50 protein-coding genes and 4 pseudogenes (2 of these 54 running past the window's edge) are annotated in these 57,377 nt (G+C 61.3%); 24 read left to right on the top strand and 30 right to left on the bottom strand.

Going from position 1 to position 57,377, the window contains the following annotated elements; all coding sequences use genetic code 11:
* Together NE852_RS28940 and NE852_RS28935 are read left to right on the top strand one after the other, a co-directional pair.
* On the top strand, positions 1–810 hold the 3' portion of the coding sequence (locus NE852_RS28940) for a galactarate dehydratase (RefSeq protein ID WP_258157195.1). The gene continues 378 nt to the left of window position 1, outside the view; only the last 810 of its 1,188 coding nucleotides appear in the window; the start codon falls outside the window, past its left edge; the stop codon is at positions 808–810.
* Positions 811–1,268: 458 nt separating this feature from the next.
* Positions 1,269–2,177, top strand: a complete 909-nt coding sequence (locus tag NE852_RS28935; RefSeq protein ID WP_258157136.1) for a pirin family protein — start codon at positions 1,269–1,271, stop codon at positions 2,175–2,177.
* Between the two features lie 177 nt (positions 2,178–2,354).
* Here the strand turns inward: NE852_RS28935 and NE852_RS28930 are convergent, their stop codons facing one another.
* Positions 2,355–3,227: a DMT family transporter gene (locus NE852_RS28930; RefSeq protein ID WP_008532502.1), complete on the bottom strand. Its 873-nt coding sequence runs from the start codon at positions 3,225–3,227 to the stop codon at positions 2,355–2,357.
* A gap of 179 nt (positions 3,228–3,406) precedes the next feature.
* Between NE852_RS28930 and gcvA the strand changes: the two genes are divergently transcribed.
* Positions 3,407–4,300, top strand: coding sequence for a transcriptional regulator GcvA (gcvA, locus tag NE852_RS28925; protein WP_008532503.1), 894 nt, complete (start codon positions 3,407–3,409; stop codon positions 4,298–4,300).
* Between the two features lie 104 nt (positions 4,301–4,404).
* Here the strand turns inward: gcvA and NE852_RS28920 are convergent, their stop codons facing one another.
* The 7 genes and pseudogenes from NE852_RS28920 to NE852_RS28890 form a co-directional block, all read right to left on the bottom strand.
* Complete coding sequence (locus NE852_RS28920) at positions 4,405–4,977, bottom strand: NADPH-dependent FMN reductase (RefSeq protein ID WP_008532504.1); 573 nt, start codon at positions 4,975–4,977, stop codon at positions 4,405–4,407.
* A 62-nt stretch (positions 4,978–5,039) separates the two neighbouring features.
* Complete coding sequence (locus tag NE852_RS28915) at positions 5,040–5,705, bottom strand: nitroreductase (RefSeq protein WP_008532505.1); 666 nt, start codon at positions 5,703–5,705, stop codon at positions 5,040–5,042.
* A gap of 255 nt (positions 5,706–5,960) precedes the next feature.
* On the bottom strand, positions 5,961–6,308 hold the full coding sequence (locus NE852_RS28910) for a helix-turn-helix transcriptional regulator (RefSeq protein ID WP_008532507.1): 348 nt from the start codon (positions 6,306–6,308) through the stop codon (positions 5,961–5,963).
* A 266-nt stretch (positions 6,309–6,574) separates the two neighbouring features.
* On the bottom strand, positions 6,575–7,270 hold the full coding sequence (locus NE852_RS28905) for a response regulator transcription factor (protein ID WP_008532508.1): 696 nt from the start codon (positions 7,268–7,270) through the stop codon (positions 6,575–6,577).
* Positions 7,271–7,284: 14 nt separating this feature from the next.
* Positions 7,285–7,647: a response regulator gene (locus NE852_RS28900; RefSeq protein ID WP_008532509.1), complete on the bottom strand. Its 363-nt coding sequence runs from the start codon at positions 7,645–7,647 to the stop codon at positions 7,285–7,287.
* A pseudogene (locus NE852_RS28895) lies at positions 7,644–8,290 on the bottom strand (response regulator transcription factor). The gene NE852_RS28900 and the pseudogene NE852_RS28895 overlap by 4 nt, the downstream one beginning before the upstream one ends.
* Positions 8,287–11,922: a PAS domain-containing protein gene (locus tag NE852_RS28890; protein ID WP_258157135.1), complete on the bottom strand. Its 3,636-nt coding sequence runs from the start codon at positions 11,920–11,922 to the stop codon at positions 8,287–8,289. Before NE852_RS28890 ends, NE852_RS28895 begins: the two are co-directional and overlap by 4 nt.
* 348 nt (positions 11,923–12,270) lie before the next feature.
* On the opposite strand from NE852_RS28890, the gene NE852_RS28885 reads away from it, so the two are divergent.
* The 7 genes from NE852_RS28885 (at position 12,271) to repC (ending at position 19,014) form a co-directional block, all read left to right on the top strand.
* Positions 12,271–13,023: an SDR family oxidoreductase gene (locus tag NE852_RS28885; protein WP_258157134.1), complete on the top strand. Its 753-nt coding sequence runs from the start codon at positions 12,271–12,273 to the stop codon at positions 13,021–13,023.
* Positions 13,024–13,091: 68 nt separating this feature from the next.
* Positions 13,092–13,325, top strand: a complete 234-nt coding sequence (locus NE852_RS28880; protein ID WP_258157133.1) for an AbrB/MazE/SpoVT family DNA-binding domain-containing protein — start codon at positions 13,092–13,094, stop codon at positions 13,323–13,325.
* On the top strand, positions 13,322–13,726 hold the full coding sequence (locus tag NE852_RS28875) for a type II toxin-antitoxin system VapC family toxin (protein WP_258157132.1): 405 nt from the start codon (positions 13,322–13,324) through the stop codon (positions 13,724–13,726). The genes NE852_RS28880 and NE852_RS28875 overlap by 4 nt, the downstream gene beginning before the upstream one ends.
* Positions 13,727–13,829: 103 nt before the next feature.
* On the top strand, positions 13,830–15,116 hold the full coding sequence (locus NE852_RS28870) for a hypothetical protein (protein ID WP_008532523.1): 1,287 nt from the start codon (positions 13,830–13,832) through the stop codon (positions 15,114–15,116).
* Positions 15,117–15,369: 253 nt separating this feature from the next.
* On the top strand, positions 15,370–16,563 hold the full coding sequence (gene repA / locus NE852_RS28865) for a plasmid partitioning protein RepA (protein WP_008532524.1): 1,194 nt from the start codon (positions 15,370–15,372) through the stop codon (positions 16,561–16,563).
* Between the two features lie 2 nt (positions 16,564–16,565).
* Positions 16,566–17,567, top strand: coding sequence for a plasmid partitioning protein RepB (gene repB / locus NE852_RS28860; protein ID WP_008532525.1), 1,002 nt, complete (start codon positions 16,566–16,568; stop codon positions 17,565–17,567).
* Positions 17,568–17,721: 154 nt separating this feature from the next.
* Complete coding sequence (repC, locus tag NE852_RS28855) at positions 17,722–19,014, top strand: plasmid replication protein RepC (RefSeq protein ID WP_258157131.1); 1,293 nt, start codon at positions 17,722–17,724, stop codon at positions 19,012–19,014.
* A 21-nt stretch (positions 19,015–19,035) separates the two neighbouring features.
* On the opposite strand, the gene NE852_RS28850 is transcribed toward repC, so the two are convergent.
* Entirely contained in the window at positions 19,036–20,049 is a 1,014-nt protein-coding gene (locus NE852_RS28850) for a substrate-binding domain-containing protein (protein WP_258157194.1), read from the bottom strand.
* A gap of 268 nt (positions 20,050–20,317) precedes the next feature.
* Here NE852_RS28850 and NE852_RS28845 point away from each other — a divergent pair, with 268 nt between their 5' ends.
* The 8 genes and pseudogenes from NE852_RS28845 (at position 20,318) to NE852_RS28810 (ending at position 27,898) form a co-directional block, all read left to right on the top strand.
* Positions 20,318–21,580: an ABC transporter substrate-binding protein gene (locus NE852_RS28845; protein WP_008532531.1), complete on the top strand. Its 1,263-nt coding sequence runs from the start codon at positions 20,318–20,320 to the stop codon at positions 21,578–21,580.
* Positions 21,581–21,644: 64 nt separating this feature from the next.
* Positions 21,645–22,631: a carbohydrate ABC transporter permease gene (locus NE852_RS28840; RefSeq protein ID WP_008532532.1), complete on the top strand. Its 987-nt coding sequence runs from the start codon at positions 21,645–21,647 to the stop codon at positions 22,629–22,631.
* Positions 22,631–23,461: a carbohydrate ABC transporter permease gene (locus NE852_RS28835; protein ID WP_008532533.1), complete on the top strand. Its 831-nt coding sequence runs from the start codon at positions 22,631–22,633 to the stop codon at positions 23,459–23,461. The genes NE852_RS28840 and NE852_RS28835 overlap by 1 nt, the downstream gene beginning before the upstream one ends.
* A gap of 11 nt (positions 23,462–23,472) precedes the next feature.
* Positions 23,473–23,894 (top strand): annotated as a pseudogene (locus NE852_RS28830) (ABC transporter ATP-binding protein); the annotation flags it as partial.
* A 123-nt stretch (positions 23,895–24,017) separates the two neighbouring features.
* Positions 24,018–24,497 (top strand): TOBE domain-containing protein, encoded by a 480-nt coding sequence (locus NE852_RS32635; protein ID WP_308821827.1) that lies wholly within the window; start codon positions 24,018–24,020, stop codon positions 24,495–24,497.
* Between the two features lie 62 nt (positions 24,498–24,559).
* On the top strand, positions 24,560–25,345 hold the full coding sequence (locus NE852_RS28820; protein ID WP_008532536.1) for a ThuA domain-containing protein: 786 nt from the start codon (positions 24,560–24,562) through the stop codon (positions 25,343–25,345).
* A gap of 148 nt (positions 25,346–25,493) precedes the next feature.
* Positions 25,494–26,531: a Gfo/Idh/MocA family protein gene (locus NE852_RS28815; RefSeq protein ID WP_008532539.1), complete on the top strand. Its 1,038-nt coding sequence runs from the start codon at positions 25,494–25,496 to the stop codon at positions 26,529–26,531.
* 311 nt (positions 26,532–26,842) lie between these two features.
* The gene (locus NE852_RS28810) at positions 26,843–27,898 is read left to right on the top strand and encodes a DUF1176 domain-containing protein (RefSeq protein WP_008532541.1); all 1,056 of its coding nucleotides are present in this window, start codon (positions 26,843–26,845) and stop codon (positions 27,896–27,898) included.
* An 18-nt stretch (positions 27,899–27,916) separates the two neighbouring features.
* On the opposite strand, the gene NE852_RS28805 is transcribed toward NE852_RS28810, so the two are convergent.
* From NE852_RS28805 to NE852_RS28795, 3 genes and pseudogenes are all read right to left on the bottom strand, one after another.
* On the bottom strand, positions 27,917–28,309 hold the full coding sequence (locus NE852_RS28805) for a DUF4112 domain-containing protein (RefSeq protein ID WP_008532542.1): 393 nt from the start codon (positions 28,307–28,309) through the stop codon (positions 27,917–27,919).
* Between the two features lie 144 nt (positions 28,310–28,453).
* A pseudogene (locus NE852_RS28800) lies at positions 28,454–30,270 on the bottom strand (methyl-accepting chemotaxis protein).
* 383 nt (positions 30,271–30,653) lie between these two features.
* Positions 30,654–30,887 (bottom strand): annotated as a pseudogene (locus NE852_RS28795) (EF-hand domain-containing protein); the annotation flags it as partial.
* Positions 30,888–31,050: 163 nt separating this feature from the next.
* Between NE852_RS28795 and NE852_RS28790 the strand changes: the two are divergent.
* Positions 31,051–31,698, top strand: a complete 648-nt coding sequence (locus NE852_RS28790) for a TetR/AcrR family transcriptional regulator (RefSeq protein WP_008532547.1) — start codon at positions 31,051–31,053, stop codon at positions 31,696–31,698.
* A 42-nt stretch (positions 31,699–31,740) separates the two neighbouring features.
* Here NE852_RS28790 and NE852_RS28785 read toward each other — a convergent pair whose 3' ends face one another.
* From NE852_RS28785 to NE852_RS28725, 13 genes are all read right to left on the bottom strand, one after another.
* Positions 31,741–32,928: a hypothetical protein gene (locus NE852_RS28785; protein ID WP_258157130.1), complete on the bottom strand. Its 1,188-nt coding sequence runs from the start codon at positions 32,926–32,928 to the stop codon at positions 31,741–31,743.
* Positions 32,929–33,406: 478 nt separating this feature from the next.
* Positions 33,407–33,709: a zinc ribbon domain-containing protein YjdM gene (locus tag NE852_RS28780; protein WP_008532553.1), complete on the bottom strand. Its 303-nt coding sequence runs from the start codon at positions 33,707–33,709 to the stop codon at positions 33,407–33,409.
* Between the two features lie 249 nt (positions 33,710–33,958).
* Entirely contained in the window at positions 33,959–34,873 is a 915-nt protein-coding gene (locus tag NE852_RS28775) for an ABC transporter permease (RefSeq protein WP_008532554.1), read from the bottom strand.
* Positions 34,870–35,970, bottom strand: coding sequence for an ABC transporter permease (locus tag NE852_RS28770; RefSeq protein WP_008532555.1), 1,101 nt, complete (start codon positions 35,968–35,970; stop codon positions 34,870–34,872). The genes NE852_RS28775 and NE852_RS28770 overlap by 4 nt, the downstream gene beginning before the upstream one ends.
* Positions 35,967–37,487: an ABC transporter ATP-binding protein gene (locus NE852_RS28765; protein WP_008532556.1), complete on the bottom strand. Its 1,521-nt coding sequence runs from the start codon at positions 37,485–37,487 to the stop codon at positions 35,967–35,969. Before NE852_RS28765 ends, NE852_RS28770 begins: the two co-directional genes overlap by 4 nt.
* Before the next feature lie 3 nt (positions 37,488–37,490).
* Positions 37,491–38,591 carry a BMP family ABC transporter substrate-binding protein gene (locus NE852_RS28760; protein WP_037174007.1) on the bottom strand — a complete coding sequence of 367 codons (1,101 nt, stop codon included), beginning with the start codon at positions 38,589–38,591 and terminating at the stop codon, positions 37,491–37,493.
* Between the two features lie 22 nt (positions 38,592–38,613).
* On the bottom strand, positions 38,614–39,993 hold the full coding sequence (locus NE852_RS28755) for an amidohydrolase (protein WP_008532560.1): 1,380 nt from the start codon (positions 39,991–39,993) through the stop codon (positions 38,614–38,616).
* A gap of 1 nt (position 39,994) precedes the next feature.
* Entirely contained in the window at positions 39,995–40,654 is a 660-nt protein-coding gene (locus NE852_RS28750; protein WP_008532561.1) for a glutathione S-transferase family protein, read from the bottom strand.
* Complete coding sequence (locus NE852_RS28745) at positions 40,651–41,499, bottom strand: aromatic ring-hydroxylating dioxygenase subunit alpha (RefSeq protein WP_037174009.1); 849 nt, start codon at positions 41,497–41,499, stop codon at positions 40,651–40,653. The genes NE852_RS28750 and NE852_RS28745 overlap by 4 nt, the downstream gene beginning before the upstream one ends.
* Positions 41,496–42,137 carry a Rieske (2Fe-2S) protein gene (locus tag NE852_RS28740; protein WP_258157129.1) on the bottom strand — a complete coding sequence of 214 codons (642 nt, stop codon included), beginning with the start codon at positions 42,135–42,137 and terminating at the stop codon, positions 41,496–41,498. Before NE852_RS28740 ends, NE852_RS28745 begins: the two co-directional genes overlap by 4 nt.
* 119 nt (positions 42,138–42,256) lie before the next feature.
* Positions 42,257–42,562 (bottom strand): hypothetical protein, encoded by a 306-nt coding sequence (locus NE852_RS28735; protein ID WP_008536748.1) that lies wholly within the window; start codon positions 42,560–42,562, stop codon positions 42,257–42,259.
* 354 nt (positions 42,563–42,916) lie between these two features.
* On the bottom strand, positions 42,917–43,927 hold the full coding sequence (locus tag NE852_RS28730; RefSeq protein ID WP_008536882.1) for an IS30 family transposase: 1,011 nt from the start codon (positions 43,925–43,927) through the stop codon (positions 42,917–42,919).
* 118 nt (positions 43,928–44,045) lie between these two features.
* Positions 44,046–45,047 (bottom strand): IS30 family transposase, encoded by a 1,002-nt coding sequence (locus tag NE852_RS28725; protein ID WP_008536871.1) that lies wholly within the window; start codon positions 45,045–45,047, stop codon positions 44,046–44,048.
* Between the two features lie 253 nt (positions 45,048–45,300).
* On the opposite strand from NE852_RS28725, the gene NE852_RS28720 reads away from it, so the two are divergent.
* On the top strand, positions 45,301–47,910 hold the full coding sequence (locus NE852_RS28720) for an AMP-binding protein (RefSeq protein ID WP_258157128.1): 2,610 nt from the start codon (positions 45,301–45,303) through the stop codon (positions 47,908–47,910).
* A 122-nt stretch (positions 47,911–48,032) separates the two neighbouring features.
* Here the strand turns inward: NE852_RS28720 and fabI are convergent, their stop codons facing one another.
* The 5 genes from fabI to NE852_RS28695 all read right to left on the bottom strand — a co-directional run bounded on the left by fabI (position 48,033) and on the right by NE852_RS28695 (position 54,407).
* Positions 48,033–48,818, bottom strand: a complete 786-nt coding sequence (fabI, locus tag NE852_RS28715; RefSeq protein ID WP_008532564.1) for an enoyl-ACP reductase FabI — start codon at positions 48,816–48,818, stop codon at positions 48,033–48,035.
* 31 nt (positions 48,819–48,849) lie between these two features.
* Positions 48,850–50,022 carry an acetate/propionate family kinase gene (locus tag NE852_RS28710; RefSeq protein WP_008532566.1) on the bottom strand — a complete coding sequence of 391 codons (1,173 nt, stop codon included), beginning with the start codon at positions 50,020–50,022 and terminating at the stop codon, positions 48,850–48,852.
* A 4-nt stretch (positions 50,023–50,026) separates the two neighbouring features.
* Positions 50,027–50,992, bottom strand: a complete 966-nt coding sequence (locus NE852_RS28705) for a phosphate acetyltransferase (RefSeq protein WP_258157127.1) — start codon at positions 50,990–50,992, stop codon at positions 50,027–50,029.
* A gap of 48 nt (positions 50,993–51,040) precedes the next feature.
* Positions 51,041–53,287, bottom strand: a complete 2,247-nt coding sequence (locus NE852_RS28700; protein WP_008532573.1) for a DUF3141 domain-containing protein — start codon at positions 53,285–53,287, stop codon at positions 51,041–51,043.
* A 262-nt stretch (positions 53,288–53,549) separates the two neighbouring features.
* Entirely contained in the window at positions 53,550–54,407 is an 858-nt protein-coding gene (locus NE852_RS28695; RefSeq protein WP_128623611.1) for a GNAT family N-acetyltransferase, read from the bottom strand.
* Positions 54,408–54,666: 259 nt separating this feature from the next.
* On the opposite strand from NE852_RS28695, the gene argE reads away from it, so the two are divergent.
* The 4 genes from argE to NE852_RS28675 form a co-directional block, all read left to right on the top strand.
* Positions 54,667–55,839 carry an acetylornithine deacetylase gene (gene argE, locus NE852_RS28690; RefSeq protein WP_008532576.1) on the top strand — a complete coding sequence of 391 codons (1,173 nt, stop codon included), beginning with the start codon at positions 54,667–54,669 and terminating at the stop codon, positions 55,837–55,839.
* 25 nt (positions 55,840–55,864) lie between these two features.
* The gene (locus tag NE852_RS28685; protein ID WP_258157126.1) at positions 55,865–56,788 is read left to right on the top strand and encodes a glyoxylate/hydroxypyruvate reductase A; all 924 of its coding nucleotides are present in this window, start codon (positions 55,865–55,867) and stop codon (positions 56,786–56,788) included.
* A gap of 25 nt (positions 56,789–56,813) precedes the next feature.
* Positions 56,814–57,170 carry a cupin domain-containing protein gene (locus NE852_RS28680; RefSeq protein WP_008532579.1) on the top strand — a complete coding sequence of 119 codons (357 nt, stop codon included), beginning with the start codon at positions 56,814–56,816 and terminating at the stop codon, positions 57,168–57,170.
* 125 nt (positions 57,171–57,295) lie between these two features.
* Positions 57,296–57,377: the start of an aldehyde dehydrogenase gene (locus NE852_RS28675; protein WP_258157125.1), read on the top strand. It continues 1,382 nt past the right edge of the window; the window shows 82 of its 1,464 coding nt (coding positions 1–82); the start codon lies at positions 57,296–57,298; the stop codon falls past the right edge of the window.

The raw sequence follows: 57,377 nt of genomic DNA, 5'->3' as shown, positions 1-57,377 counted from the left end.
CCCGATGCGCCGGCCGCCCGCGAGGAATTCGACCGCCTGAAGGAAGAATGGGGATTCACTGCCTTCAAGCTCAGCCCTTGGCGGATCGACATGCATGCCCATCGCTGGGGCAATGTCGTGAAGGCGTCAGCGGATTATTTCCGTTCGCTTCGCGAAACCGTTAATGACGAATACGAGATCGCTTTCGACGCCCACGCGAAGATTTTCGAGCCGGTCGCCGCGCGCCAGCTCGGCAATGCGCTGGCGCCCTACGACCCGCTGTTTTACGAAGAGCCGCTGCGCCCCGAGAATATCGAGGCCTGGGGCGACCTGAAGCAGGGCCTGAACTGCGTCCTGGCAACGGGAGAGTCACTTTACAACAGAAACGAGTTCCTGCGGCTGCTGCAGGTCAAGGGCGCCGATCTGATCCAGCCCGACATCTGCGTCGTCGGCGGCATCAGCGAAATGCGCCGCATCGCTACGCTTGCCGAAGCCTATTTCGTCGGCGTCGCACCGCACAACCCGATGGGGCCGCTTGCAACGGCCGTCAACGTTCACTTCTCGGCCGCTGCGCAGAATTTCCGCATCCTAGAATACCGGCTGCCGAAAGGTCAGGCCTATGTCTATGGCGGTCTCGACATCGAGAAACGCCAAGGGGAAACCCGATACGTCGTCGATCCCTATCTGCCGAAGGACGGTTATCTCGAACTGCGTCCCGACCGGCCCGGTTGGGGTGTCGAAATGGACGAAAAGGCCATGGAGGAGGAAGGCTACATCCACTGGCAGCGGCGCGTGCCGAAGCGGCCGGACGGCTCCTACGCCTTCGCCTGAGGTAAAGAGACAGGAACAGGCCGCGCCCCCATGGACGCGGCCCGTTCCTGCCGGAGATAGCGGAGCCGGACAGGTGGGACGCTCGCCTGCCAATTCGTCGGCCACAGGGTGAAACCGAAAAAACCCCTGTGTTCATCATCCCTGTCGCGTTCGGTTAACACGGCTCACGGACGGAAACTCCCAGAATACGCGGCCTTCGGCCATTGAGCCGCGTGGTAGTGTTCAGCAAACAAAAGCCTATCTTACCGGGAGGGTTTTCTCGGGAAACGGAGAGGGCCTTATTCACGCAGTCGATGCGCACCAGCATTTCGCCGATGGCGTGCCGACTGTACGGCTATCGACCCGATACCAAAGCTTAGCCGTTTCGATACTTCCCGATAATATCCACCGAGATTACCGCTCGCTAACCTTGCCTGAATGCGGCCGCCAAGCGCCGGTGCATAAGGAGACCCGAGCCCATGTCACTCTTCCAAAGCGACTTTTCCGGCGCAAACGCCATCCGGCTTCCGACAGTGCGCCACGCCGAACATGGAGTAGATTCCATGCGGATCCTGCCCGCCGCCCACCAGCGCATGATCGGCCCCTTCGTCTTCCTGGAACAGCTCGGCCCACAGGCCTTCGCGGCAGGCGCGGACTTCGACATGCCGGCGCATCCCCATCTCGGCCTCGCGGCCGTCACCTATCTGACGGATGGCGAAATCATTCATCGCGACAGCCTTGGCGGCGTGCAGACAATCCGTCCCGGCGACGTGAACTGGATGACGTCAGGTTCCGGCATCGTGCATTCGGAGCGCACCTCGCCGGAGAGCAGGCTATCAGGAGGCGACTTTTTCGGTATTCAGGCCTGGGTCGCCCTTCCTACCCGCTTCGAAGAGATCGACGCCAGCTTTGCCCATCACGCGGCATCCGATGTGCCGAGACTCTACGCCGACGGCGTCGAATTCACCCTGATCGCCGGAGCATCCGACGGCCTCGCCGCGCCGGTCAAGACCCTGTCCGATCTGGTTTATGCCGAGATCGTACTCACCAGCGGCGCTCGATATCAGGTCAGGTCGGAGCACGTCGAACGCGCCGTCTACGTCGTTACGGGAGAGGTGGAGATCGTCGGCCAGGCCGGTATATTCGGCGAGGGCGAGTTGATCGTGCTGAAGCCCGGCGCCGAAATCATTCTCCGGGCGCCGGCCTACCATGCCGCGCGGATGATGCTTCTCGGCGGCGAACCGTTTCCCGAGCCGCGATACATGGATTGGAACTTCGTTTCCTCTTCGCCGGAACGGATCGAGCAGGCGAAGCAGGATTGGAGCCAGCAGCGCTTTCCAGCCATTCCGGGCGAAGACGATTTCATGCCTCGCTCCGTCCTGCCATGACGAGGGTGCGCGCGATGAGACCGTGTGTTTTGATGCGCTTTGCCAGCACCGGGCCGTCGTTCATTCGCATGGTGCCGGATGGAGACCGCAGGCGCAAAGCGGACGCCGCTTGAAAAAGGCCCGCCCCGAGGGGCAGGCCATACCGCTCCTGGAATAACAGAGCGGGGGGAACCTGGGTTACTCCGTGACCAGGTCTTCCGGAACCGGCCGCTTGTTCGAGACGGCGAGAGCCAAGCCAACCAGAATCACGGTCACGCCTGCAATGAACAAGCCACCAAGCCGATCACCAAATATAAGCGAGGCAGCGGTTATCCCGAACACCGGCTGAAGATATTGCACGCTTGCAGCCACACGGGCCGGGACGGCGCGAAGAATGAACAGCCAGAGCAAGAGGCCGGCGACCGTCACCATCACGCCAAGATAGACCGTTGTCCAAAGCGCCTGAACCGTGACCTCGTGTGGCGTGTTTGCCATCTCGATAGCCGCCAGAGGCAGGATCGCGACGAGACCTGCCAGCGCGTTCCACGCGGCAACTGGTAACGTGCCGTATTTGTTCGTCAGTTCGGCGCTCCAAATGTAGTAGAAAGCGATTGCGACCGCCGAAACCAGCATCCAGGCGACCCCTGTCACCGTTGTCTTCGACAGATCTTCAACCCCCGAGCCACTCCCGACCGCCACCATGGCGATCCCTGCGAAAGCGGCGAGAAGGCCGACCCAGTGCCTGCCTGCCACAGGCTGACCAAGGCGCACTGCGGCAAAAATCACGATGAAGATGGGGATCGTCGCCGACACGATGGTGCCGACGGATGCCGATGTTCCCTGCACCCCGAATGACTGGGCGACATTGCCCAGCGTGATGCCCATCACCCCGAGTGCAATAATGCTCGGTACAGCCCGGAGCGGCACCCGAAGGCGACCGGCTGCCAGCATGAGCAGCAACGGAACCGCGACGAGAAAGCGCATCGCGGTGAACATCAGCGGCGGGACTGTTTCCAGGCCGAGCTTCGTTATGGGGATCGAGAGCCCCCATATGACGGCAAGCAGGAACATAGCTGCAATGCTTCTCGTGGAAGCGGACGCATTGAAGGCAGTGGCGACGATTTGGGTCATACAGGCGATTCAATCATTGGAAGAAGCGTGCAAAACTGTCATTCATATGCTTTGCTCCTGATCCGCTGACAAACGATTGTTCCTCACAGGATGCGTGATCCCTGTTCACGCGTAGTGCCATGCTCAATCAACTTCCGCCGTTGCAAACCCTTCGCGCCTTCGAGGCGACTGCGCGACGTCTCTCCATGACGGGAGCGGCGGAAGAACTGCATCTGACGCACGGGGCCATCAGCCGACAGATCAAGGCGCTGGAGGCGCAGCTGGGGGTGGCACTCTTCCGTCGTCTAACCCGCAAGATCGAGTTGACCGAAGCCGGCGCATCTTTCTTCAGCACCGTCACGAGGCTTTTGTCCGAGCTTGCCCGCGAGGCGGAGTTCATCCGCAGCCGCAGCGATACAAAACGCCTCGTCATCAGCTCCGGCGTCTCCTTCGCCAGCAAGTGGCTGACACCACGTCTTCATAGGCTGATGGCGCAGCACCCGGATTTGGATGTGCACCTCGAAGTCACCGACACGTTGGTGGACTTCACAAAGAGCCAGGTCGACGTTGCTCTTCGTTATGGAGCGGGCGATTATCCTGCTGCGACAGCCGAGCGCATCATGAACGAGACGGTGTCACCGGTATGCGCCCCGTCCCTTCTGGAGCGTGTTGGTGGGCTTTCCAACCCTGCTGATCTGAACAAATGCCAGCTCATCCACGAGATCGGCATGACGACGACCTGGGAGCGATGGTTCGCATCGATGGGGCTGCCCTATTCGAAAACACGCGGTCCAGGCTACAGCCATGGCAGCATGTCGATCGAAGCTGCCATTCGAGGCGAAGGTGTCGCGCTGGGACGAAGTGTGCTGGTCGCCGAGGATCTTGCTCAAGGTCGACTCGTTGCCCTGTTCCCGGAAGCGAAACTGGACGTCGAGTGGGGCTATGATCTCGTCTACCGAACCGGAAACGGGGACCATCCGAAAGTCAGAGCACTCCGCAACTGGATCGTCGACGAGATAAAGGCAACGACCTAGAAGAAGCTTTTGATGGCGTGTAGCCCAGAAATTCTTGGTCAACGCGCCAGTGGGACACCGCAAGTGGAAGGCAAAGGATATCGCGATCCTTGGTTCCCAGCCCTCTAGACATCTTTCGGCAGCACTGAGCGAACCCTTGTGATGAAGACATGGAAGTCCCGCATGAAAGTGCGAAGGAAATCAGCGGTGGCGTCGTTGGTGACCTCGCCGTCGTCGGTGATGAGGCCGGGCGTGAACTGGATATAGGCTTCCGGAGCATTCATCTGGGGAGAGTTGCAGAAACTGAGCACGCTGCGCAAATTCTGCTGGGCGACTGCCGTGCCTATCGCGCCCGGCGACGTGCCGATCACCGCTGACGGCTTGCGTGTGAACGAGTTGGTGCCGTAGGGGCGGCTCGCCCAGTCGATTGCGTTTTTCAGGCCGCCGGGTATGGATCTGTTATATTCGGGCGTGACGAACAGCACGGCGTCGACGGCCGCGATATCAGCCTTGAACGCCTTGCCGGCCGGAGGGTAGTCGGCGTCATAGTCGTAGCTGTAGAGCGGCAGGTCCTTGAAGGATATCTCCGACATTTCAAGTTCCGGCGGGGCGAACAGCACCAACGCCTTGGCCAGCTTGCGGTTGATCGAGCCCTCGGCGAGGCTGCCGATGAGATAGCCTACTTTATGCGTGGTCACGGCGTTCTCCGATATCTCGCTTGAATCATGGAAGGGGTTGCTTGTCCTTTGATCGCCAGCAATTAATCGCCGACGAACGTCACCGTCTCGTCGAGGGGCGCGCGGCCCGTACGGGCGTAACTGACCGTGGGGTCCTCGTATCCGATCGACATGCCGCAGAAGAGGATGAGCCCCTCCGGAGGGGAGAGAGCCTCCGCGACCGTCTCGCGAACCTGAGACCAGGCCATCTGCGGGCAGCTGTGCAGACCTTCGGCGCGGAGCAGCAGCATGACGGTTTGCAGATACATGCCGACGTCGGCCCATTGGGGTGGGCCGAGATCACGGTCGATGTAGCAGAAGAGGGCGGCGGGCGCGCCGAAACAGTTCCAGTTGGCGATGGCTGCCCGCTGGCGCGCCTCCCAGTCCTCGCGTGCAATGCCAAGCGCGCTGTAGCGTTCCTTACCGAAGGCGGACCGGCGCTCGCCGTAAGGGGACTTCAGCACGGACGGGTACATCTCGTACTGGCGCTTGTCCCAGGGGTCGCCATGGGCGACGCGCTCGACGGCAGATGTCTTGAGTTCCGCCAGAGATGCGCCGGTCATCACGTAGGTGTTCCACGGCTGGATGTTCGATCCCGACGGCGACCAGGCCGCGGCCGACAGCACACGCTCGAGCAATTCCCTCGCAACAGGCTGGTCTTTGAATCCGCGCACCGACCGCCGGCTTTTGACTGCATCATATACGTCCATCATCACCTCCATGCCGCCAGCCGTTCGTTACGTTCGAACGCCATGCGGTCGTCGATGTGATCCATTATCGCCATCCGCAATGGAGGCGGAATCACACCGTGGTCTAGGAGGCGTACGTCAAACGTACATCAGGGACCGACGCGATACGGGGCCAGGTAGGCGAAGCAACGCAGAGTCCCGTGCCATGGCATCCCGGCTGGATCACCAGCCCCCGGCCTGGGTCACCAGCCGGAAGAGCAACGCTTCGCCGTTTCGTCAGGTGCCCACGGCTCGGATATATTCCGCGTTGGCGTGACGGTGCGTTCCGAAGATGTCGGCGAGCGTATCGAGCATCGTTCTGACCGCGCCGGAATGAAGGGAATAGTAGATCGTCTGGGCAGCCCTTCGCGTCCGCACGAGTTCCTGTTCCCGGAGAATGGACAGATGCTGGGAGGTCGAAGATTGGCTCAATCCCACCTCGTCGGCCAGAACCGTCACGGAGAGCTCTCCTTGGGCCAGCAGACGCAGGATGTGAAGTCGTTTGGCATTTCCCATTGCCGACAAGAAGTTTGCTTCGTTATCGAAGGCGTTGGTTTCAGACGCGGCTGACGAGCGATTGTTCATGGCGAGATCTCCTTCAAGGAACCAAAGCCGGGCATCAAGTCATATCCCCGCGCTTTAATTTAGGGATACCGCATGCGAGCGAGATCGGAAGCCACTGTCGCGGCCGCGCGGTCGTTTTTGGCGCGAATTGGATACATGGCGCACCATTTGGACATCAAAGGCAGGCCACATCGGGCGTCTACCGGGAAAACCCCAAGGGAAACCGGCCGTCCGCGGCTGGGCAGGGATCTAAGGCGCGGCAAGCGAATCTCAAGGGCGCGGCATGCTCAGCGCACGCCGGCGGCCTGGCGCATCTGCGCGGGTAGCGTTTCCCACGCCCGGATCAGCTCGCCAATGGAGGCGGCTTCCATCTTGTGCATGACGTTGCTGCGATGCAGCTTGACCGTCACTTCGCTGATGCCGAGGTCGAAGGCGATCTGCTTGTTCAATCGTCCGCGCGCCACTTCATGCAGCACCTCCCGCTCGCGCTGCGTCAGCGTCTCCAGGCGTTCGATATTGCGGTTGGCGATGGCCGCTTCCGCCCGCCGTTCGCCGTCCATGGCGATCGCCGCGGTCACGGCGTCGAGCAGCGTCTGGTCCCGCACCGGCTTGGTGAGAAAATCAACGGCGCCGGCCTTCATTGCCTGGACGGTCATCGGGATGTCGCCGTGCCCTGTCAGGAAGATGATCGGCTTGGTGATGCCGTTTTCGGCCAGATGGCTTTGCAGATGAAGACCGCTTGCTCCCGGCATGCGCACATCGAGGATCAGGCAGCCGGGGTTCTCCAATATTTCGGCATCGAGCAATTCGCGGGTGGAGGCGAAGCTGGCGGGATGGAAGCCTGCCGACAGGATCAGTTCCGACAGTGCCTCCCGGACGGATGCGTCGTCATCGACGATGATGACCAGCGGCCGCTCCTCTTTGCTTCTGCGCTGCAGTGATGACGGCGCCGATCTCCGGGCCAAAGTCTGGTCAACTCTCATGTCACCCTCCGTCTCTATTTGTGCAAAGCGTTGGCGATGGCCGTGAGCAGCGCCTGGGCATCGAAGGGCTTGCGGAAAAATCCGCCGGCGCCTTGCGCGCGGCCCTGATCGGCGATCTCGTGGCGACCGGTGATGAGGAATACCGGCAGTTCCGGGCGCGATTTCCGCACCAGGTCACGTAGTTCGAAGCCGTCGATACCGGGCATTCCGATATCGGTGATGAGCAGGTCGAGGTCCGACAGGCCGTTGACCAGCAGCGAGCCCGCCGACGAGAAGCCGCGGGCCACATAGCCTGCCGATTCCAGAAGGTCGCCCATCGATTCCAGAAGCCTTGGATCGTCATCGACAACTGCCACGACATGTCTTGTCTCGTTCATGAAGAATTCCCTCCCACACGGCGTGAGTGGGTGATCGGTATTTCCAATCTCTCCGCGATCCGCACGAGGTCGGCGAGCGACGCCGCCGCCATTTTCTGCATCACGTTTCTTCTGTGGATCTGCAGCGTGACCTCGCTGATCCCGAGTTCGGCGGCCGCCTGCTTGTTGAGAAGACCGCTGACGACGAGCGGCAGCACCTCGCGCTCGCGCGGCGTCAGGTCGAGGTAATGCTGTTTCAGCATGTCGAGCTCGGCGCGTTCGGTCCGCTTGTGGCGATCCTGGGCGATGGCCGCCTGGATCGCCGCCATCAGATCCTCGTCGCTGAACGGCTTGGTCAGGAAATCCACGGCACCGCGCTTGATCGCGCGTACGGAAGAGGGAATGTCGCCATGTCCCGTAATGAAGACGATCGGCGGATGATCGCCATCGGCGATCTGTCCCTGCAGGTCGAGGCCGTTGATATCAGGCAGCTCGATATCGAGGATGAGGCAGGCAGGAAGATCGGGCTTTTCCGCCGTCACATAGTCGCCGGCCGACTCGAAGGCGACGGCATGCATGCCATGCGATCCATGAGCTCGCCGAGGGCTTCGCGAATGCGTTCATCGTCATCCACGATGAAGACTATATGGTCATCTGGCCTCATGGCGCCGCCTTCGTTTCAATGGGCAATGTGAAGATCAACGTCGCTCCGCGCGGTTCGTTCTTCTCCGCCCATAATCTTCCGCCATGCACCTCGACGATCGAGCGGCAGATCGCAAGCCCCATGCCGATGCCGTTTTCCTTCGTCGTGAAGAAAGGTTCGAACATCCTTTCGGGAAACTCGATGCCCTGGCCGTGATCGCTAACTCTGGTCTCAACGACATTCCCAGCCTGGTGAGCGCGTATCTCGATCACCCTGTCGTCTGCCGTCGCCTCCATCGCCTCGATGCCGTTGCGAATGAGATTGATCAGAACCTGCTGGATCTGGATTCGGTCGATTGCGATGAAGGGCAGGGCGCCGTCAATCTTGGTGTCGAGGCGGACACGCCGCCGCCAGGCCTCGTCGGCCATCAGGCCGCGTACTTCCTCGATGATGCTGGAGAGCGTCGTCTGAATTCTCCTGTCCACGGATTGCTTGAACAGGGCGCGTATGCGGCTGACGACGTCCGCCGCCGAATTGGCGTCCCGGATGATGCGCTCGACCGTCCTCTGTGCCCGCTCCATGTTCGGCGGCTCGGCCATCAGCCAGCGCTGGCAGGCATGCGAATTCGCCACGACGGCTGCCAGCGGCTGGTTCACCTCATGCGCGATGGAGGCCGAAAGCTCGGCGAGGCTTGCCACCTGGCTTGCCCGCGCAAGGCCTTCGCGCGCCTGACGCAGATCTTCCTCCGCCCGAACTTCGGCGTCGATATCGAGGCATATGACGTTCCACTGGACGATGACGCCTTCGGCATTGCGCATCGGCGCCGCGCGTGTCTCGACCCAGCGATATTCGCCGTCGAACCGCCGCAAACGATGCCGGCGCGCATAGGGCTCGCCGGTGCGCAATGAATGGGCATAATTCTCCTTGACCTCCGCCACGTCATCGGGATGAACGCCGGCATCGAGCGTGGCGTCCAGCCGGGTTTTCCCCGTTCCATCAAGTTCTTCGAGCTTGTAACCGAGGAAGTCGCGTAGCTGAGGGTTGCGGTATATCGGTTCTCCGTCCGGAGCGGCGCAATCGATCATTGCAGGCAGCGTTTCGACGATCTGCCAGAGCGAACGCTCGCTTTCGCGCAGCTCCTCCTGGATGCGCAGTTGATCGTCGATGTCATGCGTCAGGCCGTACCATTGAATGATCTGCCCGTTTTCATCCCTGAGCGGCTCGGCGCTGCCTTTGACCCAGCGGTAGACGCCATCGGCGCGCCGCAGGCGATACTGTTTGGCGAAGCGTTCGCCGGTGGCGAAGGAATGCTGGAGTGCTTCGGTGAGGCCGGCGGCATCGTCAGGATGGATGGCGGCATCGATGAAGGCGGCAAGCCGGCTGGGACCCTGCGTTTCCATATCGTTGATATCGAGACCGAGAAAATCGATCAGGCGCTGGTTGAAGAAAGCCGGGGTGCCTTCCGGATCAAGCCGCCAGAGCAGGCTCGGAACTATGTCCACCAGCTGCGAGAGCTCGCGCTCCCGGTCGCGCAGCGCTTCCTGCGCGCGCATCTCGTCATCGATATCGACCGAGATGACGTACCACTGGGTGATTCCGCCGTTCTGATCCCGAAGCGGCTCGGCGCGGCCGTCGACCCAGCGATAGGCTCCGTCGAAGCGGCGCATGCGGTACTTGATCGAGAAGGGGTCGCCGCTGACGAGGGAGCGATGAACCGTGTCGAGCAGCCGCGGCGCATCATCGGGATGAACCAGGGTATTTATGACGGACGACAGGCGGCTCATGCCCGGCCTGTCCATGTCCCCGACGTCGAGACCGAAGAAATCGATCAGGCGCTTGTTGAAGAAGACGGGCTCGCCCGTCGGCGTCAGACGCCTGATCTGGGCGGGGACCATGTCGACGAGTTGCGAGAGTTCGCGCTCGCGCTCGCGCAGGGCCTCGAGCGCACGTACCTCCTCGTCGACATCAAGCGTAACGCCGTACCACTGCACGACTTTTCCGTCATCGTCGCGCCGCGGTTCCACTCTGCATTCGGCCCAGCGATAGACGCCGCCCTGTTCCAGCCGGCGAAACCGCATCGTGGTGCCTTCGCCGGTTTCGAAGCAATGCCGCAAGGTGCGCTGAACATCGGGCGCATCCTCGGGATGGATCAGTTGGTGCAGAAGACCTTCGATGGTCGGCTCGCCGAGAGCATCGAAATCAGCAATGACGGCGCGAAAATCGTCCTGATAGCGCTTGTTGAAGTAGATCGAGCCGCCCGTGGGCTCGACGCTCCATACGCGGACCGGGATGGCATCGATCATCTGCCGAAGCCGCAACTCGCTATCCCTGACCGCCTTTTCGGCATGCACCTGATCGTCGATGTCGTGGCAAACGCCGTGCCACTGAACGATATTCCCCATCTGATCCCGCATCGACTCGGCGCGGCTCGACATCCAGTGATAAATGCCGTCGGCGCGGCGGAGCCGATACCGCATGACGAAATTTTCGCCTGTGGCGAAGCATTGGTTGAGCGCATCGCGGAAGCCGGCCGCATCATCGGGATGAATGATGGCCTCGGTGACCGCCTCCAGCCTGCTCATGCCGGGCCTGTCCGAATCCGCCACGTCGAAGCCGAGGAAATCGACCATGCGCTTGTTGAAGAAGGTCGGCTCGCCTTCGGGCGTCAGGCGCCAGACGTGGCTCGGCACCATGTCGACGAGCTGCGAGAGCTCCTGCTCCCGTTCACGCAATGCCTCCACGCTTTGGCGCAGCGAAAGCGCTGCCAGCTGGTGCTGGCGGGATATGGCGGCAACGATCAGCGCCGAAAGCGCCGAGATCGCCAGAAAAAGCTGCAGCATGATCTGCTTGTGTTTCTGGGATTCCGGATCGCCCGCGAATTCGCCGGCGCCCGTTATCGTGAAGACTGCCGTGATCAGCGCCAGCAGCACGAGCGAGACCGCCGCGCCTTTGAACTCGAAGCGGACTGCGGCCCACAGAAGAGGCGGCATGATGATATAGGCGAAGGGAAGGTAGCCGCTCAGCGAAAGAGCGGCGACCGCGAGGAAGATGAGCCCGAGAACGAAAGCTTCCATCCATTGCGTGGGCGAGAGCTTTGGTTTGCCCCGCCAGCTATGGAGCACGACAAGCGCCAATGGCGCCACGATGAGGACGCCGGTTGCATCGCCGATCCACCATAGCGGCCATGCGGTCACGAAGGATTGCGACAGGATGCCGAACCAGGCGAGCGTCGCACTGCCCACGGTCGCGCTGACGATCGGAGCGATCCCGGCGCCGAGCGCGACGAAAGCAAGGACTTCCTGCAGGCTCTCGAGCCTCACCGGCCGCTTCAGGACGCGGTTGACGAGCCAGGCTCCCACGATCGCTTCAAGCGCGTTGCCGACATAGATCAGGAAGGCGGCAGGCGGCGAACTGTGAAACCACAGGACATTGCTGAACATCTCCGCAAGGCAGCCTCCCGATACCCACCAGGGCCAGCTGTAGCCGGAGCTGAGAATAAGGGTCGCGAGGAAAAGCCCGCTCGCCGGCCAGATGGAAATGCCGGTTCCGGGCACGATCGCCAGAGATTGCGCGAAGCCGCAGGCCAGCACGTAGGCGGCGATAAAGAACCCCAGATGCAGAAGCTTGGGGCGGTGCGACCAGACGTTCATCATAAACTGCTCCTGCCGGACGGAGATGACCGGGGAAGCGTCCGCATGTTCTGCGGCGGTTGGTTTCGATTTCTGGACCGGCGAGCTCATGTCCGAACCGTAATCCTGGCTCACCACAACCGCAACTCATGGAAACCCATGCATTGCGCGCGGATATAGTTGGAACTCCGGAATGAAGAGCTGCGGGAGCCCGCTTCTGCGATCGAACATCCTATCCCTGAGGCGGGCTCGCCTACGCCCAAGGACCAGGACGCCGGACCTCAGGGACGATGGAAGGCCCATGGTTTTCCGGTCATTGTCGCCCAGGCGCGGGCGTTGGACCGAGGTGGCCGAGACAGAGAGGATGCCGATATGAAGATCATGGTAGCAGGAGCAAGCGGCCTTGTCGGAACGCAACTCACGACGAGGCTGCGCCTGTCGGGGCACGATGTCACGGCCGCATCCATGACGTTTGGCGTCGACACGGTGACGGGCGAGGGTCTCGAAGCCGCGATGGCGGGCAGCGAAATCGTCATCGATGTGACCAATGCCGCATCCTTTGGCGACAATACGGCATTCGATTTCTTCAGGACGTCGACGAAGAACCTGCTTGCTGCCGCCGCGGCAGCCGGCGTCAGGCACTATCTCGCTCTCTCCGTCGTCGGCACGCCATACCTCGTCGAAAGCGACTATTTCCGTGCGAAGGCCGTGCAGGAGAATCTCATCCGCGCCTCGGACCGGCCCTATACGATCCTGCGTTCGACGCAGTTCTACGAATTCATAAATGGATTGATCGACATCGGCGTCGAAGGCGATCTCTTTCGCTTGCCTCCGACCGCCATGAGGCCGGTCGCCGCACGGGAAGTCGCCGCATTCCTGGCGGAACTGGCGGTCGGCAAGCCATTGCGCGATATCGTCGAAATTGGCGGTCCGGAACAGTTCGGCATCGATGAAATCGCCCGGATCTATCTCGCCGCAGACGAAGACCCGCGGCAGGTGGTGACCGATCCCTCCGCCTCCTATTTCGGCGTCGAGCTCACCGGCAGCGTCCTGCTTCCAGGTGCTGCCGCGCGCATGGCGAACGAGAAGCTCTCGGACTGGCTCTACCAATCGACGGCCGCCTAGCCACCGGCTTGAATTTTTTCGCGCGAGGTAATACCTTTGAGAAGAAGAGTATTACAAAGGCGCTCGACATGGCCACGACCGTTACCGCCAAAGGGCAGGTGACCATACCCAAGCCCGTTCGGGATCTGCTCGGCATCGTTCCCGGCAGTCAGGTCGATTTTCACCGCGCCGCCGACGGCAGCGTGGTTCTGACGCGCGCCGATAAGAAGCGGCCGGCGAGCCGCTTCGAGAAGCTGCGCGGCCACGCTGGCAAGGGCCTTGATACCGACGCCATCATGGCTTTGACGCGCGGCGAATCGTGACGTTCGTCGATACCAATGTTCTGCTCGATCTCGTAACCGACGACCCGAAATGGTCGGACTGGTCGATCGCCCAACTCGAGGCGGCAAGCATCGAAGGCCCCCTGCTGATCAACGATGTGATCTATGCCGAACTTGCCGTCCGATACGAAAGGATCGAGACCCTCGAAGCATTTGTCAAAGCGGCCGGCCTCGACATGACGCCGATGCCGAAGGCCGCCCTGTTTCTCGCGGGCAAGGTCTTCACCCAGTATCGCAAGGCGGGTGGGACGCGCACCGGCGTCCTTCCCGATTTTTTCATAGGCGCTCACGCCGCCGTGCAGCAGCTGCCGCTCCTGACGCGCGATGTCGGCCGCTATCGCAGTTATTTCCCTTCTCTGAAATTGATTGCGCCCGGTTCCTGAAGCCGGCCTGCGCGACGTTCAAAAAAGCTTCATGGAAGCTCTGGGTTGAAAAGTTGCAGCCCTGCTCCAAATTCCGTCGGCGGTCGCCGAAACGGGAGGGAGCATGCATATCGACGGGATCGGACGAGCCAAATCGTCCTTGGCTTTTGTTCTCGGCCTCCTTTTCCTCCTCTTCTGCCCGCAGGCCTTTGCAGCACCCGCCGATATCGGCGGTTTGACGGTGAGCCTGCCTGATGCCGCCGCCGGCTGGAAAAAAGCCGCCAAGGGCGATCTCTTCATGCTGCAGAAGGATTTTCCGGAGACGGGGGACGACAAGCGCGGCAGCGCGTTGATCCAGATCTCCACCCCCATCGCGGCAGCACGCAGTTCGCTCCCGGCAGGCCTCAGGACCTTCGTCTCGACGCTTCCAGAAATGGCCAAGGAAGACATTCTCATCAAGCATTACGGGGTCACCGTGAACGGCCACGATATCCGCGTGGAGGAACGCTGCTGCGTCCAGCAGCAGGAGGTGAGCATCAAGCAGATCGTCGTCGGCATCGCCGGTGACAAGCGTCAGGCCTATCTGCAGCTCGTGCTTTTGAACGTCAGCGGCGACAGAGGCAGTGGCGCCGAGGCCGATTTCGAGGCTATCGTGCGCTCGCTGAAGCTCGATCCTTCCGACAAGGATTTCGATCTCGCGCCGGCGAGCGACGATGGCGGGCTCGACGGCGTCTTCACCCATCTCGATACCGGCGTTCGGCCGAATGTCTTCGGCGGCATGGACCTCTATTCCGACAGCGAGATCAACGTGTTCGACCCGAAAGGCCTGTTCAGCACGGAACTGCCGAAGGGCGGACGGAACATTGTCGAGCATTGCAAGGACAATCCGACCGATTGCGGCCTCTACCGGCTTGCGGGCGGCGGCTTCTTCTCTTCCGCCGGTTCGATCGAAATGCGCAGCGTCACCTCTCCTTACGGAACGATCGAGATCGAGGCCAAGAGCTTCTCGAAGAAGGGGCAAGACCTGGTGATCGACGATGCCGACTATCGCGCCGTGCCGCCGTTCGAGGATGGCACCACCCTTGACGGCACATGGGTCTATACCTTCGCATCGAGCGGCATGACCATGACATCCTCGGGATCGGTCGCCGCAAGCCGCGAGCTGACGCTGCATAAGAACGGCGCTTTCGAACGCACCGGCTGGTCCGGCGTTTCGATGACCAATGAGATCGGCGGATCGCAAGGCGACCGGCCTGGTTCCAGCGGACGCTACAGGCTTTCCGGCTATCGCCTCGACCTGACCGATGCGAGCGGCAAGACGGAGAGCATGAGCATTTTCGAACCTGACAAAGGCTCCGATGGACTGCTGGTGATCAACGGCACCAACTACCTTAGAGATGACGGGCAATAGCCCGGTGAGGTGAGAATTCTCATGATTGGAAGAGGCGCGGCGAACGCGCCGGCCTTTGTCGCCCGTCGTGGCGAACCGTAGGACTTTGCTCGCATATTTGCCCGAATCGACCGCGTGCGGGACGCTTATCTTGAAGCGGCGAAACACGCGTTTTGGTTAAGCATTTGTAATTCGGTCACGAATCGAGGCATATAGTAACTGCGCAACTGAAGCGCTTTCGTTCAAAATTGCGCAGTTACGCAGGAAAGAGATCATGCAGCCGAGTCTTGCTCTTCAAGATGATCAAGAGCACCTTCCGTCGCTTCTGGCAACGGATGCGAAGGAGTTATCCTACCAACTTCAGCAGCATCAGGCCAAAATCTTTCCGCCGTTGTCGCAAAAGACGATCCGGACATTTTCGCCGGCCGAAGCCGCGGCCTTCATCGGTATCGGCGAAGGCTATCTCCGGCAGGTGGCCGCCGACGGCCACGGGCCCGATCCGCTCGCAAACGGGCGCAGGCTCTACAGCGCCACCGACATGGACCGGATTCGCCGGGTTCTCGATGAGCGCAACGGTACGCCGAAATATGTGCCGGCCCGCAGGCCGGGCGAAAAGCTGCAGATCGTCTCCGTCATGAATTTCAAGGGTGGTTCCGGCAAGACCACCACCGCGGCTCACCTGGCGCAATTCATGGCGCTCCGGGGCTACCGCGTGCTTGCCGTCGATCTCGATCCGCAGGCATCCCTGTCAGCCCTGTTCGGCCATCAGCCGGAATTCGACGTCGGGGAAGGCGAGACGATCTACGGCGCGATCCGCTACGATCAGCCGCGCCCCATCGCCGACATCGTGCGCGCCACCTATACGCCCAATCTGCATCTTATTCCCGGCAATCTGGAGCTGATGGAATTCGAGCACGAGACCCCGAAGGCCATGGCATCGGGCACGGCCGAGACGATGTTCTTCGCCCGCATCGGCGAGGTGCTGACCGATATCGAAAGCCTTTACGACGTCGTGGTCGTCGACTGCCCGCCGCAGCTCGGTTTCCTCACGATGTCGGCGCTCTGCGCGGCGACATCGGTGCTGATCACCGTCCATCCGCAGATGCTCGACGTCATGTCGATGTCGCAGTTCCTGACGATGACCAGCGAATTGATGTCGGTCGTCGAGAAGGCCGGCGGGCGCACCAGCTATGACTGGATGCGTTATCTCGTGACCCGCTTCGAACCGAATGACGGGCCGCAGAGCCAGATGACCGGCTTCATGCGGGCGATTTTCGGCAATCGCATGCTCCGCAATGCCATGGTGAAATCGACGGCCGTCGCCGATGCCGGCGTCACCAAGCAGACCCTTTACGAGGTCGAGCGGTCGCAATTCACCCGCGGGACCTATGATCGGGCTCTGGAGTCCCTCAACCTCGTGAATGGCGAGATCGAGGCGCATATCCGCTCCACCTGGGGAAGGAAATAGAGATGGCGCGCAAGAACCTCATCGAGATTTCCGCGCCCAACCCGGCCAGGACGGAAACGGTCGCGCCGCGCGACAATCGCCCTATTGCGGGCTTCGTGCCGCAGGAACGCAGCGGGGCACCCGTCGGCGGCATCACGAAGACGCTCGGCAACATTACCGAGAAGATGGAGCGGGCAAGCGAGCTGGAACGTCAGCTCGCCGCCGGCCAGATGATCGTCGAACTCGATCCCGGGCTGATCGACGCCTCCTTCGTCAGCGACCGGCTGGCGATCGACGCGGGCGAGCTTGCCGACCTCGTCGAGCAGATCCGCGAGCACGGGCAGCAGGTCCCGATCCTGGTGCGCCCGCATCCCGAGACCAAGGGGCGTTACCAGGTCGCCTACGGCCATCGCCGCCTCGCCGCCACCAGGGAAATCGGCATCAAGGTGCGGGCTGTTGTCCGCGATCTGACAGACGGCCAGCTGGTCGTCAGCCAGGGCCAGGAAAACAGCGCCCGGACCAATCTTTCCTATGTCGAACGCGCGCTCTTTGCCTCACGGCTGGAAGAGCGCGGCTTCGGCCGTGACGTCATCATGGCGGCGCTCAGCGTCGACAAGGCGGCGCTGTCGAGAATGCTGATCGTGATCCGGCAGGTTCCCCTGGAACTCATCAACGCTATCGGCGCCGCACCCGACATCGGCCGCCGGCGATGGCTGGAGCTGGGCGAGCGGATCGAGGGCGCTGATATCGGCAAGATCATCGCCGAGTTGTCCGCGGACGACGCGCGCAAGATCTCAAGTGACGAGCGGTTTCACCGGGCATTCGTGCTGGCGACGAAGAAGGTCGCCGCTCCGAAGCCTGCAGCAGTCAAATCCGAGGTCAGCGGCGTGCCGGTGACTGTCAAGAAGACAGCATCCGGCGCGACCTTCGTCTTTGACGGCAAGTCCGCGCCCGGTTTCGATCAATTCGTCCAGGAAAGGCTGCAGAGCCTGTTCCAGGAATTCAAAAAGCACAGAGGAGCGTAGCGCGCAAAAGAAAAAGGCCCCCAACGACGCCGTCGTGGAAGCCCTTCTCAGATCTTAAGCACATCGAGAATCGCATTTTCACGAATCACAGTCAAGCGTCCTGGCACCGAAAAGGGTGGACGGTTTTCTTTTGCCTGAACGAAGGTGAAGGCAAATGGAGAGTGGATATGTGACGACGCCCTTTGGGCGGCGGCCGATGTCGCTTGGCATGTTGGCAAGCCAACAACTGGCCGAGACGATCGAGCCGGGGATAAAACGCAGCAAGTGGAAGCTGTTCAGGGCGATCTGCGAAGCGCGGCCGGCGCTCGGCGTGACCGACCGGGCGCTGACGGTGCTCGACGCACTTCTGACCTTCTATCCCGACGACGAGATCTCCGAGGAGAAAGGCCTGATCGTCTTTCCCTCGAACGCGCAGCTTTCGCTTCGCGCCCGCGGAATGACGCCGGCAACACTGAGGCGGCATCTTGCCGTACTGGTCGAGGCGGGCCTGATCCTGCGCAAGGACAGTGCGAACGGAAAGCGCTATGCGCGCCGCGACAGGGCAGGGGCGATCGGCGAAGCTTTCGGCTTCAGCGTCGCGCCGCTTCTGGCACGTGCGGCCGAGATCGAAAACCTTGCCGCCGAGGCAGTTGCCGACCGGGAACTCGTCAGGGCGACCAGGGAGCGCCTGACCGTGTGCCGGCGCGATATCTCGAAGCTGATCGCGGCAGCCATCGAGGAAGGTGTTCCTGGCGACTGGGAGCAGATGTCGATGTTGTTTCGCGATCTCGTTCTTCGGATTCCGCGGGTGGCCAGCGCCGAGGCGTTGACAGCGCTGCTCGACGAGATGGGCCTGTTGCGCGAAGAAGCGGTCAACTTACTGGAAATACATGTAAAAATTAAAAAAATGGACGCCAATGAGTCTCAAACTGAGCGCCACAAACAGAATTCAAACCCCGACTCCACATCTGAACTTGAACCAAGCTTCGAAACGAAGCAGGGCGCGAAGGCTGTGGCCGATAACGACACGGTCGCCGAGCCGCAGGACGAGCCAAGACTGAAACAGCAACGGCCTTCAGGCAGGAACACCCAGGCGACCGGTCCGGTGGCGGGTCATGGCCTGAAATCCTTCCCGCTCGGCCTCGTTCTCCAGGCGTGCCCGCAAATTCTCGATTACGGACCGGGCGGAACGATCGGCAATTGGCGCGACCTGATGTCGGCCGCCGTCATCGTCCGCTCGATGCTCGGCGTCAGCCCCTCGGCCTATGAAGAAGCCTGCGCCGGCATGGGGCCGGAAAACGCCGCGACGGTGATCGCCTGCATTCTGGAACGAGGCGGACATATCAATTCGCCCGGCGGTTATCTCCGCGATCTCACTCGAAGGACCGAGCGAGGCGAATTTGCGATCGGCCCCATGCTGATGGCGCTCGTGCGGGCGAATGGTGGAGTAAGGCGTGATGCCGGCTGATGGACTTCGGATGCAGCGCAGTCAGCGGGGCGCTGCGGTACTTTCCCGCAGGATCAGCTCGACCGGCCATAATTCGTGGATCTCGTCTGCGGGGCGGCCGGCGATAAGCTGTAGCGTCAGCTCGGCGCAGCGTGTGCCCGCGGCGCGCATGGAGGATCGCGTGCTCGAGAGCGACGGAACCATGTTTTCAGCCGTCAGATAGGGGAAGACATCGTCATGGGCGATGACGGAAACATCTTGGCCCACCGTCATCCCAAGCGAACGCACGGCACGGTAGACACCAAGCGCTGTCATTGTGGAACCGGCAACGATGGCGGTCGGCGCATTGGTGCTCTCGAGAAAAGAGCGGGCATGGCGAAAGCCGCTCTCGTCGGAGAATTTATCGCAGACCATCAGGTTGAGATCTGCGGCCAGCCCGCGCTCCTGATGAGCTATCCGAAAACCCTGTTCGCGATGGATCGAATAGGTCTTTCCCCGTAGGCCATTGATCATCGCAATGCGCCGGTGCCCGAGATCGAGCAGGTGTTCGGTGGCTCGACGCACGGCATTTTCATTGTCGATATCGAGCCACGCATGCACGTGCTCGGTCTCCGAGCGGCCGTGGACCAAAAAAGGCACGCCCAAGCTGTTCAGCATCTCGATCCGCGGGTCTCTGGGGCGAGGCGAATGAATGATCACGGCGTCCACCCGGCGGCTTTCGACCAGACGCCGGTAGGCCTGTATCTCGTCATCGTCATTATGCGTGGTAATCGGCGTGATGAGAATATCCGTATCGGTCGTTTCCAGGCGCTGCGCCATGCCCGACACGAATTCAGCGAAATGAATTTCTCCCGAGCGTCCCATCATGACGCCTATCGCTCCGGCTCGCCCGGTCTTCAGGCGCACGGCATTGATATCGGGGCGATAGCCAAGCCGCATTGCTTCGCTTGCAACCCGAGCACGCGTGGTTTCGCTCACCTCCGGATAGCCGCTGAGTGCGCGGCTGACCGTCGTCGGAGAAAGCCCAAGCTGCTTTGCAAATTCACGAAGTTTCATCGGTGTCTTCTTTGTCCCGGAAATCAATGGACGATGCGTTGGTGATGCGCAACGGGCAACTGCCAATTCGGCAAAAATTGAAAACGTTTTCAAATAAGTGGCTTCAAGATATCGGCTGCCGATGCGCAATTTACGCCTTTATCCGGGCATCACGGCCATTTTTATCATACAAATGCAACTATCAGAAGCCGTTTTGATGTCTTGACGTCGTCGCGGCCTTCTGCAATGGTCCGCTTGCCAAATCGATTTCAATTTCTGGGAGGAGATCATGAAAAAGTTTGCTCTGGCCTTGTCCGCGCTTGGCCTCGCTATCGCCGCCGGCCCCATGCATGCCGCTGAGATTTCATTTGCCGCCAACACCACGGGCAAGAACGTCGAATTCCTGCACAAGCAGCTTGCAATTTTTGAGAAGAATACCGGCAATCAGGTGAAGCTCGTCACCATGCCGTCATCGAGCAGCGAGCAGTTTTCGCAATATCGCTTGTGGCTTGCGGCAGGAAACAAGGACATCGACGTCTATCAGACCGATGTCATCTGGGCACCGCAGCTTGCCGACCAGTTCATTGATCTCAAGGACGCCACCAAGGACGTGGTCGGCCAGTTCTTCCCGTCGATCATCGCTTCCCAGACCGTCAACGGCCGGCTCGTGGCGCTGCCGTTGTTTACCGACGCTCCGGCGCTGTTTTATCGAAAGGACCTGCTCGAGAAATATGGCAAGCAGCCGCCGAAGACCTGGGACGAGATGGCCGCAACCGCCAAGGAGATTCAGGATAAAGAACGTCAGGCCGGGCAGAAGGACGTTTGGGGTTTCGTCTTCCAGGGCAATTCCTACGAAGGGCTGACCTGCAACGCGCTGGAATGGGTGAAGTCGTCGGGCGGCGGCCAGATCGTCGAGCCGGACGGGACGATCTCGATCAACAACGAAAAGGCGGCGGCAGCGCTGGAACGCGCCAAGGGCTGGATCGGCACGATCTCGCCGCCTGGCGTACTCGCCTATCAGGAAGAAGAATCGCGCGGAGTCTGGCAGACCGGAAACGCCGTCTTCATGCGCAACTGGCCCTATGCCTACTCCCTCGGCAACGGCGCCGACAGCGCCGTGAAGGGCAAGTTCGACGTCATGACGCTGCCGGTTGCAGCGGCCGGCGACAAGCCGTCCTCGGCGCTTGGCGGCTGGAACCTGGCGGTTTCGAAATTTTCCGAAAAGCAGGAAGCCGCCATCGCACTGGTAAAATTCCTGGCGTCGAAGGATGTTCAAAAGGCGCGTGCCATCGAGTTGTCCAACCTGCCGACGCTGACCGACCTCTATGACGACAAGGATGTTGCCGCCGCACAGCCCTTCATGCCGAACTGGAAACCCATTTTCCAGGATGCGGTGCCGCGCCCTTCGGCGACCGCCAAGGTCAAGTACAACGAAGTATCCTCGAAGTTCTGGACGGCAGTGCACAACACGCTGTCCGGCAGCGGCTCGGCTGCGGAGAATCTCGAGCTTCTGGAAGCCGACCTCACCACCCTCAAGGGTGACGCCTGGTGAGATTCCGGCCGGCGGCTGTGAAGCCGCCGGCCGGTTTCGAACGAGCGGACGGGAGAGGCGTTTCATGACTGAAATCGTAGTTTCGCAAGCAGTAGAACCAAGGATTACCCATCTCAGAACCTCGACGGAGCTGCGATCCGAACGCGTTCGATCCGCCTGGATGTTTCTGGCACCGACGCTGCTGATCCTGGCAATCGTCGCCGGCTGGCCGTTGTTCAGAACGATCTATTTCAGCTTTACGAACGCGTCGCTCAACGAGCTCGGCAATGCTCGGTTCGTCGGCTTTGACAACTATCTGTCGTGGGTGACGCTGAAGAGCGGCAGGACCGTCTATCGCGGGCTGCTCGCGGATCCGGTCTGGTGGAAAGCCGTCTGGAACACTGCCAAGTTCACCGTCCTTTCGGTCGTGATCGAGACCACGCTCGGGCTGATCGTGGCGCTGGTGCTGAATGCACGGTTCGTCGGGCGCGGGATCGTACGGGCCGCGATCCTCATTCCCTGGGCCATCCCAACGATCGTGTCGGCCAAGATGTGGGCCTGGATGCTCAACGATCAATTCGGTATCCTGAACGACATTCTGCTCGGCTTCGGCCTGATCAGTCAGAAGATTGCCTGGACCGCCAATCCGGAAACGGCAATGGTCGCCGTGCTGATCGTCGACGTCTGGAAGACGACGCCCTTCATGGCGCTTCTGATCCTTGCCGGACTGCAGATGGTTCCGGGCGATATCTATGAGGCCGCCAAGATCGACGGCGTCAATCCGGTCAAGGTCTTCTGGCGACTGACGCTGCCTCTGATCCGCCCGGCCATCATGGTTGCCGTGATCTTCCGGATGCTGGATGCGATGCGCATCTTCGATCTGATCTATGTTCTGACGCCCAACAATGCGCAGACCAAGACCATGTCGGTCATGGCGCGCGAAAACCTGTTCGACTTCGACAAGTTCGCTTACGGCGCCACCGCATCAACGGTGCTTTTCCTGATCATTGCCTCCGTCACCATCCTTTATATCTGGCTCGGCCGCGTCAGGCTCGGTGGGGAGGAACGCTGATGCTGCTGTCGATCACCAGGAATACGCTTTTCTACCTGCTCGTCACGGTCATCGTCGTCATTGCGGTCTTTCCGTTCTACTATGCGGTCCTCACGAGCCTGAAAACCGGCACGGCCCTTTTCCAGGTCGATTATTGGCCGACCTCGATCTCGTTCGGCAACTACACTTCCGTGATGGGCCAGGGCGGGTTCGTCCGCAGTCTTGCGAATTCCGCATTGATTGCCTGCGTCGTGGTTTCGGCGTCGCTGTTGCTTTCGATCACCGCTTCCTTCGCCTTGGCACGGGTGCATTTCCGCGGGCGGGCGCTGTTGATGCTGACAATCCTCTCGGTGTCGATGTTTCCGCAGATTGCCGTCCTTGCCGGACTCTTCGAACTCATTCGCTGGATCGGCATCTTCAACACGCCCTTCGCGCTGATCTTTTCCTACATGATCTTCACGCTGCCCTTCACCGTCTGGGTGCTGACGACCTTCATGCGCGAATTGCCGATCGAGATCGAGGAGGCGGCAATCGTCGATGGCGCCTCACCGTGGGTCATCGTCACCCAGGTGTTCATGCCGCTGATGTGGCCGGCGCTGGTGACAACAGGACTGCTCGCCTTCATCACCGCGTGGAACGAGTTCCTTTTTGCGCTGACATTCACATCGTCCGATACGCAGCGGACCGTTCCGGTCGCCATCGCCCTGCTTTCGGGCAACAGCGAATTCGAGATCCCATGGGGCAACATCATGGCGGCTTCGGTGATCGTCACCGTGCCGGTTGTGGTGCTCGTTTTGATATTCCAGCGCCGGATCATTTCGGGGCTGACCGCCGGCGGCGTCAAGGGTTGAGGGAGTAGGACATGGCAGAAATCAGACTGGAGAACATCCGCAAGAGCTTCGGCGCTTTCGAGGTGATCAAGGGCGTGACGATGGACATCCGCCGCGGCGAGTTCATGGTGTTCGTGGGGCCATCCGGATGCGGCAAGTCCACGCTGCTCCGGCTTATCTCCGGCCTGGAGGACATCACATCGGGAACGCTCTCCTTCGACAACGCGATGGTGAACCAGCACGCGCCATCGAAGAGGGGATCGCCATGGTGTTCCAGTCCTACGCGCTCTATCCGCATATGACGGTTTTCGACAACATGGCTTTCGGCATGAAACTGTCAGGACGCACCAAGGACGAATGCCGCCAGCGTGTGGAACAGGCGGCCGGCATGCTGCAGCTCTCATCCTATCTGCAGCGCTTGCCGCGACAGCTTTCCGGCGGGCAGCGTCAGCGCGTCGCGATCGGCCGGGCGATCGTCCGCGATCCCAAGGTCTTTCTCTTCGATGAGCCGCTGTCCAATCTCGATGCGGCGCTTCGAGTGGCGACGAGGCTCGAAATCGCCAAGCTTCATCGCAGCATGCACAATACGACGATGATCTATGTGACGCATGATCAGGTCGAGGCCATGACGCTCGCCGATCGGATCTGCGTGCTGAGGGACGGCGTCGTCGAGCAGATCGGCACGCCGCTGGAACTTTACGAAAGCCCCAATTCGGTCTTCGTTGCCGGCTTCATCGGTTCGCCGAAAATGAACTTTCTGTCGGGCGAACTAGCGCTGTCCTATGGCTGCCATACGATCGGCGTGCGCGCGGAGCATGTCCGCATCGCGCCTGAGTCGCCGGTCTGGAGCGGCACGGTGATCCATTCGGAAATCCTCGGCTCCGATAGCTTCGTCTACGTGGATATCGGGACGGAGGAGCCGCTCATCGTGCGGGAGTCCGGCGTCTCCCGTCACGAGCCGGGTCAGACGCTTGGCCTTGCCCCGCTTGCCGGCCACGTCCACCGTTTCGACCGTTCGGGCCGGGCGCTCGAACGCCAGTCCATGCAGGCTGCCTGATCTTCCCAGGATCGACGTTCCTCCCAAGACTCGATCCGTTTCAACGACAAGGAGAAAACGACGTGACCATTCGCACCGTTGTGTGGGGTGAAAACATCCACGAAAATATCAATGAGATCGTCCGCGGCATCTATCCCGAGGGCATGCACACGACGATCGCCAATGCGCTGAACAGCGATCCCGGCATCTCCGCGACGACGGCGACACTGCAGGAGCCGGAGCATGGGCTGAGCGAGGCCCGCCTTGATGAAACCGACGTGTTGACCTGGTGGGGCCACAAGGATCATGGCGCGGTGTCCGACGTCGTCGTCGAGCGCGTCGCCAAACGCGTCTGGGAGGGTATGGGCCTGCTCGTCCTGCATTCCGGCCATTTCTCGAAGATCTTCAAACGGCTGATGGGCACGCCCTGCGCGCTGAAATGGCGCGAGGCCGGCGAGCGCGAACGGCTGTGGACGATCAACCAGCGCCATCCGATCGCCGCCGGCATCGGCGAACATTTCGAGCTCGAGAACGAGGAAATGTATGGCGAGCAGTTCTCGGTGCCGGAGCCGCTGGAAACGGTGTTCATCTCCTGGTTCCAGGGCGGCGAAGTGTTCCGCTCGGGCCTCACCTGGCGGCGCGGCGCCGGCAACATCTTCTATTTCCGCCCCGGCCACGAGACCTATCCGACCTATCACGACGCCAATGTCCAGAAGGTGCTGATCAACGGCGTCAAGTGGGCCCATAACCCTGAAGCGGCGTTGACTGCTATTACCGACGCTCCCAATGTGCCGGTAGAAAAGGCGCTGGAGCCGATCGTCGAACGCGGCCCGAGACTGCACCAGGCCGGCGAAGCCGGTTATCGCTGAGGAGCTGAAACAGCTTGCTTCGGCGCAGACGCATCCGATCGGCCCGGAAGAACGGCGCTGATCTCTCCATCTGGCAACACCGTCTGGCGCTTGTGAAGGACGGTCGATTTTGCTGCGAACAATTCGATAAACGACCATGAGGACAAAAATGCGCTTGATCATTCTCGGAACTGGAGGATGGGCAAACACCCACGCCATGAATTTCTCGGAAATCGCCGGCGTCAAAATCGTTGCCGCCGTCGACACGGACGAGGTCCGGCTGCGGGCCTTCGCGCTCAGGCATGCGATCCCGCTGACCTTCACGTCGCTCGATGACGCCCTTGCCTGGGGGGAGTTTGACGCCGTCACCAATGTCACGCCAGATCGCGCGCACTATTCCACGACGATGAAGTTACTTGCCGCCGGCAAGCATGTGCTCTGCGAGAAGCCGCTGGCGGTCAACTACCGCGAGGCCAAGGAAATGGCCGACGCCGCGGCCGCATCCGGCAAGGTCACGATGGTGAACCTCACCTATCGCAACGTCGCGCCGCTGCAGGCAGCGCGCAAAATGGTGCTGGACGGGCGCCTCGGTGCGATCCGCCACTTCGAAGCATCCTATCTCCAGAGCTGGCTGGTCTCAAAGGCTTGGGGCGACTGGACCAAGGAATCGCAATGGCTCTGGCGGCTGTCTACGAAGCATGGCTCCAATGGCGTGCTGGGCGATGTCGGTATCCACATACTCGACTTCGCGGTTTTTGCCGCCGGAAGCGACGTCAAGGCGGCGGCGTCGCATCTCAAGGTGTTCGACAAGAGCCCCGGAAACCGGATCGGCGAGTATGATCTCGACGCGAATGACAGCTTCCTGATGATGGCCGAACTCGAAAACGGCGCGGCCGGCGTCATCCATGCAACGCGCTGGGCGACCGGCCATCTGAACGAATTGCGCCTGCGCTTGCATGGAGATAAGGGCGCGCTCGAGGTGGTGCATACGCCTGAAGGCTCGATCCTCAGGGCCTGCGAAGGCGCCGATGCCGACAAGGCGATCTGGCGTGAGATCGAGGTCGAACCTGTTATCACCAACTTCCGGCGATTTGCGAACGCCGTGCAAAAAGGGCAGCCGGATGAGCCGGGTTTCGGCCACGCCGCGAAGCTGCAATTCGTTCTTGATCATGCAGTAAAGACGGCCGGGGCTTTGACCGAGCTTTAGGCGGAGGCGGGCCTAAAGCGCGTCGTGTTGATGGCGCTCGTACGGGCTAACGCCGGAGCAAGGCGTGATGTCGGCTGATGGAGAGGTCTGCGCCAAGTGCGGCCCTTCCGGCGGAGCGCAAGAGGCCAGAGGCGCATTGTTCATTTTGCAATTCCAGGTAAGCTGGATTCTGTCGTGGCGTTCAAGCCGGCGGATGGTCGTGGTGAAGTTTGGCATTCGGTGAAGAGCGTGCCGGTGCCAAGGATTTCCGCGCGGACCACGCCGGGAAATGATTTAATTTCAATAAGGTGTAGTCGATGGGGAAGCGATGAATGAAACAGCTCGGTAAAAGGACCGGTGCAATCCTTTTGGCAGGCGCCGTTCTGTGCGGCCCGGCAAGCGCTGCCGAACCGTCCTATGACAAATACAAATCATGGTTGGTCGTGTGCGACAATGGGTTGACGTGTGAGGCCAAGGGCTTCGAAGAGCTTACCATCGGCACTCCCGACATGCGCTTCGTCCGCGCCGCCGGTCCCGATGCCGTCACTGAAGTTACGCTGAGCGTCCCGTTTTCGACCGGCTTGGATCATTTTCAGGCCGATGGGGAACCATTGCATTTCGGATCCTCCTGGAAGCTCTCCCGGGACGGCGACCTCACGACGATCTCGACTAAAGATCCGGCTGCTGTGAAGGAGCTTCTTTCAGATCTGCGCAATGATACGAAGATCGAAATCGGCGACGACAAGGCAGCCATTCCGCTCGACGGCATGGTTGCCGCTCTTCTGCATATGGATGACCGCCAGGGTCGTGTCGGCGGCGTAACGGCGCTGATCAAGACGGGAGCCGCTCCCGCTTCGAAGGTGCCGGCTCCGCCTGCCTTGCCCGTCATCAAACGCCGAAAGATCGATATCACCCTGTCGGATGCGGAGAAACAACGCCTGCTCGAGCGGGTCAAAAGTGCCGGCAAGGCTGCTTACGAGCGTGAGCAATGCGAAACCGACGCGACGGGCGAAGCACTTGATGCCGATGCCTATCCCCTCGACACAAATCATGCCCTTGTCTTGATCCCTTGCATCATGGGCGCTTACCAGGGATCGTCACTGGTCTTCATTGTGCCGATGAAGGGAGATGGTGTTCCCATTCTCTTTCAGCCGCAACTTCCTCTTGGGGCGGGTGAAGGTCCGACAACGCTCTTCGTTGAACCGGGTTTCGATACGAATACCGGAAGCCTGCAGATGGCAGGCAGGGGGCGAGGCGTTGCCGATTGTGGCCTCTCCGCCGAATGGGTGTGGGACGGTGCCGAGTTCAAGCTTGCGGAAGCATCCTTCCAGTCATCGTGCGGCGGCAGCCAGGCTGTGGACTGGCCGATCTTGTATCGGTCGAGGTGAGTTGCCGCGCGTTTCCGTCTAAAGACGATCCAGTTCGTTTTCCTTGAGCCCGAAATGCTCGAGGATGATGCCGGCGTTTCGGCGATGCGACTTGAAATAGATATCGAAGAGATCGCCGATCAGGGGAACCGTCCCGCCGGCGGCATCGATGCCGAGATTGACGGCCATGCGCGCCAGCTTGTGGTTGGGAACGCCGAGATGCCTTGCCTCATTGATGAGGTAAAGCCCGATGAGGGATGCGGCGACGTCGCCGACAGCCGGGATGAGGCCGAGAACCGAGTCCGCCCCGATCCGCACGCCGATAATGGGCAATCTGACGGCGGTGTCCATCAGACGAGCGATGCGGACGGCGCGCCGGATTCTTTCGCGCTCGATCGACGTGAGGCGTTTGGTGCCGGCGGAAGTCTGCATCAAAATTCCTGCGGTGCCGCAGATTGCGGCGCGGGATTCTGATGCGGCGGAGGTGCGGGATCACGATAATGCTTGTCCATTGCCGTGAAACGCCGCAAGCCCGATAAGGTTCGCCTGCGGCGTCAGTCCTTCAGGTCGACGACGTCAAGCGGCTCTCTGCGGTCTGGTACCGCTCGCCGGCGTCTCGATCTGGAACCGGCCAACTACGCCTTCCAGCGTCTGAGTCTGGTTGCCGAGCGCGCGGCAGGCCGAGACGGTTTCCGCCGCCATGGCGGCGTTGCGTTGCGTGACCTCATCGAGCGCATTGACCGAGGCGTTGATCTCGCCGATCGCCACTGCCTGCTCGGAGGACACGGAAACGATGCGGGCGATCAGCCCCGAAACCTGTTCGACCTGTCCTTCGATTTCCATGAGCGCCCTGCCGGTGCGGTTGACGAGTTCCACCCCGGTCGACACTTGGGTCGAGGAGGTGGAGATCAGAGCCCGGATCTCCTTGGCGGCGTTGGCCGAGCGCAAGGCGAGTTCGCGCACTTCCTGCGCCACGACGGCAAAACCCTTGCCGGCCTCACCCGCGCGGGCGGCTTCGACCCCGGCATTCAGCGCGAGAAGGTTCGTCTGGAAGGCGATTTCGTCGATGACGTTGACGATGTCGCCGATCTGGGCGGAGGAGCCTTCGATCCTTTCCATGGCGGCGATCGCATCGCGAACGACGGCCGCCGAATGTTCGGCGCTGATGCGGGTCTCGGCCATCATCCCGGTTGCCTTGCCGGCATGATGGGAAGCGTCCTTGGTTTTGGCGTTCATCTCCTTGAGCGCGGTCGTGGCCTCGTCGAGCATCGCGGCCTGCTGCTCCGTGCGCGAGGCGAGATTGTCGGCCGCGCTGGTGATGCCGGCCGAGGAGCTGCCGACCTGCCTGGAGGTCTGGGCGATCTCGGCCATCGAGGCGGAAAGCGCGTTCATGCTGTCGTTGAACTTCGCGCGCAAAGCCTCATAGGTGGCGGCAAAGGTGTCGTGATACGGCAATCGAGGTTGCCGTGCGACAATTGGTCGAGGCCATATGTCAGCTCGTCGATCACCGTCTCGCGTGTCTTCTCCTCGGCGGCCTTCTCGGCCATCTGGCTGCGTTCGCGCTCGAATTCCGCATCGCGAAGCGCCGTTTCGCGCTTCTGCGCGTCCTGGCGTTCCAGCGCGTTGCGGCGGAAGACGGCCACGGCCTTGGACATGGCGCCGATTTCGTCGGCGCGGTCGGCATAGGGAACTTCGGTGGAAAAATCGCCTTCTGCGAGATTGCCCATATATTCTTTCATGCCTTCGAGCGGCACGATTGCCCGGCGACGCAGGAGGTAGAGCCCGACCAGCAGCAAGGCGACCGATCCGAAACCGGCACCTCCAGCATAGATCGTCCAGCGCACGGTTTCCGAGGCCGCGTCGCTCTCTTCATTTTTCATGAAAGCGTCGGAATTCGCGACGAGTTTCTCGACAGCATCCTGGTGGATATGGAAGGCGACGCGCAACTGCTCGATCGCGCCACGCGCCTTGTCTTCATTCTTCGCATTCAGGGCCGGGATGATCTCACGGTTCATGACGTCCCAGAACTTGTCGCCCTTGGCCAGCACATCGTTTTCGAGCTCGTCCTTCAGCGATTGCGGCAGCCGGGTGGTTTTCCAATAGGCGCGGCGGTCGTCGTAAGCGGCTTTCAGATCCGCGATCTTCGCGAGATTGGTTTCGGTCAGTTCGGGAAACTTGCTCGCCTCGAAGGAGAGCATGTAGGATTCGACCACGAAGAGCGGCGGCGGCAGAATATCGGCAACGAGGTCCTTGCCGTAGACGACCTGCTCATACACCGGTCCGTTGATCTCCAGCCTTTTGAGGGCCGATTGCTGCAATCCGATCGAGATGAAAAGACCTGCTGAAACGGCGGCGCCGAACGCCACCAAACTACGGGCAATAGTAAATGCCAAGACCGTCTCCAAATAACCTTTTGCGCCTCGCTGCGAGGTGCCTGATCAACGTACGGCAGAATTTCACGGGAACACTTAAATATAGTTAATTTTTTAAGTCTCGCTCTTAACGAGAATGTTTTGAATGCCATTTCACATCAAATTCTCGTGTGAATACTACATTCAGGAGCGCCTATATAATATAACGTGAATTTTGCATGGGTCTTGGGCTGCGAGAATCTCACGTCAGTTCGCGGTCGCGAGCTTATGTCAGGTTCACTATAAAAGCAGACGGATTGGACGGTTCAGAAGTTCACCCGAAATCCGCCCGCAGCCCGCGATCCCGGACATTGCGGGCAATCTGCCTCGTCAAGCGCGTCGACCGACAGTGAGCCTGCGCCTTCGCCGCCATCGTCTTCGCTGCCGGAGCCGGACTGATCGAAGCGGTTCATCGCGAGCGACATCAGCTGGGCAATCGGTTTGTCGGCGCTGGTGGACGTGTCTTCACCACGCTGCCCGGTTGTGGTTGATTTTTTCGCAGGAACCGTACTACAGGATAGGATGTCCTGGGATGCGGATGTCGAACTCTTGCTGTAGGAATAGGAAGAGATTGATGTGGCGGCGGAAACGGTCGTCATAAGCGCTCCATCGCTAGAGGGTGGGGATGCAACGCATTGCGGAACTGATGAGTTCTGTAAATCGAAATTGCTAATGCCACAACCGAAGAGAGCGTCCATCAGAAATCGTAGTCTGCGTTCTCAGATGGGCGGCATGCGCTTCGGCGGAGCGGCCTAGACCATCATGGATGTTATCGACGAGCCTGCAGATGAGCCGCGCAAAAGAGGCCGGCCCAAAGTCTCCAGCGACGAGGACAAGCGGGCGCATATCGTCGAGGTCGCCGGCCGCGTTTTCGTAAGATACGGCTATGCCGGAAGCACGACTGCGGTCGTTGCCTCCGAGGCGGGCGTTTCCAAGCAGACGCTCTACAAGCTGTTTCAGAGCAAGGAAGAGCTGTTTGCCGCCGTGGTCGGCGCGCACCGGCGCCTGATGCTCGACCTGCCGAGACCGGCCGAAGATATCCCGATCGCTGAAAGCCTCGAGCGGATCTTCATGATCGACATGGACGAGGACATGGATGCCGATCGCGCCGGTTTCCTGCAGCTCGTCTTTCGCGAAGCGGCGCAGTTTCCCGAGCTTATCGATATCCTGCAGCGCGAAGGCATGCTTGCCAGCCGGCAGGAGCTTGCCGACTGGCTGAACGAACGGCGGGAGGAAGGCCGGCTGTCGCTTGACGACCCGGCGAGCGGCGCCCGCATGCTGATGGACATGGTTCTCGGGGGCATGGGCCCACCGGAAGGACGCGCGCAGGCCTGGGCCAACCGGGGCCAACTGCTTGCCCACCTTCGCCGCTGCATCGCCATCTTCGCCGCCGGCGTCGGCGCCGCTTGAGGAGGCGGAGTACGCCCCCTCTATTTTCGGCTTCCCATCTCGTCAGTCGTTCGCCGTCACCTTGACGCCGAGCACGGTGGGGATGGTGTTCGGCGCACCCATGGCTGCGCCCATGATCATCGGGAAGGGCACCGGCTTTTCCGGGGCGGCGCTGATCGTCAGGCTCTTCGGGTCGTCGAGATAGGTGTTGACGGCGGCCGAGATCTGGTTCTGCAGTTCCGGCAGGTTGAGCTGCGCCAGCATGACAGGCACGAGACCCTTCAGCGATTGCGCGAGCTGGTCGCCGCTGACGCTCTGCTGCGAGCCGGCATAGTCGAGAGCCTTCTTGGTGATCGATGCATCGTCGAAGCGCAATTCGGCGCTGTTGAACGTCAGCTGCTGCATCATGCCCAGCATGGCGAGGCTCATTGCCTGGTTTGCCTCTTCCTTGTTCGGGTTGGCTTCGGTGGTCTTCACCGCTTCCTGCAGCGACTTCATGAAATTCAGCGTGTAACCGGAAAAGTCGAGCGAGAGGTTCAGCCGGCCGACATTCTTGAAGTCGATGGCATATTCATCGACCGCGACCTTGCCGCTTTCGACTTCCCAGCTGCCCTTCATCGTCAAGGCGCCATCGAGCGTCGTCAGCCCGAGCTTGTCGATCGCGTCTTTCGCAGAGGCGTCGTCGACCTGCGACAGGTCGATCTTGAGGCCGGTGACATTGGCGTCGTAGGTGAAACCATTATCCTCGCGGCCGAGATCGGACTCGGTGCTTTCGATCGAGAAAACGTCCTTGCCCTTGAGGTTGAAGACGATCGGGCCGGTGCGGACGATTTCATAGAGCAGGATATCGTCAAGCGTCGTGCCGGCTGCATTGGCGGGGATGGTGAGACCCTGGACCAGAATATCTCTCGCGGAGAAATGGCCTTCTTCCTGCTTCATGTCGACGTCGGGGAAGGCGACCGACTTGGCGTAGTAGCCGCCGCCTTCGGTTTCCTTCACGCCCTCGAAGGTGATGTCGCCGATCTTCAGCTTGTCGCCGGGCAGGGTCGCAAGTCCGACCTCGACGCCCGATGCCGTGACCGTGTCGCCTTCGACGTCGGCCTTCTCGAAGGTGATGACGGTGCCGCCGACGCCCGTGGCCGCAGCGAGCTTCTTCATCATGTCGGCGCCATCAAGGGCAAGCGCCGGACCGGCAAGCGTCAGGAAGGCGGCACTTGCCGCCAGCAGATGGAGATCGCGTCTATGTTTCATCGAAAGGTCCTTGTGGAGAAATGGATGCGCGAAGCAGGTTTCTTTGCTCCGGATGGAAGAGGCTGCGGGACGACACGAACACGAGGCCCTCGTGCTGCGGTGTCATCCTGCTGGCTTAATTCTGGGCGACGAGATTGAGAGCCGAACGCTGGAGCCGAAGACGTGTCGTCATGCAGCCGCGGGGAGGGTGGCGTCTCATTCGTATATCTCCGCGAATCTTGCAACCTTTTGCATATAGATTTCCGGAACGGAATCAATCGCCTCGCAGCTGTTTGCGCCGCACCCGGCCGCAGAGGCAGGCTCTTCCCCATCGATGTGGTTTAAGCGGAGTTAACGAGGTTTCGGCGACGGCGACGATGACCCGCGAAAACCGTCGCAGGCCCGTCTATGCTGTCCATCACAGGCGTGAATTCATCAGTCGCCGCAAGCCGGCCACGGAAGTCAGCCGCTTCCGCTGAACCGGCGCTCAGAACTCGAATTAGCGTTTGCGCACGAACTCGGTGCGCAGAACGAGACCCTTGATTCCATCATGACGGCAATCGATCTCCTCGGGATTATCGGTGAGGCGGATCGACCTGATAACGGTGCCCTGTTTCAGCGTCTGGCCGGCTCCCTTGACCTTCAAATCCTTGATGACGGTGACGGAGTCACCATCGGCCAGAACATTGCCGCTCGCGTCCCGAACGACCGCCTCATTGGCGGCGGATGCTGCCACCTCCGAAGCCGGACGCCATTCGCCTGTCACTTCGTCATAGATGTATTCGTCGTTGTCAGCGGCCATGCTCGTCTCGGTTCCTTAAAAGTCCTTCGCCGCCTCCCGCGCGGGAGCGGCGTGCACAGGCGCTTATCGCAGACGTTCGTCTATGGCAACTCGGGCGGCGCTCCTTCAGCGCCGATAGCGACTGGTATGTCGCCCTTTGAAACAGAATGCGCCATCCTAAACCGCGCTTGTCGTGCTGCATGAAGCCAGGCAAAAATGCATTTGCCGGTCACACTGTTCTCAAGCGCCATCGGCCCAGCCCGGTTGTCGTCAAGCTCGCTCGAACGGCTCGCCCAGCGCGGCGACGCCGTTGAGCTTGAGCAGGCGGCGATCCGCCGAAATGAAGCCGAGCACGATGATTGTCACCAGATAGGGCAGGCAGGCGAGCAGTTGTGAGGGAACGTTGAGCCCGGTTGCCTGCGCAGCAAGCCCCATCAGCGATACTGCACCGAACAGACACGCTCCCAGAAAGATGCGGCCGGTCAGCCAGGTCCCGAAGACGACGAGCGCAATCGCAATCCAGCCGCGGCCGGCAATCATCCCATCCGCCCAGAGCGGCGTATAGATTGTTGCCGCATAGGCGCCGGCAAAACCCGCCATCATGCCGCCGATTGCCACCGCGGCGAAACGGATGGCAATGACTGGATAGCCGATCGCATGCGCCGCTGCCGGCTTTTCGCCGACGGCGCGGATGATCAGTCCGACTTTGCTGTAGTTAAACATTGCCCAGATCGCGACGGTCACGACCAGCGAAAGCCAAACGACAATATCCTGGCTAAACAGGCCGCCGATGACGGGAATATCGGAAAGACCGGGAACGGTAATCTTCGGCACCGCCCTGACCGTCAGGCTCTCGTAAGTCTTGCCGAACATTGCCGACAGGCCCTGTCCAAGAATGCCGATCGCAAGTCCGGTTGCGACCTGGTTTGCGTTGAAGCCGAGGACGATTGCCGCAAAGATCAGGGACAAGAGCGCCCCGCCGAGGCCGGCCGCGAGAAAAGCAAGGAAATGGCCGCCGCCGTGATAGACGATGATGAAGGCGATGACAGCGCCGAATGCCATCAACCCCTCGACGCCGAGATTGAGCACGCCGGCACGCTCGACGATCAGCTCTCCGAGCGCTGCCAGGAGAAACGGTGTCGCAGCCGCCAGCATGCCGGTCAGAACGAACTCGACCGCGCTCATGTCGGGCTCCTCGTCGCTGCAGGCCGCCAGGCAAGGCGATAGCGCGCGAAGGCGATGGCCACCAGATAGATAAGGAGCAGGCTGCCCTGGAAAACCCGCACGGCCGCGACCGGGAGATTGGCGGAGACCATGGCGTTGTCTCCGCCGATATAGAGCGCCGCCATGACGATTGCGGAGACGACGATGCCGATTGGGTGCAGGCCGCCGAGATAGGCGACGATGATGGCCGCATAGCCGTATCCGGTTGAGATCGAGCGTTGCAGCTGACCAAGCGGGCCGGCTACTTCGGCGGCACCGGCAAGGCCGGCAGCAGCCCCACCGATCAGCAGCGAAAGCCAGATTGCCGAGCTTTCCCTGAAGCCGGCATAGCTCGCCGCGCGCGGCGCCAGTCCGCCCACCTGCAATTTGTACCCAATGAAGCTCTTCTGCATGAAAACCCATGCACCGACCGACAGGAGAACGGCGAGGATGAGCGAGACATTGACGCGCGTCCCGTCGATCAGGATCGGCACCATCGCATCATATTGAAACATGACCGACTGCGGAAAATTGAACCCGTTCGGATCCTTCCAGGGGCCGAGCAGCAGATAATTGAGGAGTTGCACGGCAACGAAGCTCAGCATCAGGGAAACCAGAATTTCGTTGGCGTTGAGCCGGACGCGCCAGAAGGCGGTGAGCGATGCCCAGAGCGCGCCGCCCATCACGCCGAGCAGCAGCATTGCCGGCCAGATCCACTGGCCGGTCGCGTCTGGCCACCAGATCGGAATAACGGAGGCGAAAATCGCACCGAGCACGAACTGTCCCTCGGCACCGATATTGAACACCTTGGCGCGAAAGCCGATCGCAAGCCCCTGCGCGATGAGGAGAAGCGGGCCGGTCTTTAACAGCACTTCGGAAAACGACGCCCACGAAAAGAAGGGCTCGATCAGCATCGCATAGATCACCGCAGCCGGATCGCGCCCCATGGCGACGTAAAGTCCGAGATTGAGAATGACCGTGACGACGAGCGCGATGGGCGGCGCCAGAAGGGTGGCGGCAAGCGATGCTCGCTCGCGTCGCACAAGAGTGGGGAAGGCTGCGAGGAACGGTCGGCTCATGCGGTGGCTTTCTCGCGCTGCGGCTTGGATCCAATCATGTATCGGCCGATCTCTTCCGGGTTGGTGTCATGCGTGACCAGCGGCGGGCTCAACGTGCCGTGGTGCAGGACCTGTATGAAATCGCTGAGTTCGAACAGTTCCTCGAGCTCCTCGGAAATGACCAGGATCGCCATGCCGTCATTGCGAAGGCTCATGAGCCGCCTGCGGATCGCGGCGGCAGCACCGATGTCGACGCCCCAGGTCGGTTGGGCGAGGAAAAGAAGCTTCGGTGCCAGCATAATTTCGCGTCCGACGATGAACTTCTGCAGGTTACCGCCGGAAAGCGATCCGGCCTCTGTCCCTGGACCGCGCGTTCGCACGTCATAGTCCCGGATGCAATCATTGGTGAAGGCAATCGCCCGGACCGTGTCGAGCAGACCATGCCTGACGAGGCTCTGCGGATGGGCGGTCAGCAGGCTGTTATAGGTGAGCGACATTTCGGGAACCGCACCGCGACCCAGCCGGTCCTCCGGGACGAAGGCGAAACCTAATCGCCGGCGGGCGGCACAGTCGAGCGTGCCGACGTCCCGGCCCATCATGAAGATCCGGTCGCGCTGATCCCGCGGCAATAGGGTTTCGCCGGAAATCAGCGCTGCGAGTTCGCTTTGGCCATTTCCCGAGATCCCGGCAATGCCAAGGATCTCACCGGCGCGCACGGCCAGGCTTACCTTCGAAAGTGGCACGGCCAAAGGATCCGCCTGGTAATCGAGGCCGACAAGTTCCAGTCGTTTTTCGCCTTCGGCCAAAGGCAGCGCAGGCATGGGTTCCGGCATGTCGCGGCCGATCATCATACGCGCAAGCTCATGGGCATCATGCTCGCGGGGATCGACGTGACCGGTGACGCGTCCGCCGCGCAGGATAGTCGCGCGATCGCACAGCGACTGGATTTCTTCCAGCTTGTGAGAGATGAACAGGACGGACACGCCGCCGTCCCGCAGTCGGCGCAATGTATCGAAGAGCTTCTCCACAGCCTGCGGCGGCAGCACGGCAGTCGGCTCGTCGAGGATCAGCAGTTTCGGCTCGGTCATCAGGCAACGAATGATCTCCACCCGCTGCCTTTCGCCGACCGAAAGCGAATGGACGTGGGCGAGCGGATCGACCTCGAGGCCGAATTCATGCCCGAGCTTGCGAATGCGCTGCGAAAGCTCGCTTTTCTTGCCGGGCACGATCAGGCGGATGTTCTCGACGACCGTCAGGCTCTCAAAAAGCGAGAAATGCTGGAAGACCATGCCGATACCCGCGCGCCTTGCCTCTGCTGGAGAGGCAAGGCTGAGGATTTGGCCGTTCCAGGCGACCGTGCCGCTGTCCGGTTGCTCGACGCCGTAGATCAGCTTCATCAGGGTCGATTTGCCGGCCCCGTTTTCTCCGAGGATGGCATGGATGGAGCGGGCAGCGACGTCGAGATCGATCTGCTGATTGGCATCGACCGGGCCATAGCTCTTGGAAATGCCGCGCAGCGACAGGAGCGGGCTCACCATGACTTACTTCGGCAACGGCGTCGTCACACCCTTGACGTGCCAGTCCATCGCAACGATCTGGGCGTCGGTCAGCGTCGCACCCGAGGCGGCACCTTCGCTGCCGTCAGCCTTGGTGATCGGACCGGTAAACGGCGAGAAGCTGCCATCGGCAATCTTGGCCTCGATTTCCTTGATCTTGCTCATCGTATCGGCTGGGATCGCCGGGTTCCAATCGACGACTTCGACCACCTTGTCGGCAACACCGAGAAAGGCAGTGGCGCCTTTGAAGGTGCCGGCAAGATGGGCATCGACCGACGCCTTGAAGAAGGGTGACCAGTCGGTAGCGATGCAGCCCAGATAGGTCTTTTCTGCATATTTCTTCATCGACGAGTTGAGGTTGAAGGCATAGACGCCGGCTTCCTCGCAGGCCGAAATCACCGAAGGCGTGTCCTGCGCATTCGAAAAGATCACGTCGCAGCCCTGCGAGATCAGCGCCTTGGCGGCTTCCTGCTCCTTGGCCGGGTCGAACCAGGAATTGACCCAGACGACAGACACTTCGATATCCGGCCTGACGGCCTGCGCACCCAGCGTGAAGGCGTTGACCGAGGTGATCAGCTCGGGAATGGCAAAGGCCGACACCGAGCCGAGCTTGCCGGTCTTGGAGACGGCCGCCGCCGCCATGCCGAGCAGGTAAGTTCCTTGAAAGTACTTTGCGGCGAAAGGCGAGAAATTCGGTGCGACCTGGAACCCTGAAGCATGCAGGACGGTCACCTTCGGGTTGCGACGGGCGATCTGCAGCGCGCCATTTTGATAGCCGAAGGAGCCGGCGATCAGGAAGCGGTTTCCGTCGGCGACGGTCTTGTTCATGATGCGGTCGGCGTCCGGCCCTTCAGAGATGTTTTCGATGACCGTGACCTTCACCTTGTCGCCATAGGCCGCCTTGATCGGGTCGATGCCGGCGGCAAGCGCATGGCCCCAGCCGACGTCGCCGATTGGCGAGGGAACGACGAGGGCAATGCCGAGCGGTTCGTCGGCGGCGAACGCGGAGCGGCCGGCAAAAGCAGTCGCGAGGCCGGCAACCGCCGCGCTTTTCATGAGTGTTCTGCGGGTGAAATCGTTAGACATGTAGTTCCCTCTTTTTTTGGTTTTAGAATTTGATTGTCTCGAGCGCCGCTTCCGCGGCGGCGAAAAGCTGACTTTCGTCGAGGCCGATAAACTCGCCAGCCTGCCAGACGATGCGGCCGTTGATCATTGTGAGATCGGTCGGCATGCCGATCCCGACCTTGGTAATCAGGCTCAAAGGGTCGTGACGCGTTCCGACATAATCCATCCGCCTGGTATCGATCGCGAAGAGGTCGGCGGCCATGCCGGGAGCAAGCCGCCCTATATCGCTGCGGCCAAGCAGGCTCGCGCCACCCGTCGTCCCGTAGCTCAGGAAATCGACCGGCGCTGGAACCGGATGGGCGCGTGTCGAGGCCGTCAGGCACTGCAGCATATAGGCAGAGTGGATGCAGTGCATGAGGTTGGAATTGTCATTCGAAGCCGCGCCATCGCAACCGAGGCCGATCCGCAGGCCGAAGGCCGCCATCGCGGGAATGTCCGTCACTTCGGCGCCGACCAGGTAGACGGGTTCGGGGCAATGGGAGACACCCGTGCCGCTTGCCGCCATCTTCCGCAGTTCGTCATGTGTCAGTTCCCAGCAATGAGCATAAAAACTGTCGGGGCCGGCAAAGCCGAGTTCGGCGCAGTAGTCGACCGTACGCATCCCATGCCGCGCCTCGATGACCGGACTTTCGCCTTCCCCGACATGCGTGTGCAGCCGGACGCCGCGATCACGGGCGAGCGCCACCGACTCGACGAAGGTTTCGCGGTAGCAGTTCACAGGCTGACAGGGAGCGACGACCACCTGCCGCATGCTGAAGGCGCCGGCGTCGTGGTAGCTGTCGATCAGCCGGGCGCAATCGGCGATGAACTCGTCCGTGGTTTCCAGCATGGCGTCCGGAATCGTCGAGCCCTCGGACTTTGGCAGCGTATTGCCGCCACGGCCGGCGTGGAAGCGCATGCCGAGAAGCTCCGCTGCCTCGAACTGGCGATCGATCAGGCGCTTTCCGGCGTGCCGGGGAAAACAATATTGGTGGTCGAAGGCTGTCGTACAGCCGTGCTTGATCATCTCCGCCATGGCCGTGACCGACGAATGATAGAAGCAATCCTCGTTCAGCCGTGAGAAGATCGGATAGATCCGGTCGAGCCATTCGATGACGGAGAGCTTCGTCCAGTCGAGATCGGCCCGATTGCGTACGAAGCACTGGAAGAAGTGGTGATGGGTGTTGACGAGACCCGGGTAGACAAACCAGCCGGATGCATCCTGAATGATCGTGTCGCGAGGCAGGGCCTCTTGCGAAAGGTTCGTGCCGATCGCCTGGATCGACGGACCGCTGGTCAGCAGATCTGCGTTCCGGCGTACCGCCGGCCCGTTGCCTTCGTCGACGATAATGGCGGCGCAGTTCTTCAGCAGGTAGCCCGCCATCTCACTTCTCCTCTTTGACGGGATGGGGGTCGGGCTTCAACTCGTGCAGTCGGTGGATGCCGGGCATTTCGATAAAACCTTCAAGGCTGCGGATGGCGCGCATCCAGAGCCGGATGTTCGGATAGGGATCGAGCGAGATCCCGCCATCGGGCGCCAGTGCCACATAGGGGAAACAGGCTATGTCGGCGATCACCGCACGATCTGATGTCAGGAACCGCATGTCGCGGAGCCGCTGTTCAAAAAGCCTGGCCTCCAGTTCGCGCAGTGCTGCGACCCCTTGCGCCCGCAGCGCCTCGATATTGCCCGGGCGCAGAAGCATCTGATGCAGTCGCGCTCCACCGAGATTTGTCGTCAGCCGATGCGAAAACGAGAGCCATTGTTGCGTGCGCGCCGTCTCTTGCGGGCCGTCGCAGCCCAGCCAGTCGGGGCCGCTTCGGGCGGCAAGATAGGCGAGCATGGCCGAGGATTCGGTCAGCACGAGATCACCATCCACGAGGATCGGGATGGACCCCGCCGGATTGAGGGCCAGAAGCTCGGGACCGCGATGCTCCATCCCGGGATGGAAATCGACCGGGCGGATATCCAGCTTGATGCCGAGGAGCGCGGCCATCAGGCGGATCTTGTAACAGCTCGGTGATAGGATGTAGTCGTAGAGCTTCATTGGGCGACCAGCTGTGCGCCATAGAGATAATTGCGGCGCTTCAGCCAGCGCCGGTAAGCGATCGATGTCAGGTCGGCCCTGGTCGGAATTTCCATCCCTGGATCGAGCGGCAGAAGGGCTGGGATCTGGTTTTCGAGGATCGACCGATCCTGCAGGAAAATCATCTGCTGAAAATGGATGAGGTCTGTCATTGGCGTCACATCGTCGAAGAGGGCCATCCACGGCCACACGTCGCAAAGGTCTTCCGCAAGCGGCTGGACGAACAGGGTAATGACATCCCATTCCTCCGGACGAGGCGGGCAGGTCTTGTAAAGCACCGAGCAGGTCGGGGCCGGAACGCGGTACATATATTCGGTTGTGATTCCGCCGGTCGCGGACTTTGCGGCCTGCGGCTGGTAGAACTTTACCTGCGTCGCCCAGACTTCATCCTCTTCCTCACGGATCTCGACTTTATAGTTTTCGACCTCCGTATGCGGTTCGGCCCCGAGTATGTCCGTGTGGACGAAGGGAAAATGCGCGACGTCAAGGAAGTTCTCGACTGCCCGCAGAGGCGAGCAGCGCACCCGCACGACGCCGACGTCGACGAAGCGTCGGCCGGGCTGATCCGCTTCGGGGATAGCAAACAGCTCCCTGGCGGGAGTGCCGAGAGAAGACCAGACATGACCATAGCGGATGCGAACAGGCATGGAATTTCCATTGCCCGATATGACCCGCGCAGCACCGTCAGGCGTGCGGACCACCTCGATCGGCTCGCCCATCAAAGCGGTCTTGCTTCCTGCCTCGATGAGTTGGCTGAGCAGGCCGACCGGATACCATTCATCGAGCATCGCGCCGGCTTCTCTCATGCGGCATCCTTCCGGCGTGTCTCCGCCCGGCGGCGCACGGCTTCGGCGGTGCGGGATGCCGTAACCCGATCTCCGACATTGCGATCCCGTTCGACCAAGACGTGAATGAGCGTGGACCCACTCTGCGCCATCGGCAGCAGTCGGATCCACGAATAATCAACGAGCTGGATCAGCCCGTCGGCACCGGCTTTTCCGCCGGCTGCCGCCTCGATTGCTTCGATCTCGGCATCGATCGTCAGCGAGCGTATTGGAGAGAGATGGCCAAGGCGTGGCGGCGGCATGGCCGGTTCGCCGACTGCCACCCAGACGATGCCGTCCGATTCTTCGACCCTGTGGACCGCTACCCGAATCGTTTCCGGCGGCACGAGACCGGGATGAGCCGGGATACGCACGCATTCTCCCGCCGAAGAATAGCTCCAGCCGTGATAAATACAGGAGAGCGCCTCGCCCCGCACGAAGCCCTGAGACAACCGCATGCCGCGATGTGGGCAGCGGTCCGACGCGGCCGAGACGCACCCGGATTGACTGCGCCAGAGAGCAATCGATCGTGCCGGGATCGAGGCCGGTAGGACGGTTGCCGATGGCAGGTCGTCAGAAAGCGCGACAGGCATCCAGGAGCCGGCCGTATCGGAGGGCATGGCCTTTATTTCCTCAATCTTACCAATGGACTAGCACTGCTGGCTTTGTGCAGGCCCCGTGCGAAATGCAATTCTAGCTTCAGAGGCTTGCATAAAAAACTCGCATTGGCAACGACGGATTAAATAAACGGCATCATGTCAGATGCTGTGTCGCACCGTGTATCGGCGGCATCTACAATCCTGCGCTGAATCTCGTCTACCCAGACATCGATCGGGCCGAGTAAACATCCCACTTCGAGCATGTCGATCAGCTCCACAGGCCCTACGACCTCGAGCTCGATTCGCTTGGCGTCGACATGAAAGAAATCCTGCGAAAGGCCGAGCTTGTCCGCATGGCGGCGGATCCACGGAACGAACGAGGCGGAATTGACGTCGCCGAGAATGGTGAGCCGTTCGCGTAACTCGCTCTGCCGTGACAGTGTCATCTAAATTCTCTCGTACTTCCTATGATGACAGCATAGCGCTTCGATGCCGTCGTGAAAGGGGCTTGAGGGGCGAGAGGTCCGGGATCTTCTGAATGACTTCGAGGCGATGCAATTCTTTCTGCGACATGGTGATCAAACAGGACATGACGACTCCGACCGCTCATGGTCTCGACCAGGCTGAAGGTCGTCATCCTTGCTCCCAACGTTGGCATTGACCAGCACGTCGAGAGGCGAGACTGTCGCATCTCTAACTGGCCCAACTGTCGCATTACTAAATAGCCGTGTGAGTTCATGCTGAACCGCGACTTGCGGGTGTGAGTTCATGCTGAACCGCGACTTGCGGGCTTGGTCAAGCTAACCTGCATACCGCATCTGGGCGAGCAGTTTCTTGCGGAAGACCTCTGCGGGCGTTCGATAGCCAAGACATTTGCGTGGCGTATCATTGAGCCGATTGCAGACGTCGATCAGGTCGGCGTCGGTCACGGACAGTGGATCGACCTCTCTCGAAAGCCATTTCCGGACCCGGCCATTGGTGTTCTCGACGGTGCCTTTTTGCCAGGGCGATTGCGGATCACAAAACCAGGTTTGGGCGCCGATGCTGGCTTGCAGATACGGCCAGTCAGTGAACTCCGTCCCCCGGTCGAAGGTGATGGAACGGCGAGCAAGGTGGGGCAGGGCCTGCAGTGCTTGAACAAGGCCGTCCATGACAGGACGGGACTGACGGTCATTGTTGCGCAGGAAGATCGCGAAGCGGCTGACTCGTTCGACCAGCGACGTCACATTGGCCTTGCCGAACTTTTTCCGAAACTGGATCAGGTCGCATTCCCAATGCCCAAACTGCTTGCGCTCGGCAACGACATCGGGGCGCCGCAAGATGTTGAGTTCCGGGCTAAACCGTTGACCATGCTTGCGTCTGGCATGTCGTGGTCGGCGTCGCGCACGATGCTCCGGTAGGTGCCGCCACAGCTTGATGGCGTGCCCGTCGGGCGAATATGCGAACTTGTAGATCGTCTCGTGGCTGACAGAGATCGGATGGCGTTCCAGGCGCATGCGTCCTGCAATCTGCTGTGGCGACCAGCCGTGTACGATCCGGTCGATGACAGATTGTCTGACGTCAGAGAAGCGCGCCAGCTTCCGCAGCTTCGTACGCCGGTCACAAGCGATATCATGCGCTGTGACGCAGTAGTAGCCGTTGAGATCCGGAACATCGTTGTCGATAAACGTGTTGCGTTTGATCTCCCGAAAGATCGTCGAACGATGCCGGCCGAGCTTCTCGGCAATACTCTCAACGCTCAGGCCAGTCATTCGCCACCGGGCGATCTTGCGTCGTTCATCCAGATCAATATGGGAGTAGGTCCGTTTCATTGCATCTTCCTTGCGAGTGATAACCCATTGGTATCATTCGCAAGTCGCACTTCATCCTTGAACCCACCCCGTGGAGAATCTAACCCAAGCGCATCATGCCGTTTTTAAGGGTAGGGGATCAGGCCCCGTCTTGCAAATGTGTGAGGAAGACTTCGGCTGGCGTTCGATAGCCGAGGCACTTGCGAGGCTGATCGTTGAGCTGGCGAGCGAGCTGAATCAGGTCCTGCTGCGAGATGGCCGTCAGGTCCGTCTCGCCTGGCATGAAGCGGCGGATACGTTTGTTGGTGTTTTCCACCGCGCCTTTCTGCCACGGTGCGCTGGGATCGCAGAACCAGCTGCGTGCGCCGATGCCATCTTCCAAAGCCCTGAATCCGGCAAACTCCGTGCCGCGGTCGAAGGTGAAGCTCTGGCGTGCGAATGCCGGCAAGGGAGAGAATGCTTTGATGATCTTGTCCATGATCGGTCGCGAGTGCCGGCTCTGGTTCTTGATCATGACGGTATAGCGGCTTTTGCGCTCGACCAGTGAGGTGACGTTGGCGGGACCCATATCACGTCGGAAGATCAGCAGGTCACCCTCCCAATGACCGAATTGCGATCGATCGTCAATAAAATCAGGTCGTTGCGATATCTTGCATGCCTCAGGAAACACGCTGTCGCGTGGTTTCCTGGAGCCGCGGGGACGGCGTTTGCGACGTGCCTCGGGCAGGTAACGATAGAGGCCCAACCCATAGTCCTCCTTGGAATAGACGAAGCGATAGATCGTCTCGGCGCAAATCCTAACGAGGCTGAGGCCGTCCGCCCATAGACGGCCGGCGATCTGCTCGGGCGACCAGGAGGCCTGCAATCTGTCGACGATCAGGTCGCGCAATTGCGGATGCCGTCTGAGCTTCCGCAGGCGCTGCCGCCGGTCCTTGGCGATGTCGTTGGCAACCGTCGAGAAGTAGCCGCTATATTCGGGAAGCTCGCGATCATGGAATGTATTGCGCCTGATCTCGCGATAGATCGTTGAGCGGTGCCGGCCGAGCTGGCGGGCCATCTCATTGACCGGCACCTTGCGTTCGACAAGCTGGTGCAGCCGACGGCGATCGGCGAGGGTCAGTTGCAAATAGCATCGGGACATTCCAAAATCTCCAAGGGGAAGCCATTGTTTTTTCTGGCATGTCGCACTTGGAAATAGAATGTACCCCGCTACAAAAGGAAATCGCATAAGATAGCTTATGGAACATCGCAGCCCATACCTTTTTGTGCAATATTTCGCCAGATATTCACGCCCAAACGCCGCAATTGCCGCCGACGGGCCGCCGGATAGTTGACTATAATACTCAAGGAATATAGGCGCTTGGATTTCGAGCCATCATCCGACGCGCGTGACCATGCATCTGACCGACATTGTTTCCGAATTCGCTCGCACCGGGGATCGCCCGGCGCTTCTTTTCGGCAGCGGGCGGAGCCTTTCCTATGCGGAGCTCGACGAGCAGATGCGACGCTTCGCAAACCGGTTGGGTCACGGGGAAAAGCGGCTCGTGGCTATCGCTGCGGAAGCCTCGGAGCATGCCATCGTCGCCTACCTCGCGGCACTGCGCTCCGGACACGCGGTCGCCATGCTGCCGCCCTGCGACGAGAGGATTTGGGATGATTTTATCGACGCCTTTCAACCGGATTTCACCTTCCGTCGCGCCGATGGACGCTGGCGTCTGATCGAAGAAAGCCGGCCCGGAAAGGACAGAGAGGCGATCCATCCCGATCTCGCGCTGCTGCTCATGACATCGGGCAGTTCGGGCGCTGCCAAGGCAGTGCGCCTTTCCCACGCCAATCTCGACGCCAATTCACGTTCGATCGCGGCCTATCTCGAACTCTCGTCCACCGATCGCGCCGCCTTGGTCCTGCCTCTCCACTATTCCTATGGGCTGTCGGTGCTCAACTCCCATCTCATTGCCGGCGGCAGTATTTTCTTTCCCGGCACCTCGGTGACGGACGGCGATTTCATCAGCATCATCGATGAGAGCGGCTGCACAAATCTTTCCGGCGTGCCCTATTCCTATGAACTCCTGGAAAGATCGAATTTCCGTACCTCTCATACCAGGGCGCTGCGTCTCATGACGGTCGCGGGCGGCAAGCTCGACTCTGATCTAATCCGCCTTTACCGGGACCATATGCGTGCGAAAGGCGGCCGCTTCTTCGTCATGTACGGCCAGACCGAGGCGACGGCGCGCATCGCCTTCGTTCCACCGGAAAGCCTGTCCGACGACGAGCAGCGCATCGGCCTATCAATACCGGGGGGCAGCCTCACCCTCGCCGATGACGAGGGCAGGCCGATTACCCAATCAGGCATCTCCGGAGAACTCATCTACCGGGGCCCGAACGTGATGATGGGCTATGGAATCGAGCGCAGCGATCTTGCCCGCGGCGCCGAGATCGAAGCGCTGAGCACCGGCGACATTGCCGTGCGGGATGAACAGGGCTTCTTCCGCATCGTCGGGCGAAAGAGCCGCTTTGCCAAGATCGCCGGCCTCAGGATCGGCTTCGACGTCATGGAACAGGCGCTGCTGCGCGAGGGAATTGCGGCGGCGGTTCTCGGTGACGATGCGGGGCTGCAGGTTTATGTGGTCGACGCAGGCTCTTTGAAGCGCGCGCAGGCGATCCTTGCTGAGGCAAGCGGTCTTCCGGCCAATCTGATTTCCGCGACGGCGCGCGCGCGTCTTCCAAGGCTTGCTTCCGGCAAGATCGATTACGCCGGTCTTAAGGAGGAGACGCGGAAAAGGCGGGCAAAACCCCGCGTGGCGTCGGGCACGGTGCTGGATGCCTATGCCCGCGTATTCTATCCCCTCGCCGTCAGCCGCAGGGACAGTTTCATCTCGCTCGGCGGAGATCTGCTGCGTTTCCTGCAGTTGGTGATCGAGCTCGAACATCTTGGCGTTGCTGTTCCCGACGGCTGGGAACGCATGACGATCGCCGAGCTTGGCACGCGCCAGCCGGCGGCGTTTCCGGCGAAGCGCGACGGGGCAAGCGGGGTACCGGTCGACCTGGTGCTGAGAGCCGTCGCAATCCTGTTGGTGGTGATCCAGCACGAGACGTTCTGGCCCATTCCCGGCGGTTCCGGCGTAATGATGCTGCTGGTCGGCTTTAGCCTGGCTCGCTTTCAATCGGGCCATTTGTTCGCCGGCCGCCTTGGCCTGGCGCTGAGACCGGCCATCAATGTCCTGATCCCCTATTTCCTGATCGTCGCCGCCTATGGCGTCGCCTGGCAGGCGGTTCCGTGGGCTTCGGTCACGCTTACAGGCAATTTCGGCTATGCCGAGCCGGAGCGCCACGAGATGATCCCCTATCTCTACTGGTTCATCGAAGCCTATGCGCAAATTCTTCTCGCCTTCGCGCTCATCTTCGCCCTGCCGGCCGCACGCAGGCTGGCGCTGGCGCGGCCTTTCACCTTCGCGCTGGGTCTGTTGGCTCTTGCCGTCGCGGCGCGCCTTTCGCTGCCGCATTTCATCGAAATCGGCGGGCGACAGATCTTCGCGACCTATTGGGTCTTTCATCTCTGCGTTTTCGGCTGGTGCGCGGGCTTTGCCGACGGGCCGGCAAAGCGGCTGGTTTTGATGGCGTCGGCTGCACTGGTCCTCGGCTACCTCGCCTTCTGGGAGGCCATCTGGATCGGAACCACGATCAAATATCTGACAATCTTCGCAGCGCTCCTTGCCCTTGTTTATATCACGCGCATTCGGTTGCCGGCGCAGACGGCGCGTCTCGTGACGTTGATTGCGACATCAGCCTTTCCGATCTATCTGTTGCACCGCTTCGTCCCGGAATTGCTGATGGCGCCTGCGGCGGGCATTCTTCCTGCCGCCGCCTTTCATCTCGTGGCGATCGCGGGCGGTGTCGTGGCCGGTATCGCCGCCAACCACGCGCTGGCGGGATTTCGCAATCTGCTCGGAAGACACGCGCTTGAACGCCGGCTGGAGTTAGCGCTGCCGATCGGCTCAAATTGATGTTGGGAAGCGATCGGCATGCGGTGATGACGGAGGCGGCCGTCGGCGGGACGGCAATTCAGCCAAGCGCGTGACCGGCCAATGCTTTTCAGCCGATCAGGTGTGGCGGCGCACATCGCCGCCTAATCCATGATGTGGTAGCCGCCGTCGATATAGATCGTGTCGCCGGTCATCGACCGCGCCGCGTCATGCGCCAGAAAAGCCGTCGCCATGCCGACATCGTCGATCGACACCAGGTTGCGTGTCGGCGCCCTTTCCTCGGCCTTGCTGAGCAGATCGTCGAATTCCGGGATGCCGGAGGCAGCCCGTGTCGCCAGCGGGCCGGGCGAGATGGCATGCACCCGAATGCCCTTCGGCCCGAGTTCGGCGGCGATGTAACGCACGGCGCTTTCGAGGGCCGCCTTGGCGACACCCATAACGTTGTAGTTCTTCACCACCATCTGGCTGCCGTAATAGGTCATGGTGAAGAGAGTGCCGCCGCGTTTCATCAACGGCTCGGCGAGTTGCGCCATGCGGATGAAGGACCAGCAGGAAATGTCCATCGTCTTCAGGAAGCCTTCGCGCGGCACATCGACGACACGGCCCTGCAGCGTATCCTTGGGCGAAAAGGCGATTGAATGGACAACAAAATCCAGCTCGCCCCAATGTTCCTCGATGCGATCGAAGACCAACTCCAGCTGCCCCGGCATCGATACGTCGAGAGGCATGAAGATCGGCGCTTCCAGGACGTCGGCCAGCGGCTCGACATGGGGCTTGGCCCTGTCGTTGAGATAGGTCACCGCGAGCTCGGCGCCGAGCGCTCGGAAGGCTCTGGCGCAGCCCCAGGCGATCGACTGGTCATTGGCGATGCCGACCACCAGCCCGCGTTTGCCTTCCAGAAGTTTGGCCTTCACATCAGGGATCATCATCAGCCCCTCTCTTCGGTCTAAAGATTGCCCGTCACGCGGCAATCAATGCGTATGTGTGCCGCGCGATCATCAATTCCTCGTCGGTCGGTACGGCATAGACGGCGACCCTGCTATCGTCGCTCGAAATCAACAGCTCCCCGGCGGCGTTTCGCCTGCTGTCGAGTCTGACGCCTAACCATTCCAGCGTCCGGCTTATCCGCTCGCGCATCACAGGCGAGTTTTCCCCGACGCCTGCCGTGAAGACAAAAGCGTCCAATCCGCCGAGTGCGGCGGCCAGCGTGCCGGCATTGAGGCCGATGCGATGGACGAAATGATCGAGCGCGAGTGCCGCCCCCGGCTCCTCGCTCGCCAGCAGGTCGCGCACGTCGTTGCTGACGCCTGAGAGGCCCTTGAGGCCGGACTCCTTGTAAAGAAGATCCTGCAGCTCCTGTGCGCTCATGCCGTGCTGCTGGAGAAGATAGAGAAGCACGCCCGGATCGATCTGGCCGCAGCGCGTGCCCATCGGCAGGCCGTCGAGAGCGGTGAAGCCCAATGTGCTCTCCACGCTTTTTCCCTGGTGGAGCGCGCACATGGAGGCACCGCTTCCGAGATGCGCGACGATGACCCGCCCGCCGCCGATGTCGGGCGCGATCTCGGCCAGCTTTCCGGCGACATATTCGTAAGACAGGCCATGAAAACCATATCGCCGCACGCCCTCGTCGAAATAATGGGCGGGAATGGCATAGTGGTCGGCCATCGGATCGTGACCACGATGGAAGGCGGTATCGAAACAGGCGACCTGGACGAGCTGCGGCTGGTGTTCGAGCAGCACGCGGATGGGCGCAAGATTGTTCGGCTGATGCAGCGGCGCGAGCGGCGTATAGCGTTCCAGTTCCCGCAGCAGCTTTTCATCGATGCGCGCCGGGCGCATATGGTCGGGGCCGCCATGGACGACCCGATGGCCGACGGCGATCAGTCGCCCCTGGTGTCTCTCCCGCAGCCATTGTCCGACCACGCGCATGGCAGCGGGAAGATCGGGAACGGCCTCGTGCGGATAGTCTTCGTCCGCCAGCCGGTCGCCGCCGGCGCTCTTGATGGTCAGATGCGGAGCGGTGCCGATGCCCTCCATCTTTCCCTTTATCTGCCGCGCAAGCGAGCCCGCCACGGAGAAGACTTCGAATTTCAGGCTGGACGAGCCGGCGTTGACGACGAGGATCGTATCCATGGCATCAACCACCCTGTATCGGCGCCGTGCGGCGGCGCGCTTCGGCAAACAATACGCCGACGGCGCAGGAGGCGAGACGCGCCCGCACGTTATCAGCCCGCGACGTCAGGATGATCGGCACGCGCGCACCAAGGACGATACCTGCCGCATCCGCCCGGGCCAGGAAGGTCAGGTTCTTCGCCAGCATGTTGCCGGCCTCGAGATTGGGAACGACGAGGATCTGCGCCCGGCCGGCGACCTCAGAGTGGATGCCTTTGATCCTTGCAGCTTCCGGATCGATCGCATTGTCGAAGGCGAGCGGTCCGTCGAGGATGCCGCCCGTGATCTGACCGCGCTCGGCCATCTTGCACAATGCCGCCGCGTCGATCGTCGACGGGATCTTCAAAGTGACCGTCTCGACCGCCGAAAGGATCGCCACCCGCGGCGTGCCGAGACCGATCCCGGTGAAAAGATCGATGGCGTTCTGGATGATATCGCGCTTGGCATCGAGATCGGGGGCGATGTTGATGGCTGCGTCGGTGATGAAGAGCGTTTCGGCATAGTTCGGAACGTCCATCACGAACACATGGCTGATCCGCCGTGCGGTTCTCAAGCCTGTCGTCGACGAGGTCACCGCTCGCATCAGCTCGTCGGTGTGCAGACTTCCCTTCATCAACAGGTCAGCACGGCCCTCACGGATAATCTCCACGGCTTTGGCGGCGGCCGCGTCACTGTGCGGGGTGTCGACCAGCTCGAAGGGCGAGATATCGATGGCATGGGCCTTTGCGGCCGTTCGTATTTTTTCCGCCGGCCCGACAAGGATCGGACGCATCAGTCCGTTTTCGGCCGCCTCGACAGCCCCGCGCAACGATGCCTCGTCGCAGGGATGAGCAACGACGGTCGTCATCCGAGGCGCCTGCCTGGCCTTGGCGATCAGCCGTTCATACTTCTCGTGCCGCCTGGCTTCGCCAGTGTTTTCCCAATCCGGCATGTGCCTGTGCTCCCTCTTGAAAGACACGATCAAGTCCCGATCGGTCGGCTATTTCACGCGCCTGACTGCCCTGAGCGGCGTGGGGCTGTCCGGCGAAACCGGCCCCGCAAGCGGCGCTTGCGAAAGGCCGAAGAGGCTGACGATCTTCTGCCAGCGCTGTTCGGCCTCACCGGAGAGGGCGCCGCGCGCATTCAACACCTCGCGGAGCGAGGACAAAGCGTGGCGACGATCGTCCTCGTCTGCCGGCAGGAGATGCGGGATCGCATCGACGGCCGCCTGCTCGTCGATGACGAGCATGAGGAACTGGTCGCGGATCAGGGCCTTGAATTCGGCAAGCGTCATCGCCGGCATTCCGTCTTTGGTGCGCCGCATCCGACGGATGGCGGCAAAACCGCGTTCGTCGGCCGCACCGTTCGCCATGGCGACATAGAGCAGGCTGCGCGCCAAGCCCTCCTTCAGGCCGCCCTTGTCCATCTGGGCTCTCAGTTCCTCGATGCGCGCTTTCAGCGCCTGTGCATGCAATCCGGTCTTGCTCCCGCGCCGCTGCGGTCTCTCGTCCGCCGGATTTATGCCGACTGCCGCCTGCAGGAACGGAGACCCATAGATGGTGAGGAACGCCGCCTCGCTGAGTGTCTCGATGCCTTCACGCCATGCATCGAGCCCGGCAACGATCTGGCGCGAAAAGATTTGCTCCAGGGCGAGGAAGGGATTGCCGGCAACGACGGGATGGCGCTCCTCCGCCACATCGACGGCGAGGTCGGCGATGCGCGACATCCAGGGATTGAGATCGGAAAACAGCTCATATTGCAGCCGGAGCGGATGCATCCTGCGCATTTCTTCGGCCACGTGTTCCGAAACCAGCGCGCGCACGAAGGGCTGAGCGAAGGTGCGGTAGAGCGACAGGTTGATCTCCGAGACCTTGGCTGCCGTCGCAAAGCGCCTGTTATCGGCGGCATTGTTGCAGCCGAGCGCACGGATATCGTCCAGCGTCCTTTCCTCGCAGCGCATGATCCAGTCGCCCTCGACCAGGTCGCCGCCGACGGTCGCATCGGTCTTGGCTTCGAAAATGGCCTCGTAGAGGCCGGGCGGCAGCGCGTCGATCAGGTCGATATTGCTGGAGAATTCCCCGTGCTCCTTGCGGGCGACGCCGGCGGAGACGAAGATGCCGAGATGGCCGATCTTTTCATGCACCGTGTAGACGATCGTCTGCCCGTGCGAGCGGATTTCGTTGACGCTGTCATAGAGATCGGTGATCCAGCCGAGGGCCTGGGCAGGCGGGGTGATATTGTCTCCCTTGGAGCAGAAGACCACAACGGGCGCGCGGATATTCCGGAGATCGATCGCCTCGCCCTTCGAGGTCTTTATATGGCCGGCGGCGAGATTGTTGCTGACGAAGAGTTCGTCGACGATGAACTGAATTTCCGCGGCATTGAGATTGACGTGATTGCCCCACCATTGCTCGAAGCCGAGATAGCGCGGCGCTTCGGTGTCGATCCTGGAATAGAGGTTATATTGCTTGGTCCAGAGCGTATTGGCGGGGTTCTGGTTCTCGAAATTCTGCACCAGCCAGGCGCCGTCGAACTTCCCGTGGCCGAGATCGCCGGCAAGCGCCGTCAGCCAGGAGCCGCCGAGCAGGCCGCCGGTATAGCGCATCGGATATTTGCCGCGTTCACCCGCCCAGTATGAAAGGGGCGCCCCGGCAATGATGATCGAGCCGAAGAGTTCCGGGCGCATGGCGGCCAGCATCATCACAGCCCAGCCGGCCTGGCAGTTGCCGATCACACAGGGCTTGGCATCGGCGTCGGGATGCAACGCAATGACCTTTTCCAGAAAGATCGCTTCGGCAAGCGCAATATCCTCGATCGTCTGGCCGGCCACCGGCTCCGGAAGGAAGCCGATGAAATAGCAGGGGTGTCCGGCTTTCAACGTGACCCCGATTTCGCTGTCGGCCTTGAAACCGCCGATACCCGGCCCGTGCCCGGCACGCGGATCGACGACGACGAAGGGCCGGCGCGTCTCGTCGATCTCTGTGCCTTCAGGTGGAACGATGCGGACCAGCGCATAGTTGACGGGCCGCTCCAGCGTGCGCCCATCGAGAAGAACCTCGGGTGTGAAGCTCAATACATGCGGGGCTGCCGCTTCGGAATGGACCCGATATTGATTGCCGCGCTGACGCATCACATCCCAGTAGAGGACGCTGCGCTCTGCGGCGTCCCTGACATAATCGAAAGCAAAACCGGCTGGGCGTAAGTGCGTGACGTAATCAAGCTTGGGGAGATAGGAAGGATACCGCATGCCAACCTCCTGCTCACCGCTCTCGGCGGAAGCTCAAAGACTTAATGCTGGGTGATAGTCTCGATCCTCGTGCATTGCTGGCCTATGGCGGCGCTGCGGCCACACGCCCTCTTAGCAGTTGCAGCATAAGCGGAGCACGCTGCCTCACCAACGTATTTTACGGTAGCATACACGGCGGTTCGCCGGCCTGACTGGGAAAGATCACGGGTAGCCTGAACAATCAGGATTGATGGGGACGTTGTGCCCCATGGTCGGATTCGGGTCAGCCGAGTGCGTGACCGGCCAATGCGTATATTTTCGGCGTGGCCGCATGCCTGCGTTCCCGAACCGCCAGCCACGGGCGGCCGCGCGACATGGTGGTGACGGTGTCGAAAACGGAAAGGCCGCATTGGGCGAGGAAGTCGGAAAAAGCTCCGCTTTTCTCCCGTGTGTCGAGCCGCAGGAATTTGCCCGCGTGCTCGACGGCGTGCGGGCGGATGACGGCGATGGCATCCGCATCACTTGAGGCCGCCACCGGGCCGATGACATGGCCGCGGCCGAACCGCCGGCAGAAGGAAAAGGCCTCGATCTTTCCGTCGCGTGTCAACCCGAAGCCGCTGGACGAAGGAAGGATCCGGGAAAGGAGCGCGGTGCGATCGGCGCCGAAGGCCTCCCGGTCCAGGGCGGCAATCGCCGTGAGATCGGAGATATCGAGCGCGCGAAGTTCGGCGCCGGGCGGCGTTTCCGCGGAAGCGGGAGAGAAAGCCTCGCCCTGACATTGGGAGACGACGGCTTCCGTGGTGAAATCGAGGGAATGATAGAGGCGTTTCGCCGCCCGCGTGGAGTTGAGGCCCAGATTGCGCTGGGGAATCTCGGTGAGGACGTAGTCCATCAGCCATTGGCCGGCGCCCCGGGCCTGCAGGCGCGGCGAGGTGATGACGAGGCCGATCGTGGCGAAATCCTCGCCATAGGGAAACCACATGGCCGATCCGAGAACGCGGTCGACTTCGTCAAGCGCGACTACGCCCTTGCCGAGCTCGCGAACGAATTGCCAATCATCGGCGCGGTGCGGCCAGCCCACGCCGATCGACAGGGCATGCAACTGTTCGAGATCGACCGTATTGATGTCGGCGATGCGCATCTCGAAGCTGTCGACCAGTTTCGATTTCCCAGCGACCACGCGCTTCCTCCAGAATTGATCCCCATGGCAACGCCGGCCAAACGCATGGCCGGACGTCCTCTCCCAGGAGAGACTATAGGAAACCCGTCAGCAGAAATCGCTGGTGAATCCCACGCCGGCGCAACAATCAACCAAATCGGTGAAGCTTTCGGCATCTAAAGCCTTGCGTCCTGGAAAAGATTCCAGTCGGCGGTGTCGCCGTTCACTCAAGAGGTTGGGAATGTCTTCTCCCGTCAGCGCTGATCGACCGTCCAAGGCCCTGCCGGCCACCTCCGCGGTCGAGATCCTCCAAAAGCTGATCGGCTTTCCCTCCGTCGTCGGCACGTCCAATGGCGCCATCGTCGGCTGGATCGATGCCTATCTCCGCTCCTTCGGGATCGAAGCCCTTATTCTTCCCGGTCCCGAGGGCGACCGGGCCAATCTCATTGCGACCATCGGCCCCTCCGACAGACCGGGCTACATCCTTTCCGGCCACATGGATGTCGTTCCCGCCAGCGAGGCGGGCTGGAGTTCCGATCCCTTCGTGCTGAGAGGCGAAGGTGAGCGGCTTTTCGGGCGCGGCACGTCCGACATGAAAGGCTTCCTCGCCGCCGTGCTCGCCGCCGTGCCGTCGTTGGTCGCGAGCCCCCTCGCCCGCCCGGTCCACCTCGCCTTTTCCTATGACGAGGAGGCAGGCTGCCGCGGCGTGCCTCACCTGCTTGCCCGGCTGCCCGATCTCTGCGCGCGCCCGCTCGGTGCGGTGATCGGCGAACCGAGCGGCATGCAGGCAATCCTCGCCCACAAGGGCAAGGCCGCCGCCCGCATCACCGTCAAGGGCCGCACCGGCCATTCCTCCCGGCCCGATCTCGGTCTCAACGCCGTGCACGCCATGGCCGACGTGCTGAACGCGGCGATTTCGACGGCGCAGGGTCTCACTCAAGGGCCTTTCGACGACGCCTTCGAACCGCCCTATTCATCCCTGCAGGCTGGAACCATCTGTGGCGGCCAGGCCGTCAACGTCATTCCCGATCTCTGCACACTGGAAGTGGAGGCGCGGGCGATATCCGGCGTCGATCCCCTCTCCCTGCTCGCCCGTGTGCGCGAGGCCGCGGAGGCCCTGAGGACCCAGGAGGTTGCCGTCGAATGGGATGTGCTCAGCAGCTATCCGGCTCTCTCGCTGCCAAAAGGCGCACCGCTCGCCGATCTCCTGCAGGAGTTGACGGGCAAGGCACCGCTCGCGGCCGTTAGCTACGGCACAGAAGCCGGCCTTTACCAGCGCGCGGGCGTGGACGCGATCATCTGCGGTCCGGGCGATATCGCCCGTGCCCATAAGCCGGACGAGTTCATCCTGACGAGCGAGCTTGCCGCCTGCCAGGCGATGGTCGAGGCGCTTGCCGTCCGCTGCCGCGCCTGATTTCCCGAGACGAGGATTCCGGACGATGACCTTTCTCTTCAATTCCGATGCGCGCCGCGGTGCCGTCTTCCAGGAAATCTTCGCGCGCGAATTGCCGGATCTGCCTTTCTCGATGGAGCCTCAGACCGTCGATCCGGATGCTGTGCGCTACCTGATCAGCTGGACGGTTCCCGCCGACCTCGCCCGCTACCGCAATCTCGAAGTTCTGTTTTCCATCGGCGCCGGCGTCGATCAGTTCCAGATCGGCGAGGTGCCCGATCATGTGAAGGTGGTGCGCATGGTCGAGGAAGGCATCGTGCGCATGATGCAGGAATATGTCGCGCTTGCCGTGCTGGCGCTCCACCGCAACCTGCCCGCCTATCTCGACCAGCAGCGCGATCGGGTCTGGAAGGCCTTGCCGCAGCTTCAGGCTGCGGAACGTCGCATCGGCGTGCTCGGCCTTGGCGTTCTCGGCCAGGCCGTGCTCGAGCGGCTGCAGCCTTTCGGTTTTCCGCTCTCGGGCTGGAGCCGGTCGGCCCGCGATCTCGATGGAGTGACGTGCTACGCCGGAGACACTGGCCTCAAGACCATGCTGGCCGAGACCGACATTCTGGTCTGCCTCCTGCCGCTGACCGATGAAACCCGCGGCTTTCTCAACGCCGGCCTCTTCGCCCGCCTGCCGCAGGGTGCGGCGCTCGTTCATACCGGCCGCGGGCCGCAGCTCGACCACGATGCCCTGATTGCGGCTCTGGACCGCGGACATCTCTCCGGTGCGGTGATCGACGTCACCGATCCGGAGCCGCTGCCCGCGGACCATGCCTTCTGGAGCCATCCCGGCATCGTGCTCACGCCCCATGTCGCGAGCGTCACCCAACCCCATAGTGCTGCCCGCGCCGTCGCCAACAACATCAAGCGGATGCGTGCCGGATTAGATCCTGTTGGCTTGATCGACCGGCGTCGCGGCTACTGACAGTTCAACCTTGAAAGGAAAAGCCATGACGCTTTTGAAGACCATCGACCCGAACCCTTCTTTCGCGCCGCGCGAAAACCTGCCGCTGCCGGAGCGGCTGATATCGGGGAATCCGGAGTTCAAGACCTGGGCGCAGGATGTTGCCCGCGGCGAGATGATCCATACCGGCGTCTGGGAAGCCACTCCGGGCGTCACACGCTCAATCAAGGGTGAGACCTTCGAATTCTGCCACATCCTGTCCGGCGTCGTCGAAATCACTGGGGAAGGCGGCGATCCCGTCCTCTACAAGGCGGGCGACAGCTTCGTCATGAAGCCGGGCTTTGTCGGCGTCTGGAAGACCATCGAAACGGTCCGCAAGATCTACGTCACCGTCATGGCCTGAAGACGCCAAACAATAAGCTGCCGGGCGGCGGCAGAACGGGTTTTTCCGCTGTCGCCCCCGCCCTCATCGGATCAAGCTACTTCGGCCGTTCGGCTAGCCTCGTTTTAGTGATCCGAGGTATTGCCATGACGCTGAGTTTCGATCCCGACAGTCTTTCCCTTCCCATCGGGCATCTCATTGGAGATCGCCTCATACCGGCGGACGGCG

Origin of the sequence: Rhizobium sp. Pop5, assembly GCF_024721175.1 — a bacterium.
In the GTDB taxonomy this organism is placed as follows: Bacteria; Pseudomonadota; Alphaproteobacteria; order Rhizobiales; family Rhizobiaceae; genus Rhizobium.
This window is presented reverse-complemented; position numbering and strand designations above follow the sequence as displayed.

What these genes read in the sequence shown, in the direction of transcription:
- NE852_RS28935 (WP_258157136.1), top strand. Translation starts at nt 1,269, where the DNA reads ATGTCACTCTTCCAAAGCGACTTTTCCGGCGCAAACGCCATCCGGCTT.
- NE852_RS28930 (WP_008532502.1), bottom strand. Translation starts at nt 3,227, where the DNA reads ATGTTCCTGCTTGCCGTCATATGGGGGCTCTCGATCCCCATAACGAAG.
- gcvA (WP_008532503.1), top strand. Translation starts at nt 3,407, where the DNA reads ATGCTCAATCAACTTCCGCCGTTGCAAACCCTTCGCGCCTTCGAGGCG.
- NE852_RS28915 (WP_008532505.1), bottom strand. Translation starts at nt 5,705, where the DNA reads ATGGACGTATATGATGCAGTCAAAAGCCGGCGGTCGGTGCGCGGATTC.
- NE852_RS28910 (WP_008532507.1), bottom strand. Translation starts at nt 6,308, where the DNA reads ATGAACAATCGCTCGTCAGCCGCGTCTGAAACCAACGCCTTCGATAAC.
- NE852_RS28905 (WP_008532508.1), bottom strand. Translation starts at nt 7,270, where the DNA reads ATGAGAGTTGACCAGACTTTGGCCCGGAGATCGGCGCCGTCATCACTG.
- NE852_RS28900 (WP_008532509.1), bottom strand. Translation starts at nt 7,647, where the DNA reads ATGAACGAGACAAGACATGTCGTGGCAGTTGTCGATGACGATCCAAGG.
- NE852_RS28890 (WP_258157135.1), bottom strand. Translation starts at nt 11,922, where the DNA reads ATGATGAACGTCTGGTCGCACCGCCCCAAGCTTCTGCATCTGGGGTTC.
- NE852_RS28885 (WP_258157134.1), top strand. Translation starts at nt 12,271, where the DNA reads ATGAAGATCATGGTAGCAGGAGCAAGCGGCCTTGTCGGAACGCAACTC.
- NE852_RS28880 (WP_258157133.1), top strand. Translation starts at nt 13,092, where the DNA reads ATGGCCACGACCGTTACCGCCAAAGGGCAGGTGACCATACCCAAGCCC.
- NE852_RS28870 (WP_008532523.1), top strand. Translation starts at nt 13,830, where the DNA reads ATGCATATCGACGGGATCGGACGAGCCAAATCGTCCTTGGCTTTTGTT.
- repA (WP_008532524.1), top strand. Translation starts at nt 15,370, where the DNA reads ATGCAGCCGAGTCTTGCTCTTCAAGATGATCAAGAGCACCTTCCGTCG.
- repB (WP_008532525.1), top strand. Translation starts at nt 16,566, where the DNA reads ATGGCGCGCAAGAACCTCATCGAGATTTCCGCGCCCAACCCGGCCAGG.
- repC (WP_258157131.1), top strand. Translation starts at nt 17,722, where the DNA reads ATGGAGAGTGGATATGTGACGACGCCCTTTGGGCGGCGGCCGATGTCG.
- NE852_RS28850 (WP_258157194.1), bottom strand. Translation starts at nt 20,049, where the DNA reads ATGAAACTTCGTGAATTTGCAAAGCAGCTTGGGCTTTCTCCGACGACG.
- NE852_RS28845 (WP_008532531.1), top strand. Translation starts at nt 20,318, where the DNA reads ATGAAAAAGTTTGCTCTGGCCTTGTCCGCGCTTGGCCTCGCTATCGCC.
- NE852_RS28840 (WP_008532532.1), top strand. Translation starts at nt 21,645, where the DNA reads ATGACTGAAATCGTAGTTTCGCAAGCAGTAGAACCAAGGATTACCCAT.
- NE852_RS28835 (WP_008532533.1), top strand. Translation starts at nt 22,631, where the DNA reads ATGCTGCTGTCGATCACCAGGAATACGCTTTTCTACCTGCTCGTCACG.
- NE852_RS32635 (WP_308821827.1), top strand. Translation starts at nt 24,018, where the DNA reads ATGCACAATACGACGATGATCTATGTGACGCATGATCAGGTCGAGGCC.
- NE852_RS28815 (WP_008532539.1), top strand. Translation starts at nt 25,494, where the DNA reads ATGCGCTTGATCATTCTCGGAACTGGAGGATGGGCAAACACCCACGCC.
- NE852_RS28810 (WP_008532541.1), top strand. Translation starts at nt 26,843, where the DNA reads ATGAAACAGCTCGGTAAAAGGACCGGTGCAATCCTTTTGGCAGGCGCC.
- NE852_RS28805 (WP_008532542.1), bottom strand. Translation starts at nt 28,309, where the DNA reads ATGCAGACTTCCGCCGGCACCAAACGCCTCACGTCGATCGAGCGCGAA.
- NE852_RS28790 (WP_008532547.1), top strand. Translation starts at nt 31,051, where the DNA reads ATGGATGTTATCGACGAGCCTGCAGATGAGCCGCGCAAAAGAGGCCGG.
- NE852_RS28785 (WP_258157130.1), bottom strand. Translation starts at nt 32,928, where the DNA reads ATGAAACATAGACGCGATCTCCATCTGCTGGCGGCAAGTGCCGCCTTC.
- NE852_RS28780 (WP_008532553.1), bottom strand. Translation starts at nt 33,709, where the DNA reads ATGGCCGCTGACAACGACGAATACATCTATGACGAAGTGACAGGCGAA.
- NE852_RS28775 (WP_008532554.1), bottom strand. Translation starts at nt 34,873, where the DNA reads ATGAGCGCGGTCGAGTTCGTTCTGACCGGCATGCTGGCGGCTGCGACA.
- NE852_RS28770 (WP_008532555.1), bottom strand. Translation starts at nt 35,970, where the DNA reads ATGAGCCGACCGTTCCTCGCAGCCTTCCCCACTCTTGTGCGACGCGAG.
- NE852_RS28765 (WP_008532556.1), bottom strand. Translation starts at nt 37,487, where the DNA reads ATGGTGAGCCCGCTCCTGTCGCTGCGCGGCATTTCCAAGAGCTATGGC.
- NE852_RS28760 (WP_037174007.1), bottom strand. Translation starts at nt 38,591, where the DNA reads ATGTCTAACGATTTCACCCGCAGAACACTCATGAAAAGCGCGGCGGTT.
- NE852_RS28755 (WP_008532560.1), bottom strand. Translation starts at nt 39,993, where the DNA reads ATGGCGGGCTACCTGCTGAAGAACTGCGCCGCCATTATCGTCGACGAA.
- NE852_RS28750 (WP_008532561.1), bottom strand. Translation starts at nt 40,654, where the DNA reads ATGAAGCTCTACGACTACATCCTATCACCGAGCTGTTACAAGATCCGC.
- NE852_RS28745 (WP_037174009.1), bottom strand. Translation starts at nt 41,499, where the DNA reads ATGAGAGAAGCCGGCGCGATGCTCGATGAATGGTATCCGGTCGGCCTG.
- NE852_RS28740 (WP_258157129.1), bottom strand. Translation starts at nt 42,137, where the DNA reads ATGCCCTCCGATACGGCCGGCTCCTGGATGCCTGTCGCGCTTTCTGAC.
- NE852_RS28735 (WP_008536748.1), bottom strand. Translation starts at nt 42,562, where the DNA reads ATGACACTGTCACGGCAGAGCGAGTTACGCGAACGGCTCACCATTCTC.
- NE852_RS28730 (WP_008536882.1), bottom strand. Translation starts at nt 43,927, where the DNA reads ATGAAACGGACCTACTCCCATATTGATCTGGATGAACGACGCAAGATC.
- NE852_RS28725 (WP_008536871.1), bottom strand. Translation starts at nt 45,047, where the DNA reads ATGTCCCGATGCTATTTGCAACTGACCCTCGCCGATCGCCGTCGGCTG.
- NE852_RS28720 (WP_258157128.1), top strand. Translation starts at nt 45,301, where the DNA reads ATGCATCTGACCGACATTGTTTCCGAATTCGCTCGCACCGGGGATCGC.
- fabI (WP_008532564.1), bottom strand. Translation starts at nt 48,818, where the DNA reads ATGATGATCCCTGATGTGAAGGCCAAACTTCTGGAAGGCAAACGCGGG.
- NE852_RS28710 (WP_008532566.1), bottom strand. Translation starts at nt 50,022, where the DNA reads ATGGATACGATCCTCGTCGTCAACGCCGGCTCGTCCAGCCTGAAATTC.
- NE852_RS28705 (WP_258157127.1), bottom strand. Translation starts at nt 50,992, where the DNA reads ATGCCGGATTGGGAAAACACTGGCGAAGCCAGGCGGCACGAGAAGTAT.
- NE852_RS28700 (WP_008532573.1), bottom strand. Translation starts at nt 53,287, where the DNA reads ATGCGGTATCCTTCCTATCTCCCCAAGCTTGATTACGTCACGCACTTA.
- NE852_RS28695 (WP_128623611.1), bottom strand. Translation starts at nt 54,407, where the DNA reads ATGCGCATCGCCGACATCAATACGGTCGATCTCGAACAGTTGCATGCC.
- argE (WP_008532576.1), top strand. Translation starts at nt 54,667, where the DNA reads ATGTCTTCTCCCGTCAGCGCTGATCGACCGTCCAAGGCCCTGCCGGCC.
- NE852_RS28685 (WP_258157126.1), top strand. Translation starts at nt 55,865, where the DNA reads ATGACCTTTCTCTTCAATTCCGATGCGCGCCGCGGTGCCGTCTTCCAG.
- NE852_RS28680 (WP_008532579.1), top strand. Translation starts at nt 56,814, where the DNA reads ATGACGCTTTTGAAGACCATCGACCCGAACCCTTCTTTCGCGCCGCGC.